This is a genomic window from Micromonospora sp. NPDC049004 (assembly GCF_040649315.1).
Lineage (GTDB): Bacteria > Actinomycetota > Actinomycetes > Mycobacteriales > Micromonosporaceae > Micromonospora.
The window spans coordinates 57,672-114,850 of the sequence record NZ_JBEZFG010000011.1 but is presented as its reverse complement, the minus strand read 5'-3'; the positions used below and the strand labels follow the sequence as shown (position 1 = coordinate 114,850).

General features: G+C 72.6%; 54 protein-coding genes (2 of these 54 cut by a window edge). 40 read left to right on the top strand and 14 right to left on the bottom strand.

All coding sequences use genetic code 11. From position 1 onward, the window contains the following. The 9 genes from AB0B97_RS28500 to AB0B97_RS28460 all read left to right on the top strand — a co-directional run. A protein-coding gene (locus tag AB0B97_RS28500; protein WP_357497977.1) for an EAL domain-containing protein crosses the window boundary here: on the top strand, positions 1-906 show its 3' end. 1,257 nt of this gene lie to the left of the window's left edge; the window shows 906 of its 2,163 coding nt (coding positions 1,258-2,163); its start codon lies off the left edge, out of view; the stop codon is at positions 904-906. 46 nt (positions 907-952) lie between these two features. Further along, positions 953-1,453, top strand: a complete 501-nt coding sequence (locus AB0B97_RS28495; protein WP_234584264.1) for a DUF456 domain-containing protein — start codon at positions 953-955, stop codon at positions 1,451-1,453. Positions 1,454-1,748: 295 nt separating this feature from the next. After that, positions 1,749-3,335 carry an amino acid permease gene (locus AB0B97_RS28490; RefSeq protein ID WP_357497974.1) on the top strand — a complete coding sequence of 529 codons (1,587 nt, stop codon included), beginning with the start codon at positions 1,749-1,751 and terminating at the stop codon, positions 3,333-3,335. A gap of 115 nt (positions 3,336-3,450) precedes the next feature. Continuing rightward, complete coding sequence (locus AB0B97_RS28485; RefSeq protein ID WP_357497972.1) at positions 3,451-4,815, top strand: glutamine synthetase family protein; 1,365 nt, start codon at positions 3,451-3,453, stop codon at positions 4,813-4,815. A 122-nt stretch (positions 4,816-4,937) separates the two neighbouring features. Beyond that, positions 4,938-6,287, top strand: a complete 1,350-nt coding sequence (locus AB0B97_RS28480) for an aldehyde dehydrogenase family protein (protein WP_357498087.1) — start codon at positions 4,938-4,940, stop codon at positions 6,285-6,287. Positions 6,288-6,292: 5 nt separating this feature from the next. After that, positions 6,293-7,060: a 3-oxoacyl-ACP reductase gene (locus AB0B97_RS28475; RefSeq protein WP_234584268.1), complete on the top strand. Its 768-nt coding sequence runs from the start codon at positions 6,293-6,295 to the stop codon at positions 7,058-7,060. Next, the gene (locus AB0B97_RS28470) at positions 7,057-7,812 is read left to right on the top strand and encodes a gamma-glutamyl-gamma-aminobutyrate hydrolase family protein (RefSeq protein WP_357497970.1); all 756 of its coding nucleotides are present in this window, start codon (positions 7,057-7,059) and stop codon (positions 7,810-7,812) included. Before AB0B97_RS28475 ends, AB0B97_RS28470 begins: the two co-directional genes overlap by 4 nt. 47 nt (positions 7,813-7,859) lie before the next feature. After that, positions 7,860-8,411 carry a pyridoxamine 5'-phosphate oxidase family protein gene (locus AB0B97_RS28465; RefSeq protein ID WP_357497968.1) on the top strand — a complete coding sequence of 184 codons (552 nt, stop codon included), beginning with the start codon at positions 7,860-7,862 and terminating at the stop codon, positions 8,409-8,411. Positions 8,412-8,605: 194 nt separating this feature from the next. After that, the gene (locus tag AB0B97_RS28460; RefSeq protein WP_357497966.1) at positions 8,606-12,265 is read left to right on the top strand and encodes a SpoIIE family protein phosphatase; all 3,660 of its coding nucleotides are present in this window, start codon (positions 8,606-8,608) and stop codon (positions 12,263-12,265) included. A gap of 32 nt (positions 12,266-12,297) precedes the next feature. Here the strand turns inward: AB0B97_RS28460 and AB0B97_RS28455 are convergent, their stop codons facing one another. Beyond that, entirely contained in the window at positions 12,298-12,612 is a 315-nt protein-coding gene (locus AB0B97_RS28455; protein WP_357497964.1) for an STAS domain-containing protein, read from the bottom strand. A 95-nt stretch (positions 12,613-12,707) separates the two neighbouring features. On the opposite strand from AB0B97_RS28455, the gene map reads away from it, so the two are divergent. Beyond that, the gene (gene map, locus AB0B97_RS28450; protein ID WP_357497960.1) at positions 12,708-13,565 is read left to right on the top strand and encodes a type I methionyl aminopeptidase; all 858 of its coding nucleotides are present in this window, start codon (positions 12,708-12,710) and stop codon (positions 13,563-13,565) included. Positions 13,566-13,620: 55 nt separating this feature from the next. Further along, complete coding sequence (locus AB0B97_RS28445; RefSeq protein WP_234584274.1) at positions 13,621-14,334, top strand: VIT1/CCC1 transporter family protein; 714 nt, start codon at positions 13,621-13,623, stop codon at positions 14,332-14,334. A gap of 6 nt (positions 14,335-14,340) precedes the next feature. Here AB0B97_RS28445 and AB0B97_RS28440 read toward each other — a convergent pair whose 3' ends face one another. From AB0B97_RS28440 to AB0B97_RS28410, 7 genes are all read right to left on the bottom strand, one after another. Further along, positions 14,341-15,078 carry a nucleotidyltransferase domain-containing protein gene (locus AB0B97_RS28440; protein WP_357497957.1) on the bottom strand — a complete coding sequence of 246 codons (738 nt, stop codon included), beginning with the start codon at positions 15,076-15,078 and terminating at the stop codon, positions 14,341-14,343. A 152-nt stretch (positions 15,079-15,230) separates the two neighbouring features. Next, positions 15,231-15,731: a nitroreductase/quinone reductase family protein gene (locus AB0B97_RS28435; protein ID WP_234584276.1), complete on the bottom strand. Its 501-nt coding sequence runs from the start codon at positions 15,729-15,731 to the stop codon at positions 15,231-15,233. 83 nt (positions 15,732-15,814) lie between these two features. Beyond that, entirely contained in the window at positions 15,815-18,541 is a 2,727-nt protein-coding gene (locus AB0B97_RS28430; protein WP_357497954.1) for an FtsX-like permease family protein, read from the bottom strand. 56 nt (positions 18,542-18,597) lie between these two features. Continuing rightward, on the bottom strand, positions 18,598-19,332 hold the full coding sequence (locus AB0B97_RS28425) for an ABC transporter ATP-binding protein (RefSeq protein ID WP_357497952.1): 735 nt from the start codon (positions 19,330-19,332) through the stop codon (positions 18,598-18,600). Beyond that, positions 19,329-19,931, bottom strand: a complete 603-nt coding sequence (locus AB0B97_RS28420) for a PadR family transcriptional regulator (protein WP_357497950.1) — start codon at positions 19,929-19,931, stop codon at positions 19,329-19,331. Before AB0B97_RS28420 ends, AB0B97_RS28425 begins: the two co-directional genes overlap by 4 nt. Positions 19,932-19,983: 52 nt before the next feature. Then, entirely contained in the window at positions 19,984-20,421 is a 438-nt protein-coding gene (locus tag AB0B97_RS28415) for a ferritin-like domain-containing protein (RefSeq protein WP_234584279.1), read from the bottom strand. Then, positions 20,418-20,945 carry a hypothetical protein gene (locus tag AB0B97_RS28410; protein ID WP_357498085.1) on the bottom strand — a complete coding sequence of 176 codons (528 nt, stop codon included), beginning with the start codon at positions 20,943-20,945 and terminating at the stop codon, positions 20,418-20,420. Before AB0B97_RS28410 ends, AB0B97_RS28415 begins: the two co-directional genes overlap by 4 nt. 154 nt (positions 20,946-21,099) lie before the next feature. Here AB0B97_RS28410 and rimP point away from each other — a divergent pair, with 154 nt between their 5' ends. The 17 genes from rimP to AB0B97_RS28325 all read left to right on the top strand — a co-directional run bounded on the left by rimP (position 21,100) and on the right by AB0B97_RS28325 (position 38,977). Beyond that, positions 21,100-21,840: a ribosome maturation factor RimP gene (gene rimP, locus AB0B97_RS28405; protein WP_357497948.1), complete on the top strand. Its 741-nt coding sequence runs from the start codon at positions 21,100-21,102 to the stop codon at positions 21,838-21,840. Beyond that, positions 21,837-22,880 (top strand): transcription termination factor NusA, encoded by a 1,044-nt coding sequence (gene nusA / locus AB0B97_RS28400; RefSeq protein WP_234584281.1) that lies wholly within the window; start codon positions 21,837-21,839, stop codon positions 22,878-22,880. The genes rimP and nusA overlap by 4 nt, the downstream gene beginning before the upstream one ends. A gap of 16 nt (positions 22,881-22,896) precedes the next feature. Next, positions 22,897-23,229, top strand: coding sequence for a YlxR family protein (locus AB0B97_RS28395; protein ID WP_234584282.1), 333 nt, complete (start codon positions 22,897-22,899; stop codon positions 23,227-23,229). A 93-nt stretch (positions 23,230-23,322) separates the two neighbouring features. Then, positions 23,323-26,337, top strand: a complete 3,015-nt coding sequence (gene infB / locus AB0B97_RS28390; protein WP_357497945.1) for a translation initiation factor IF-2 — start codon at positions 23,323-23,325, stop codon at positions 26,335-26,337. 90 nt (positions 26,338-26,427) lie between these two features. Beyond that, positions 26,428-26,724: a DUF503 domain-containing protein gene (locus tag AB0B97_RS28385; RefSeq protein WP_234588255.1), complete on the top strand. Its 297-nt coding sequence runs from the start codon at positions 26,428-26,430 to the stop codon at positions 26,722-26,724. A gap of 126 nt (positions 26,725-26,850) precedes the next feature. Further along, positions 26,851-27,330 carry a 30S ribosome-binding factor RbfA gene (gene rbfA, locus AB0B97_RS28380; protein ID WP_357497942.1) on the top strand — a complete coding sequence of 160 codons (480 nt, stop codon included), beginning with the start codon at positions 26,851-26,853 and terminating at the stop codon, positions 27,328-27,330. Beyond that, positions 27,327-28,385, top strand: a complete 1,059-nt coding sequence (locus tag AB0B97_RS28375; protein WP_357497940.1) for a bifunctional oligoribonuclease/PAP phosphatase NrnA — start codon at positions 27,327-27,329, stop codon at positions 28,383-28,385. Before rbfA ends, AB0B97_RS28375 begins: the two co-directional genes overlap by 4 nt. 124 nt (positions 28,386-28,509) lie before the next feature. Next, positions 28,510-28,917: a hypothetical protein gene (locus tag AB0B97_RS28370; protein ID WP_234588258.1), complete on the top strand. Its 408-nt coding sequence runs from the start codon at positions 28,510-28,512 to the stop codon at positions 28,915-28,917. Then, positions 28,917-29,126, top strand: coding sequence for a DUF6186 family protein (locus AB0B97_RS28365; RefSeq protein ID WP_234588302.1), 210 nt, complete (start codon positions 28,917-28,919; stop codon positions 29,124-29,126). The genes AB0B97_RS28370 and AB0B97_RS28365 overlap by 1 nt, the downstream gene beginning before the upstream one ends. A 450-nt stretch (positions 29,127-29,576) precedes the next feature. After that, complete coding sequence (locus tag AB0B97_RS28360; protein ID WP_357497938.1) at positions 29,577-30,899, top strand: MATE family efflux transporter; 1,323 nt, start codon at positions 29,577-29,579, stop codon at positions 30,897-30,899. A 127-nt stretch (positions 30,900-31,026) separates the two neighbouring features. After that, entirely contained in the window at positions 31,027-31,911 is an 885-nt protein-coding gene (gene truB / locus AB0B97_RS28355) for a tRNA pseudouridine(55) synthase TruB (RefSeq protein ID WP_357497936.1), read from the top strand. Between the two features lie 77 nt (positions 31,912-31,988). After that, positions 31,989-32,918: a bifunctional riboflavin kinase/FAD synthetase gene (locus tag AB0B97_RS28350; RefSeq protein ID WP_234588260.1), complete on the top strand. Its 930-nt coding sequence runs from the start codon at positions 31,989-31,991 to the stop codon at positions 32,916-32,918. 190 nt (positions 32,919-33,108) lie between these two features. Continuing rightward, positions 33,109-33,378 carry a 30S ribosomal protein S15 gene (gene rpsO / locus AB0B97_RS28345; RefSeq protein ID WP_007456699.1) on the top strand — a complete coding sequence of 90 codons (270 nt, stop codon included), beginning with the start codon at positions 33,109-33,111 and terminating at the stop codon, positions 33,376-33,378. Between the two features lie 225 nt (positions 33,379-33,603). Continuing rightward, a complete protein-coding gene (locus AB0B97_RS28340) occupies positions 33,604-35,997 on the top strand; it encodes a polyribonucleotide nucleotidyltransferase (RefSeq protein ID WP_234588262.1) in 2,394 nt (797 codons plus the stop codon). A 47-nt stretch (positions 35,998-36,044) separates the two neighbouring features. After that, positions 36,045-37,442, top strand: a complete 1,398-nt coding sequence (locus AB0B97_RS28335) for a pitrilysin family protein (RefSeq protein ID WP_234588264.1) — start codon at positions 36,045-36,047, stop codon at positions 37,440-37,442. 198 nt (positions 37,443-37,640) lie between these two features. Next, complete coding sequence (dapB, locus tag AB0B97_RS28330) at positions 37,641-38,393, top strand: 4-hydroxy-tetrahydrodipicolinate reductase (RefSeq protein ID WP_357497933.1); 753 nt, start codon at positions 37,641-37,643, stop codon at positions 38,391-38,393. Between the two features lie 113 nt (positions 38,394-38,506). Beyond that, on the top strand, positions 38,507-38,977 hold the full coding sequence (locus tag AB0B97_RS28325) for a GNAT family N-acetyltransferase (protein WP_357497931.1): 471 nt from the start codon (positions 38,507-38,509) through the stop codon (positions 38,975-38,977). A gap of 176 nt (positions 38,978-39,153) precedes the next feature. Here AB0B97_RS28325 and AB0B97_RS28320 read toward each other — a convergent pair whose 3' ends face one another. Next, positions 39,154-41,298 (bottom strand): glycogen debranching N-terminal domain-containing protein, encoded by a 2,145-nt coding sequence (locus AB0B97_RS28320; RefSeq protein WP_357497929.1) that lies wholly within the window; start codon positions 41,296-41,298, stop codon positions 39,154-39,156. 110 nt (positions 41,299-41,408) lie between these two features. Between AB0B97_RS28320 and AB0B97_RS28315 the strand changes: the two genes are divergently transcribed. From AB0B97_RS28315 to AB0B97_RS28300, 4 genes are all read left to right on the top strand, one after another. Next, positions 41,409-42,398 (top strand): LacI family DNA-binding transcriptional regulator, encoded by a 990-nt coding sequence (locus AB0B97_RS28315; RefSeq protein ID WP_357497927.1) that lies wholly within the window; start codon positions 41,409-41,411, stop codon positions 42,396-42,398. Positions 42,399-42,424: 26 nt separating this feature from the next. Then, positions 42,425-43,675, top strand: a complete 1,251-nt coding sequence (locus AB0B97_RS28310) for an ABC transporter substrate-binding protein (RefSeq protein WP_357497925.1) — start codon at positions 42,425-42,427, stop codon at positions 43,673-43,675. A gap of 75 nt (positions 43,676-43,750) precedes the next feature. Next, the gene (locus AB0B97_RS28305; RefSeq protein ID WP_357497923.1) at positions 43,751-44,872 is read left to right on the top strand and encodes a sugar ABC transporter permease; all 1,122 of its coding nucleotides are present in this window, start codon (positions 43,751-43,753) and stop codon (positions 44,870-44,872) included. Between the two features lies 1 nt (position 44,873). Next, positions 44,874-45,761: a carbohydrate ABC transporter permease gene (locus AB0B97_RS28300; RefSeq protein ID WP_234588278.1), complete on the top strand. Its 888-nt coding sequence runs from the start codon at positions 44,874-44,876 to the stop codon at positions 45,759-45,761. Between the two features lie 46 nt (positions 45,762-45,807). Here the strand turns inward: AB0B97_RS28300 and AB0B97_RS28295 are convergent, their stop codons facing one another. Beyond that, positions 45,808-46,383 (bottom strand): GNAT family N-acetyltransferase, encoded by a 576-nt coding sequence (locus tag AB0B97_RS28295; protein WP_357497920.1) that lies wholly within the window; start codon positions 46,381-46,383, stop codon positions 45,808-45,810. 36 nt (positions 46,384-46,419) lie between these two features. Between AB0B97_RS28295 and AB0B97_RS28290 the strand changes: the two genes are divergently transcribed. Then, complete coding sequence (locus AB0B97_RS28290) at positions 46,420-47,694, top strand: glycosyltransferase family 87 protein (RefSeq protein ID WP_357497918.1); 1,275 nt, start codon at positions 46,420-46,422, stop codon at positions 47,692-47,694. Here the strand turns inward: AB0B97_RS28290 and AB0B97_RS28285 are convergent. After that, positions 47,593-48,144 carry a GNAT family N-acetyltransferase gene (locus AB0B97_RS28285; protein WP_357497916.1) on the bottom strand — a complete coding sequence of 184 codons (552 nt, stop codon included), beginning with the start codon at positions 48,142-48,144 and terminating at the stop codon, positions 47,593-47,595. The two genes, AB0B97_RS28290 and AB0B97_RS28285, sit on opposite strands and share 102 nt — an antisense overlap. 80 nt (positions 48,145-48,224) lie before the next feature. Here AB0B97_RS28285 and AB0B97_RS28280 point away from each other — a divergent pair, with 80 nt between their 5' ends. From AB0B97_RS28280 to AB0B97_RS28260, 5 genes are all read left to right on the top strand, one after another. Continuing rightward, positions 48,225-49,454 (top strand): crosslink repair DNA glycosylase YcaQ family protein, encoded by a 1,230-nt coding sequence (locus AB0B97_RS28280; protein WP_234588285.1) that lies wholly within the window; start codon positions 48,225-48,227, stop codon positions 49,452-49,454. A gap of 4 nt (positions 49,455-49,458) precedes the next feature. Continuing rightward, entirely contained in the window at positions 49,459-50,004 is a 546-nt protein-coding gene (locus AB0B97_RS28275) for a DUF2752 domain-containing protein (protein WP_357497914.1), read from the top strand. Positions 50,005-50,528: 524 nt separating this feature from the next. After that, positions 50,529-51,269 carry an FAD-dependent thymidylate synthase gene (gene thyX, locus AB0B97_RS28270; protein ID WP_234588306.1) on the top strand — a complete coding sequence of 247 codons (741 nt, stop codon included), beginning with the start codon at positions 50,529-50,531 and terminating at the stop codon, positions 51,267-51,269. Between the two features lie 47 nt (positions 51,270-51,316). After that, the gene (dapA, locus tag AB0B97_RS28265; protein WP_357497912.1) at positions 51,317-52,243 is read left to right on the top strand and encodes a 4-hydroxy-tetrahydrodipicolinate synthase; all 927 of its coding nucleotides are present in this window, start codon (positions 51,317-51,319) and stop codon (positions 52,241-52,243) included. Between the two features lie 52 nt (positions 52,244-52,295). Beyond that, on the top strand, positions 52,296-53,984 hold the full coding sequence (locus AB0B97_RS28260; protein WP_124854118.1) for a ribonuclease J: 1,689 nt from the start codon (positions 52,296-52,298) through the stop codon (positions 53,982-53,984). A gap of 80 nt (positions 53,985-54,064) precedes the next feature. On the opposite strand, the gene AB0B97_RS28255 is transcribed toward AB0B97_RS28260, so the two are convergent. Continuing rightward, positions 54,065-54,133, bottom strand: a complete 69-nt coding sequence (locus AB0B97_RS28255; RefSeq protein ID WP_357498082.1) for a hypothetical protein — start codon at positions 54,131-54,133, stop codon at positions 54,065-54,067. On the opposite strand from AB0B97_RS28255, the gene AB0B97_RS28250 reads away from it, so the two are divergent. Beyond that, positions 54,132-54,269 (top strand): hypothetical protein, encoded by a 138-nt coding sequence (locus AB0B97_RS28250; RefSeq protein WP_357497909.1) that lies wholly within the window; start codon positions 54,132-54,134, stop codon positions 54,267-54,269. The two genes, AB0B97_RS28255 and AB0B97_RS28250, sit on opposite strands and share 2 nt — an antisense overlap. Positions 54,270-54,364: 95 nt before the next feature. Here AB0B97_RS28250 and AB0B97_RS28245 read toward each other — a convergent pair whose 3' ends face one another. Together AB0B97_RS28245 and AB0B97_RS28240 are read right to left on the bottom strand one after the other, a co-directional pair. Then, positions 54,365-55,942, bottom strand: a complete 1,578-nt coding sequence (locus AB0B97_RS28245; protein ID WP_357497907.1) for a YbjN domain-containing protein — start codon at positions 55,940-55,942, stop codon at positions 54,365-54,367. Then, complete coding sequence (locus AB0B97_RS28240; RefSeq protein ID WP_357497905.1) at positions 55,939-56,409, bottom strand: YbjN domain-containing protein; 471 nt, start codon at positions 56,407-56,409, stop codon at positions 55,939-55,941. The genes AB0B97_RS28245 and AB0B97_RS28240 overlap by 4 nt, the downstream gene beginning before the upstream one ends. Before the next feature lie 113 nt (positions 56,410-56,522). On the opposite strand from AB0B97_RS28240, the gene AB0B97_RS28235 reads away from it, so the two are divergent. Beyond that, positions 56,523-57,179, top strand: the beginning of a protein-coding gene (locus AB0B97_RS28235) for a DNA translocase FtsK (protein WP_234588293.1). It continues 1,803 nt past the right edge of the window; 657 of the gene's 2,460 nt are visible here — the first part of the coding sequence; it begins with the start codon at positions 56,523-56,525; its stop codon lies beyond the right edge, outside the window.

Sequence of the window (57,179 nt, the reverse complement as noted above, 5' to 3'; positions counted from 1 at the left end):
ACCGCCTCGGAGCTGATGAAGGCCGCCGACACGACGCTCTACTGGGCCAAGGCGGCCGGCCGCGGCCGGTGGGCGGTGTACGACCCGGAGCGCAGCGCCCGCGACCTCGCCCGGTCGGCGCTGGTCGCCGGGCTGCCGGCCGCACTGGACCGGGGCGAGTTCGTGCTGCACTACCAGCCGATCGTGTCGCTGCTGGAGGGCACGATGCTCGCGGTCGAGGCGTTGGTCCGCTGGGAGCACCCGGAGCTGGGGCTGATCGGCCCGGACCGCTTCATCGGCCTCGCCGAGGAGACCGGCCTGATCGTCCAGCTCGGCGAGTGGGTGCTGCGGCGGGCCTGCCACGACGCCGAACGCTGGCGGCGGGAGTTCCCCGAGGCCCGGCTGGTGGTCAGCGTCAACCTGGCCGCCCGGCAGGCCGACGACCCGGCGATCGTCGCGACGGTGGCGGACGCGCTGGCCACCAGCGGCCTGCCGGCGGAGTTGTTGCAGCTGGAGTTGACCGAGAGCGCCGTGATGGGCAGCGCCGGCGAGCCGCTGCGCAGCCTGCACCGACTCGCGGCGCTGGGCGTCCGGCTGGCGGTCGACGACTTCGGCACCGGATACTCCAACCTGGCGTACCTGCGGCGGCTGCCGATCCACTGCCTGAAGCTGGCCGGCCCGTTCGTCGAGGGCATCCGCGCCGACGGGACGGACGTGGTGGCGGACCACCGCGACGAGCGGATCGTCGACGCGCTGGTCCGGTTGGCGCACGCGCTGGAGCTGTGGGTCACCGCCGAGGCGGTGGAGACGCCGGTGCAGGCCGAGCGGCTGCGGGCGCTGCGCTGCGACACCGGGCAGGGGCGGTACTTCGGCGCACCGGCGCCGGCCGAGGAGATCACCGCCCGGCTGCGGCGGGCGGCGGTGTGAGCGGTGGGTCGGGGCGGTCCCGACGGTGGCGACGGAAGGCGACGGCGTGAGCCTGAACGACTCGCAGACGGTGGTCACCGTGGTGGCCGCGTTGGCCATCCTCGCCGGGCTGGCTGGTGTGGTGGTGCCCGGCCTGCCGGCGTTGCCGCTGTGCTGGGGTGGGGTGCTGGTCTGGGCGATCTTCGGCGGCGCCGGCCCGGGTGGCTGGGCGGTGTTCGCCGTCGCGACAGTTGTCGCGGTCGGGGGCATCGTCGTGAAGTACCTGTGGCCGGGCAGGAACCTCAAGCGCACCGGCGTGCCGACGTCGTCTCTGCTGGCCGGGGGCGTGCTCGGCCTGGTGGGGTTCTTCGTGATCCCCGTGATCGGTCTGCTGCTGGGCTTCGTCGCGGGAGTGTGGGCAGCGGAGCGGCTGCGCCTCGGCAGCAACCGGCTCGCCTGGCCGTCCACCGTGCAGGCGCTCAAGGCGGCCGGCCTGTCCATGCTTGTGGAATTCCTGGCCGGCCTGACCATCGGCGCCCTCTGGGTAGCCGGCCTCCTCCTGACCTGACCCGCCCGTCACCGGGGGCGGAGGGCGGCGCGGGGCATGTGTGGGTACGGCGGTTGCCGTACGGAGAGAGAGGCGTGCCCCGCGCCGCCGCGGTGCCGGGCGGTCCGAGCGCCCGGTGGTGGCCCGTCGCGATCGGGCCTGGTCACGAGGTCAAGCATGCGGGCGGCCCGGACGTGCGGCAACGCAATTAGCCGGTACGGCGGTGAGATTCCCACCGGCATCGTATTGACCTGTCTTGATCGGCGGGACGACACTTTGCGCACTCGTTCGCGGAACCACCTCAGGGAGGTGTGCAGTGGCCACGACGCCCGTGCCGACCGCAGAGCAACCGATCGACGACGACGCCCGACGACTCGCCGAACTCGGCTACAAGCAGGAGTTGCGCCGCAAGTGGAGTGGCTTCTCCAACTTCGCCATCTCGTTCTCCATCATCTCGATCCTGGCCGGCTGCTTCACCACCTTCGGCCAGGCGTGGAACAACGGCGGGCCGGTCGCCATCTCCTGGGGCTGGCCGCTGATCTCACTGTTCATCCTGATCATCGGGTTCTGCATGGCCGAGTTGGTGTCGGCCTACCCGACGGCTGGCGGGATCTACTGGTGGGCGGCGACCATGGGCCGCCCGGTGCACGGCTGGTTCACCGGCTGGTTGAACCTCATCGGCCTGGTCGCGGTCACCGCCTCGGTCGACTACGGCTGCGCGACCTTCCTCAACCTCACCCTGTCGGCGCTCTTCGACGGCTGGGCCGGGACGCTGCGGCAGGCGTTCGTCCTCTTCGTGATCATTCTGGCGCTGCACGGCCTCATCAACATCTTCGGGCACCGGATCATCGACGTACTCCAGAACGTCTCGGTCTGGTGGCACGTGGCCGGCGCGGCGGCCGTGGTGGCCATCCTGGTGTTCGTTCCGGACGATCACCAGAGCTTCCAGTTCGTGTTCACCGAGCGGTTCAACAACTCGGGCTTCGGCGACGGGGACACCGGCGGGCTGACGTTCTGGTTCTACGTGCTGCCGTTGGGCTTCCTGCTGACCCAGTACACGATCACCGGCTTCGACGCCTGCGCGCACGTCTCCGAGGAGACCCGGGGCGCCTCGCAGGCCGCCGCGCGCGGGCTCTGGCAGTCGATCTTCTATTCGGCGGTCGGCGGCTGGATCCTGCTGCTGGCGTTCCTGTTCGCGGCCACCGACGTCGAGGCGGTCAACGCCGCCGGCGGCTTCTCCGGCGCCATCTTCGAATCCGCCCTGACCCCGGTCTTCTTCAAGATCGTCATCATCATCTCGACGATCGGACAGTTCTTCTGCGGCATGAGCTGCGTGACCTCGATGAGCCGCATGGCGTACGCGTTCAGTCGGGACCGGGCGGTACCCGGATGGCGGCTCTGGTCGACTGTCGACCGCAACGGCACCCCGGTCAACGCCATCATCGGCGCCACGGTGGCTGGTCTGGTGCTGACCCTGCCGGCGCTCTACGAGAGCTCGACCGGCATCCCGATCGCGTTCTACGCGGTGGTCTCCGTCGCGGTGCTCGGGCTCTACCTGTCGTTCCTCATCCCGATCGCGCTGCGGCTGCGCCTCGGCGACCGGTTCGTACCCGGCCCGTGGACGCTGGGACGGAAGTACAAGCTGCTCGGCTGGATCGCGGTCATCGAGATCGCGGTCATCGCCGTGTACTTCGTACTGCCGATCGTGCCGGCCGGCGTGCCCGGCGACGACGACTTCACCTGGTCGGCGGTGAACTACGCGCCACTCGCCGTGGGCGGGGTGCTGCTGGTGGTCGCCGTCTGGTGGTACGCCTCGGCCCGCAAGTGGTTCGCCGGCCCGGTCCGTACCGTCGAGGAACCCGCACCGGCGGTCGACCCGGCACCGGTCGACGGCCCGGCCTGACACCCGCCCGGCGGGACGGTCACCACGACCGTCCCGCCGGGTTTGCCGCCCTCGGCCCCGGGGGCATTGACGGTGATCCGGTTTGCCAGTAGACCTTGGTGATGGAGGCCCGCGAATGACGAAAGCTCCGCTCACGCTGGAACAACTGCGGGTCGCCGTCGCCGAGGGCGAGATCGACACGGTGGTGCTGGCCCTCGTCGACATGCAGGGCCGGTTGCAGGGCAAGCGGTTCCACGCGCCGTTCTTCCTCGACCAGGTGGTGGCCAACGGCAGCGAGGGCTGCAACTACCTGCTCGCCGTGGACGTCGACATGAACACCGTCGACGGGTACGCGATGTCGAGTTGGGAGCGCGGTTACGGCGACTTCGCGATGGTGCCGGACTTCGCCACCCTGCGTCGGGTGCCCTGGCAGCCCGGCTCCGCCCTGCTGCTGGCCGACCTGACCTGGCTGGACGGCTCCGGTGACGTGGTCGCCTCGCCCCGGCAGATCCTGCGCCGGCAACTGGACCGGCTGGCCGAGCACGGGCTGACCGCGTACGCCGGCACCGAGTTGGAGTTCGTGCTGTTCCGCGACTCGTACGAGGACGCCTGGCGGCGCGGCTACCGCGACCTCACCCCGGCCAACCAGTACAACGTGGACTACTCGCTGCTCGGCACCGCCCGGGTGGAGCCGCTGCTGCGCCGGATCCGCACCGAGATGGCCGGCGCCGGGCTGACGCCGGAGAGCGCCAAGGGCGAGTGCAACCTCGGCCAGCACGAGATCGCCTTCCGGTACGACGAGGCGGTCGCCTGCGCCGACCACCACGTGATCTACAAGAACGGCGCGAAGGAGATCGCCGCCCAGGAGGGCATGTCGATCACCTTCATGGCCAAGCCGAACGAGCGGGAGGGCAACTCCTGCCACATCCACTTCTCGCTGCGCGACCGCACGGGCTCCTCGGCGATGCTCGGTGACGGGCCGGCGCACCTGTCGCCGACCGGGCAGCGGGTGCTCGCCGGGCTGCTCGCCACCATGCGGGAGTTCAGTCTGCTGTTCGCCCCGAACATCAACTCCTACAAGCGCTACCAGCCGGGCTCGTTCGCCCCGACCGCCCTGCGCTGGGGCGTCGACAACCGGACCTGCGCCCTGCGGGTGGTGGGGCACGGGCAGGGGATGCGGGTGGAGAACCGGGTGCCCGGCGCCGACGTCAACCCGTACCTGGCGATCGCCGGGCTGGTCGCCGGCGCGCTGCACGGCATCGAGCGGGAGTTGGAGCTGGGCGAGGAGTGCACCGGCAACGCGTACGACGATCCGCAGGCCGAGCGGGTCCCCAGCACCCTGCGCGACGCACTGGCCCTCTGGGAGGCGTCCAGTGTGGCGCGGGAAGCGTTCGGTGACGAGGTGGTCGCCCACTACGCCAACCAGGCGAGGGTGGAGCTGGCGGCCTTCGACGCCGCGGTGACGGACTGGGAGCTGACCCGTGGCTTCGAACGCCTCTGAGGGCCCGCGCCGGGTTGCCCGTGTCGATCATGGACTTGTGGTGGCCGAAGCACGGTGGATTGCGGCTTTCGCGAGGCACCACAACTCCATGATCGACGAGGAGGGGCGGTGGGGGCGTGACGGTGGTTGTTGATCCGGCTTCCGGGGTCGGGTTTCAGGAGGTTAGGGGGGCTTCCCTTGCTGAGGTCGACTCGGCGATCTCGCGGGCGGCTCGGGCGTTCGAGGCGTGGCGGGGCGTCGGGGCGGGGGATCGGGGGCGGTTGCTGCGGCGGTTCGCCGCCGTCGTCGACGCGCACGTGGACGAGCTGGCCGCCCTGGAGGTCCGCAACTCCGGGCACACCGTCGGCAACGCCCGCTGGGAGGCCGGCAACGTCCGCGACGTGCTGGACTACTACGCCGGAGCGCCCGAACGGTTGACCGGACGGCAGATCCCCGTGCCCGGCGGCCTGGACGTCACCTTCCACGAGCCGCTCGGCGTGGTCGGGGTGATCGTGCCGTGGAACTTCCCGATGCCGATCGCCGCCTGGGGGTTCGCCCCCGCACTCGCCGCCGGCAACACGGTGGTGCTCAAACCCGCCGAGCTGACCCCGCTCACCGCGTTGCGCCTGGCCGAGCTGGCCCGCGAGGCCGGCCTGCCCGACGACGTGTTCACCGTCATCCCCGGTGAGGGCGCGGTGGTGGGGGAGCGGTTCGTCAGCCACCCGGCGGTCCGCAAGATCTGCTTCACCGGCTCCACCGAGGTCGGCACGCGCATCATGGCCGGCTGCGCCGCCCAGGTGAAGCGACTCACCCTGGAGTTGGGCGGCAAGAGCGCCAACATCGTGTTCGCCGACGCCGACCTGGAACGCGCCGCCGCGACCGCGCCGGGCGCGGTCTTCGACAACGCCGGCCAGGACTGCTGCGCACGGTCGCGGATCCTGGTCCAACGCCAGGTGTACGACAGGTTCCTGGAACTCCTCGAACCGGCGGTACGCGCGGTACGCGTCGAGGACCCGTCCCGCGAAACCGCCGAGATGGGTCCGCTGATCTCCGCGGCCCAACGGGACCGGGTAGGGAGCTACGTGGCCGGGTCGACTGTCGCCTTCACCGGCTCCCGCCCGGACGGCCCCGGCTTCTGGCACGCGCCGACGGTGCTGCTGGCCGACTCGCCGGCCGACCGGCACTGGCGGGAGGAGATCTTCGGCCCGGTGGTGTCGGTGCTGCCGTTCGACGACGAGGCCGACGCGGTCCGGCTCGCCAACGACACCGAGTACGGCCTCTCCGGCTCGATCTGGACCCGGGACGTGGGACGCGCGCTGCGGATGGCCCGCGCCGTCGAGGCGGGCAACCTCAGCGTCAACTCGCACTCCTCGGTGCGCTACTGGACCCCGTTCGGTGGGATGAAGCGCTCCGGGCTCGGCCGTGAGCTGGGCCCGGACGCGCTGCACTCCTTCACGGACGTCAAGAACGTGTTCATCGCGACTGAGGAGTGAGGCCAGTGCAGGGTCGGTTGCAGGACCGGGTGGCAGTGGTCACCGGAGCGGGCAGCGGCATCGGGTTGGCCACCGTGCGGCGGTTCGCCGCCGAGGGGGCGCGGGTGGTCTGCGTGGACATCGACGCGGAGGCCGGCGAGAAGGCCGCGCAGGAGTGCGGCGGTGAGTTCGTGGCCACCGACGTGGCCGACGAGTCGGCGGTCCGCGACCTGTTCGACGGGGTGGCCGACCGGCACGGCCGGGTGGACATCGCGTTCAACAACGCCGGCATCTCACCGCCGGACGACGACTCCATCCTGGACACCGGCCTGGACGCCTGGGAGCGGGTGCTCCGGGTCAACACCACGAGCGTCTACCTCTGCTGCAAGTACGCCATCCCGCACATGCGCCGCCAGGGCAAGGGCTCGATCATCAACACGGCCTCGTTCGTGGCGCTGATGGGCGCGGCGACGTCGCAGATCGCGTACACGGCGAGCAAGGGCGGGGTGCTGGCGATGACCCGGGAGCTGGGTGTGCAGTTTGCCCGCGAGGGCATCCGGGTCAACGCGCTCTGCCCCGGCCCGGTGGCCACCCCGTTGCTGCTGGAGTTGTTCGCCGCCGACCCGGAGCGGGCTGCCCGCCGACTGGTGCACGTGCCGATGGGTCGCTTCGGGCAGCCGGAGGAGATCGCCGCCGCGGTGGCGTTCCTGGCCAGCGACGACGCCTCGTTCATGACCGCCGCGCAGTTCGTGGTCGACGGCGGGATCACCGGCGCGTACGTCACACCGCTGTGACACGGCCGTTGATCGGGATCAGCGCGTACGTCGAGCCCGCCGACTGGGCTGTGTGGCGCGGGGTGCGGGCGGTGCTGGTGCCCGAGGCGTACGTGCGGGCAGTGACCGCTGCCGGTGGCCGGGCGGTGGTGCTGCCACCGGACGACTTCGACGGCGACGTGCTGGCGGTCCTCGACGGGCTCCTGTTGGCCGGGGGCGCCGACGTCGGTCCGGGGCGGTACGGCCAGCAGCCCCACCCGCGGACCGAGGACCGGCCGGACCGGGACGCCGGTGAGCTGACCCTGTTGACGGCCGCGCTCGCCGTCGACCTGCCCGTGCTGGGTGTCTGTCGGGGGATGCAGCTGCTCGCCGTGGCGTACGGGGGGACCCTGCACCAGCACCTCCCCGACGTCCTCGGGTCGGAGGCGCACCGTCCGGCTCCGGGGGTCTACGGCACCCATCCGGTGCGGTTCGCGCCGGGGAGCCTGGCGGCGAGGACGCTGGCCGGGGTGGACCGGGTCAACTCGTACCACCATCAGGCGGTCGCCACCCCGGGGCGGCTCGCGGTCAGCGGCTGGGCGGCGGACGGCGTGATCGAGGCGGTTGAGGACCCGGAGCGTTCGTTCGTGCTCGGGGTGCAGTGGCATCCGGAGAACGAGCCGGACCCGCGCCCGATCACAGCGCTGGTCCGGGCGGCCGGCGAACGAGCGTCCGGCCCGCTGGCGCGGGGCCGCCACGAGGGCATGGACGCGGCGGGGTCGACGACTGTGTGACGCAGGTCGCCCCCGGCGGGGCGTGGCTGCGATGGGAGGATCACCGCATGGGCAAGGTCTATCCGGAGATCGACGGTCGTCTGGGGGAGTTCATCGCGGCCCAGCCGGTCTTCTTCGTGGCCACCGCGCCGTCCGGGCCCGAGGGGCACGTCAACGTCTCGCCGAAGGGCATGACCGGCACCTTCGTGATCCTCGGCCCGCACCGGGTGGCCTACCTGGATTACCACGGCAGCGGCGCGGAGACCATCGCCCACCTGCGCGACAACGGCCGCATCACGCTGATGTTCTGCGCGTTCGACGGTCCGCCGAAGATCGTGCGTCTGCACGGCAGGGGCAGCAGTGTCGCCGTGACCGAGGCGGGCTACGCCGACCGGCTCGCCGAGTTTCCCGCGCCGCCGGACGTGCACGCCGTGCGGGCTGTGATCACCGTCGACGTCGAGCGGGTCAGTGACTCCTGCGGTTATGCGGTGCCGCTGATGGACTTCCGCGCGGAGCGTGACCTGTTGCTTACCTCACACTCCCGCCGTACGGCCGATGATCTGGTGACGTACCGGGCCACCAAGAACGCCGCGAGCATCGACGGACTGCCGGTCTTCTGACAGGTCAGGGGCGCTTCCGGCGACCACCCGGGCCGGCGTCCACCCCCGCGCTGTCGGGTCGGCGGCGGGTGCGGCACTCCTAACCAGCGTCCAAGCGTCGTCATGCGTTACGTTGCTGGTCCGCCGGGGTACAAGTCGGAGCACGGCGCGTGAAGATCAACGGCTGCGGGGTACGGCCGAAGCGGGGAGGCAGCATGAGCTCGGCCCAGGGGGGCGCGGATGCGGGGCATTCCTTCGCGGACGTCCACCACATCCCCCCGCTGCTCGCCGCCGCGTATGCGGGTGGCGGTGAGCTGGGCGAGCGGCTCCGCGCCTTCGACTGGTCCACCCATCCCCTGGGCGGCCCGTCCGGGTGGCCGGGGGCGCTCTCCAACGCGATCGGCATGATGCTCTCCTCCAGCGCGCAGATCGTCATGTTCTGGGGTGACGAGCAGCTCGCCTTCTACAACGACGCCTACCGGCCGACCATCGGCAGCAAGCACCCGCACGTGCTCGGCCAACCGGCCCGACACCACTGGGCCGAGACGTGGGACGTCCTCGGCCCGCTGCTCGACGGGGTCCGGAGCACCGGGCTCTCCTACCGCGGCGAGGACCACCCCTTCCTGCTGGACCGCTCCGGTTTCGTCGAGCAGACCTACTTCGACGTCTCGTACGACCCGATCCGGGGTGTCGACGGCTCGGTCAGCGGCGTCTACTGCATCGTCAACGAGACCACCGGGCGGGTGGTCGGCGAACGCCGGCTGCGGGCGTTGTCGGAGCTGGGCACCGAGCTGGCCGACGTGATCAGCGCGGGCGAGCTGGGCCGGACCGCCACCGACGTGCTCGCCCGGCACTCCGCCGACGTGCCGTTCGCGCTGATCTACCTGGCCGACTCCACCGGCCAGTTCACCCTGACCGCCACCAGCTGCGTCGACCCGGCCGCGGTGAGTGTCCCGCCCGACACGATCGCCGAGCTGGTCGCCGAGGGCTCGCCCGCCACCGTCGAGGTGAGCCGTCTGCTCGCCCAGCCGCCGGCCGGCGCCGCCGACGTGGCGCTCGTGCTGCCCGTCAAGGCCGCCAACGAGACGGTCGGCGCGCTGGTCGCCGGCGTCGACCGCCGGCTGCCGCTCGGCGACGAGTACCGCGACTTCCTCGACCTGGTGGCCGCGCAGATCTCCCGCGCGGTGGGCACCCAGCGGGCGTACGAGCAGGAGCGCGCCCGGGCCGCCGAGCTGGCCGCGCTGGACCGGGCGAAGACCAACTTCTTCGCCAACGTCAGCCACGAGTTCCGTACGCCGTTGACCCTGGTGCTCGGCCCGCTGGAGGACATGCTGGCCGACCCGGAGCTGCCGGCCGCCTACACCGACCGGCTCGTCGTGATGCACCGCAACGCGTTGCGCCTGCTCAAGCTGGTCAACACCGTGCTCGACTTCTCCCGACTGGAATCCGGGCGGCTGGCCGCCCGCTACCAGCCCACCGACCTGGCCGGCTACACCGCCCGGCTGGCCAGCACCTTCCGCTCGGCCACCGAGCGCGCCGGGCTGCGACTTGTGGTGGACTGCCCGCCGCTGCCGGCGCCGGTCTTCATCGACCGGGACATGTGGGAGAAGATCGTCCTCAACCTGGTGTCGAACGCGGTGAAGTTCACCTTCGACGGCGAGATCCGGGTGCGGGTCCGCGCCGAGGACGGCGTCGCCCGCCTGGAGGTCACCGACACCGGCGCGGGCATCGTGCCGAGCGAGCTGCCGCACGTCTTCGAGCGTTTCCACCGGGTGCCCGGGGTGCGCGCCCGCACGCACGAGGGCACCGGGATCGGGCTCGCGCTGGTCCGGGAACTGGTCGAGATGCATGGCGGCGGCGTCGGTGTGACCAGCGAGATCGACGAGGGCAGCACCTTCACGGTGACCGTCCCGTTCGGATCGGCGCACCTGCCCGCCGACCGGGTCGCCCCGTTCGCGCCCCTGCCCACGGGTGAGCCCGAGCAGGCCCGGCTGTACGTGGCGGAGACGGCCCTGTGGGCCGACGAGGACAGCACCGAGCCGGCCAGCCGCCAGCCGACCGACGCGGCCCCGGCTGGCCGGATCCTCGTCGTCGACGACAACGTCGACCTGCGCGAGCACGTGACGCGGTTGCTCTCCCCGACCTGGGAGGTCGTCACCGCGAGCGACGGTCTGGCAGGCCTGACGCTGGCTCGTGAGGGCGGGTTCGATCTCGTGCTCACCGACGTGATGATGCCCCGGCTGGACGGGTTCGGCCTGGTCGGCGCGCTGCGCACGGACCCCCGCACCCGCGACGTGCCGATCGTGCTGCTCTCCGCCCGCGCCGGGTCCGCCGAAGCCGTCGCCGGCCTCTCCGTGGGCGCCGACGACTACCTGACCAAGCCGTTCTCCGGGCAGGAGCTGATCGCCCGCGTCCGGGCCAACGTCGAACTGGGTCAGCTGCGCGGGCAGATCATCCGTCGGCTCCGGGCGCTGGCCGACGCGGCGGTCGCGGTCAACACCGCCCGCTCCACCGCCGACGTGCTCCAAGTCGCCGCCCGGCACGCGCTCAGCCTCGCCGAGGCCGCCCGGGTCGTGGTCACCGCGTCCGGTGCCCGCTCCGAGGCCGACGGCGGTGGCGTCACCGCCACCGACCCGTCCTTCGTGGCGGCGCTGACCGGCACCACCCGCGAGCAGCTCGGCGAGCTACAGGTCTGGCGGGCCGCCGGCGACGATTCGCAGGCCGACGAGGCCGCGCTCACCCAGCTCGCCCGGCTGGTGGGGGTCCGGCTGGAGAACGCGCAGCTCTACGAAGCCGAACACCGCATCGCCACCACGTTGCAGCACAGCCTGCTGCCGAGGTCGCTGCCCCAGTTGCCGGGCGCGGTCGTCGCGAGCCGGTACCTGCCGGGCAGCGCCGACGTCGAGGTCGGCGGCGACTGGTACGACGCGCTCGCGATCGAGGGCGACGACCTGGTGCTGGTCATCGGCGACGTGGTCGGCAAGGGCGTCCAGGCCGCCGCCGCGATGGGGCAGCTGCGCAACGCGCTGCGGGCGTACCTGCTGGAGGGTTTCGACCCGGGTCAGTCGCTGAGCCGCCTCAACCGACTTGTCGGGTCCACCGAGGGGCGTTCGTTCGCGACAGTGGTCTGCCTGCAGTTCAGCCCCCGCACCGGCCGGCTGCGCTACGCCAGCGCCGGCCACCCGTCCCCCCTGCTGATCCGAGGAGACGACGTGGCGTTCCTGCACGACCGCGCGCTCGGCCCGCCGGTCGGCGCCATCCCCGACACGACGTACCGGACCGTCGAGGGGGAGTTGACCGCGGGTAGCCGCCTGCTGCTCTACACCGACGGGCTGGTCGAGGACCGTCAGCTCGGTATCGACGCCGCGTTGGCACAGCTGCGCGCCGACGCGGCCACCCCCGGCGAGCACGTGGCGGATCTGATCGACACGGTGGTCGAGCGGGTCACCGGACGGCCGCGCCGCGACGACGTGGCGGTGCTCGCCCTGGAGGCGGCGGAGCTGAACCGGTTCGCGTTGCGGCTGCCGGCGGACCCGACCCGGCTGAGCGTCCTGCGCAAGCGCCTGGAGGACTTCCTCGTCGCGCACAACGTCGGCGAGACGGACCTGTTCGACCTGACCGTGGCGGTCTCGGAGGCCGCCGCGAACGCCATCGAGCACCCCGTCCAGCCGGCCGAGGCGGTGATCAGCGTCGAGGTGGCCATCGAGGACCGGACGGTGATCGCCACCGTGCGCGACACCGGGCAGTGGCGGGAGTCGACCGACTCCGGATTCCGGGGGCGCGGCCTGTCACTGATCAAGGCGCTGGGTGACCTGATGGTGCGGCGTACCGACGAGGGCACCGAGGTGACGCTGCGCCGGCAGTTGCAGAGTTGACCGCGCACCCGGCGGCCGGGGTGTCAGCGGCCTCAGACCGGGTCGAGCCAGCTCTGGTCGCCCAGGCCGGAGATCTCCAGCACCCGGCGGACCTGCCGGGACGGCAGCACGGTGAGCGTGCCGGTGAACTGCTGGGCGAGCCGGACCACTGCGTGGATGGCCGCCGAGTCGAAGAAGGTCACGGCCCGCAGATCGAGGGTGATCCGGCGGGCGGGCTCGCGCAGGGCGGTCTGGAGCATCGTGTCGGCGGTCGCCATGTCGACCTCGCCGGTCACCACCACGCGGAGGTGCTCTCCGTCGATCTCCGCGCTGGCGGAGAAGACGGGTGGTGCTCCCCCTTGATCCACGCAGACACCATGGCACAGCCGACCTGGCAGGGCAACAACCGGGAGTGACCGGCCGTGGCACGGGTCACCAGCTCCTCCGGCGATAGGCTTGCGCCATGACCGTCCGTCCGCCGCTGACCCCAGGCACGCTCTCCCCGATGCGACAGGTGCCCGCCCACATTCCCCGCCCGGAGTACGTGGGTAAGAAGAGCCCGCAGCAGTGGCGCGGCTCGCACGTGCAGACACCGGAGACCATCGAGAAGATGCGGATCGCCAGCCGGCTCGCCGCCCAGGCGACCCGGCTCGCCGGTGAGCACTGCAAGCCCGGCGTGACCACCGACGAGATCGACCGTCTGGTGCACGAGTTCCTCTGCGACCACGATGCGTACCCGTCGACGCTCGGCTACCGGGGCTACCCCAAGTCCTGCTGCACCAGCGTCAACGAGGTCATCTGCCACGGCATCCCGGACTCGACCGTCCTGACCGACGGCGACATCATCAACGTCGACGTGACCGCGTACATCGGTGGGGTGCACGGTGACACCGACGCGACCTTCTGCGTCGGCGAGGTCAGCGAGGAGGCCCGGCTGCTCGTCGAACGCACCCACGAGGCCATGATGCGCGGCATCCGCGCGGTCAAGCCGGGTCGGCAGATCAACGTGATCGGCCGCGTCATCGAGTCGTACGCCAAGCGGTTCGGCTACGGCGTGGTCCGCGACTTCACCGGCCACGGGATCGGCGAGACCTTCCACAGCGGGCTCTACGTGCCGCACTACGACAGCCCCCGCCCCACGGACATCATGGAGCCGGGGATGACCTTCACCATCGAGCCGATGATCACCCTCGGCACCTACCAGTACGACATGTGGGACGACGGGTGGACGGTGGTCACCAAGGACCGCAGGTGGACCGCCCAGTTCGAGCACACCATCGTCGTCACCGACGACGGCCACGAGATCCTGACCCTCCCGTGAGCGCGAGGAACGCAGCGAAGCGAAGTCCCGCAGTCGCGAACGAAGGGCAGCCGCTGTGACCGACACCCCCGCGGCCCTGCGCGAGGCACACCACGCGGACGTCTCCGGCGGCTGGCTGCGCCCGGCCGTCTTCGGCGCGATGGACGGGCTGGTCACCAACATCGCCCTCATCGCCGGCGTCGGCGGCGGTGGCGTGTCACCCCGCAGCATCGTGCTGACCGGGTCCGCCGGCCTGGTGGCCGGTGCGATCTCGATGGGGCTCGGCGAGTACACGAGCGTGCGCTCGGCCAACGAACAGGTCGCCGCCGAGGTGGCCAAGGAGCGGCGCGAGCTGGAGCGGCACCCCGAAGCGGAGGCCCGCGAGCTGGCCGACGCCTGGGTGGCCCGCGGCCTGCCCCGCGACCTCGCCACCCAGGTCGCCGAGGCGGTACGGCGGGACCCGGAGGAGGCGCTGCGGGTGCACGTCCGCGAGGAGTTGGGCGTCGACCCGGACGACCAGCCGAGCCCGTGGGCGGCGGCGATCTCCTCGTTCCTGTTCTTCTCGGTGGGGGCGCTGATCCCGCTGCTGCCGTACCTGCTGGGCGCCACCGACCTCTGGCTGGCGCTCGCCGTCGGCGGGATCGGCCTGTTCGCCGCCGGGGCCGTGGTGGCCAAGTTCACCAACCGACCCTGGTGGACGAGCGGCCTGCGCCAGCTCGTGCTGGGGGCCGCCGCGGCGGGCGCCACCTACCTGGTCGGCTCGCTGATCGGAGTGCAGGGCGGGCTGTGACGCCGGTCAACCGGTGAGCAGCTCGTCGATGGTGCCGTCGACCGGGCGGCCACGCGCCGCCAACTCCTCGGCCTGCCGCGTCAGCACCGCGCCGACCTCCGTCATGTCCGCGCCGGCCAGCCCCGTGCGCCGCACCGCGTCACCCGGATCGCGGAAGTAGGTGCGGCCCAGCAGGCCGGTCACCGTCGCCGCGGCCAACCGCGCCTCACCGAGCATCAGCAACGCCTGGTCGGTCTCGTACCACTCGGCCAACCGGGCGGCCCGCGAGTGCGCGGCGCTGCCCCGGTACCAGGCCTGCCGCGCCGCGGTGCTGAACTCCGCCGGCCGGGCCCGGGCGAGCCGGCCGAGATGCTCGTCCCGCAACGTCCGCAGCCAGCTCGTCGGGTCGTACAGGGACCGGGTGGTGACGTACCGGTCGGCCGTCAGCGGCCACAACGGGGACAGCACCCGGGCCTGCCCGAGATAGTCGTCGGCGGCGGCCACGGTCAGATCGACAAGCACACCGTCCACCCGCCGGGTCGCCGGCGGCGGCCCGGCGCCCGGCCGGTAGGTGACCACCAGCATCCCCACCTCGCCGTCACCGCCACCGTCGTCGTCGCCGTGCGCCAGGGGACCGTGGACTCCGATCGCGAGCACGTCGGCCGGAAACCGCCGCCGGATCACCTCGGCGACCCGCTCCGCCACCGTCCACCGTCGATCGTCGAGGCCCCGGTCGACACCCGACCGCTCGTTCGTCGCGCTCACGGGTGGGCCTTTGTTCGCGGCTGCGGGGCTCGCAGGACCGGCTCACTCCTCGCGCTCACGGGTGGGCCTTTGTTCGCGGCTGCGGGGCTCGCAGGACCGGCTCACTCCTCGCGCTCACGGGTCAACCTCCGCCTGAAGCGACTGGCGTCAGCCTAGCCAGCCGGCGGGGGGTCGGCCGGTACGCCGCGCCCGGTCGGCACCAGCCGGAAGATGCGGATCTCCCGGCCGCCGGCCCGCTCGACGTACGTGCGGTACGCCGGCCACTCGGTGACCAGCAGCTGCCACAGCCGGTCCCGTTCGTCCCCGGTGGCCAACTCGGCCCGCACCGGGAGCCGGCGACCCTTCACGTCCACCTCGGCGGCCGGGTCGGCGAGCAGGTTCATCGCCCAACCGGGCTGGTGGGTCTGCCCCCAGTTGGAGCCGATCACCACGTACGCGTCGCCGTCGGTCACGTAGAGCAGCGGATTGCTGCGCGGCTTGCCCGAGCGGCGACCGGTCGTGGTGATCACAAGGGACGGGAGTACGCCGAGCGCGACCACCCGGCCCCGGGTGAGCCGGCCGACGATGCGATCGGCGGGGACCAGCAGGCGGGCGGCCGCCCCGAACCAGCGGTGGTGGCCGAGTCGACGGGTGAGGGTTGCGAGCGCTGACACGGGGCCCAGTCTGCCGCCTGCCCTGCCCCGACGACACCACCGGACGGTCCGGTTCCGGTCCCACGGCCCCGGGGTGCCCGGGTTCAGTCCAGGCGACGTTCGATCGGCAGCCCCGACCGGGTGAACAGGCCCGCGCCGAGCATCGCCACCACCGGCACCAGGACCAGCACGCCCAGCGCCGGCCACGGCACCAGGTACGGGTACGGCTCCCGGACCGGCCAGGCCGTGGCGTACTCCCGGTTGGCCGAGAACAGCACGATCGCCGCGGTGCCGAGCCCGGCCACGATGCCGAGCACCGAGCCGAGACCGGCGATCACTCCGGCCTGACAGATCGCCAGCAGTCGGCGTACCGCAGGTGCGGCGCCGACCGCGGCGAGGGTGGACAGCTCGGCGCGGCCCTCCGCGGCGGCGAGCGCCGTGGCGATCCCGGCGGCGCCCACCGTGATCAGTCCGGCCGCCGCGGCGAGCAGCAGCAGCAGCGGAGAGTCGTCGCGCGGAGCGGCGCCATGCTCCACCTGGAGGGAGTACGTCCCGAAGGCCCGCAGGTCGTCGGCGAATCGATCCTGGCGGCGCTGGCTCGGCGGCGCCGGGGTGTCGACCACCCAGCCCGCCTCGACAGTGCTCAAACCGAGTTGCCGGGCGGCGGACGCGGACAGCAGGAGACGGGGCAGGCCGACCGTCCGCGGCAACACGTAGCCGGGCACGTCCTGCCGGGCGGTCGCCTCGTCCCGCCCGATCCGCACCTCGTTCACCTGCACCGTCACCCGGCCGTCGTGCAGGTAGCGCGGGTCGGTCACCACCACGCCTCCGGCGCGCAGCACCGCGGTGGCGGCGGAGGTCGCCGCCGCGTCGGCGCCGGTGAGCAGCGGCAGCGCGCTGCCGTCGTCCACCAGTGTCTCGACGCCGTTGCCGAAGTAGTCCGCGGCACGGTCCTGGCAGCGCGGGTCGGCCCGCGCCTGGCGACGCTGCGTCGCCGACAGGCCGTCACCTGGGGGAAAGGGGCAGATGCGCTCCGGCGGGATTTCCGGCCCGACCGAGCAGTAGTCCGCCGGGTCGTCGGTCGAGGAGCAGAGCGGCACGCGTACGGGTGCGATGGCGGTGGCGCCCAGCTGCGCCCGTGCGACGGCGTCGACCTGGGCCAACGTCGGCTCGGGCTGCCGGCGCGGCTCCTCGGGGTTGATGCGCACGTGACCGGTGGGCAGCATCGGCCGGTAGGCACGGGCGTCCCGGACGCCGTCGCTGGTCAGGTATCCGCCGAGCGCGACGCTGCTGGCCACCGCGGCCATCACGGCGCAGATGGCCGGCGCCGCGGCGGCCCGGTTGCGGCTGGCGTCGCGCAGCGCGATGCGGGGCGCCAGCGGCAGCAGCCGGCCGAGCCGGGCGAGGACGCCGATCAAGGTGGGCGTGCAACAGACCAGGCCCAGCTCGCCGAGGATCAGGCCGGTCAGGATCACCGCCGGTGACGTCCGGCTGGCCCCGAACGCCGCGAGCGCCGCCCCACCGACCACAAGCGTCAACCCGAGGGCCAGGGCGCGGGCCCGGGGCGGCGGAGGGGTACGTCGCCCGGCGAGCCCGGCGATGACGTCCTGCCGGGCCGCCGTCCAGGCCGGCGCGAGCGCGGCCAGCACCCCGGCCAGCACCGCGACCCCGCCGAGCACGACCAGGGCCGAAGGCCAGCAGCGGTACCCGCCGAAGCGGGCGCTGAAGACGTACTGCTCCATGAGCGGACGGCCGGCGAACGCGGCGCCGACACCGAGCAGCAACCCCGTCGCGGCGCCCAGCACGCCCAGCACCACGCCGTCGGCGAGCACGACCCGACGCAGTTGGGCCGCGTCCCCACCGGCCACCGCGACAAGCGCCAGGTCGCGGCGCCGACGGCGGACCCCCACGGCGAACGCCGGCCCGACCAGCAGTACGACCTCCAGCAGCCCCAGGCCGGCGATGAGCACGCCGGTGCTCAGGTCGGTGGTGTCGGCGTAGCCGATCCAGCTGCGGGACGACATCGCCGAGGCCGGAAGGTGGCGGGGTACGACCACCACCCCGTGGTCGTTGAGCCGCGACACCATCGCCGTGTCGACGCCGCCGGGCACGTCGACCAACCAGCGGGTGTCCGACTGCGGATCGGCCCGCCCGACGGCCGTCGGGTGCAGCGCCACCACCGGGCCGAGGTCGTCGGGAAACTCGACCACCCCGACCACCGTGTACGTCCTCGTCCTGTCGGCGGTGGCCACGGCGTCGCCCAGGCGTACGTCCAGGCGGCGCAGCGCCGTCGGGCTCACCGCGATCTCGCCGGGCTGCTGCGGCGCCCGCCCCGACCGGAACCGCACCAGGCTCCGGGCCAGCGGGTCGGTGAGGTCGAGCACCCGCCCGTCCAGGGTCTCGTCACCTCTCGGGCCCCGCACCTGCACCGGCCCTCCGGCGCGGACCTCGGTGACCCGGCTGCCGGAGCCGAGCAACGCGGTCACCTCGGCGGCGGTGGCCGGACGGCCGACCGCCGACTGGGTGCCGTCCCGGGGATACCAGCTGTCGCCCCACTCGTCCTGGATGAGCGGCGTCTCGGCGACCCACCGCAGCTCCGCGTCGGCGACGCCGAGGCGCCGGTCGAGACGCTCCTGCGGGGTCAGTTCGGACATGTCGTAGCTCGTGGCGAAGAAGGCCAGCACGAGCACCGGCAGGGCGATCATCGCGAGCACCAGGGCGGTACGCCGACGCGCCCGGCGCGACTCCCGTCGGGCGATCCGCAGCGCGGCCCGCCACGAGCCGGTCAGTTCGGCGAACCTCCGCCGCCCGACGGACGCGGGCGGTGTCACCGGACCCACCGCGGGCGGATCGACGCGGCGGCGTGCCAGCGGCGACCGGCGCAGGGTCAACGGTCGCTGCCGGACAGCAGTTGCTCGACGCTGCCCAGCGGGGCCGTCGTGTCGACCAGAACGCCGTCGCGCAGGAACACCACGCGGTCGGCCCAGCCGGCGTGGCGCGCTTCGTGGGTGACGAGGATGCCGGCGGCGCCCGCGTCGACCCGGCGGCGCAGCAGGTGCAGCACCGCCTCGCCGGTCTGCGAGTCCAGGGCACCGGTGGGTTCGTCGGCGAGCACCAGCCGCCGCTCGCCGACCAGCGCGCGGGCGATCGCCACCCGCTGCTGCTGACCACCGGAGAGCTGGTCCGGGAAGCGGTCACCCAGCGCCGGCAGGCCCACCTCGGTCAACGCGGCCAGAGCCGCCGCGCGGGCCCGCCGGCCGCCGACGCCGTCGAGCTCCAGCGGGAGCGCGACGTTCTCCAGGGCGCTCAGGCTGCCCAGCAGGTTGAGCTGCTGGAAGATGTAACCGATGCGACGGCGGCGCAGTTGGGCCAGCCCGCGGCGATCCAGCGCCCCGAGCGGCTGGCCCTCGACCCGGACGTCGCCGCGGGTCGGTCGGTCCAGCCCACCGGCGAGAGCCAGCAGCGTCGACTTGCCCGAACCGGACGGACCCATCACGGCGACCAGCTCGCCCGGCCGGACGACCAGGCTCACACCACGCAGCGCGTGGACCGCCGCCGGGCCGGAGCCGTGGGTGCGGTGGACGGCGCGCAGCTCCAGCACTGCGTCGTCCGTTCCGCTCACCGTCGCGCCTCCTCGTCGACCCACCGCGCGCCGTCCGACGCCCCGGGGTCGGGCGGCCGGGGCGGGTGCGTCGTCGGCCCGTTGGGCTGATGCCGGACCAGGCTGCTCTCGCAGTGGTCCAGCCACCGCACCTCAGCCTCTGCCTGGAACACCATCGAGTCCAGCACCAGCCGCCACGGCATGTCCTCCGGGCGGTCGCTGCCGTACTTCAACCGGGTCAACTCCTGCAACGTGCGCATCGTCGCGCTGCGCTGGGCCTGCACCACCGAGCGGACGTCCACTCCGGGGGTGGTGAGCGCCAGGGCCAGTTTGATCGCCAGCTCGTCGCGGGGGCGGTCGGTACGGCTGATCGGGGTGGCGAACCACAGCGCGAGGTCCGCCCGGCCGGCGTCGGTGATCTCGTACGGGCGCTGCCCGGCCTCGCTCTCCGGCAGCGGGCGCACCAGACCGTCCCGTTCCAGCCGGGACAGCGTGGTGTAGACCTGCCCGATGTTCAGCGGCCAGGTCGAGCCGGTCGACTCCTCGAACGCGGCGCGCAGCTGGTAGCCGTACATCTGGCCGCGTTCGAGAAGGGCGAGCAGCCCGTGACGGATGGACATGGCAACGGAGTATGCATACCTGGTATGCGCTCCGCAACCGGAGCGCACCGGCTCAGCTCGGGCGGCCGGGAAATGCGACAGTCAGCGGGGTCACCCCTGCGGTCTTTCGCCACCGCGTGGCCCGTACGGCGTACTCGACGAGGGCGGCCAGTGCCTGGTCGCGGTCCGGGCCGGTGGTGGACGCCAACGCGGCCCGCCAGTGCGCCGCGGTGCGCTCCTCCACCTCGACGGCGAGCCGCAACGCGCTCGCCCGGTCGGTGACGGGAAACGGCAGGGCGTACCCGGCCCGGCCCGGCGGAACGGTGCCGCCGGTGGTGCTGAGCTGCACCACCAGGGCGTCGCGCCGGCGTCGGTGCGCGGCCTCCGCCTGGTGTGCGAGGTCGCGTGCCGCCCCGGTGAGGCGGACGCCGATCCGCCCGTAGGCGTAGATCGCCGCGTACTCGGCGGAGAGGGCGGCGGCGAGGGCCTCCCCGGCGGTGGGCTGCCTCACTTCAGTGCCTCCTGGTGGGTGGCCCGGGCGGCGGCGATCGACCCGAGCAGCGCCGCCCGCTCGGCGGGCGCCGCCGCGCAGGCCGCGGTGGCCGACTGTTGTGCGGTCTTCTCCCGCGCGCGCAGGGCGGCCAGCGCGTCGGCCGGCTCGGTCGCCGCGGTGGCGCTCGGGTCGGCGGCGGGCGCGGACCCGAGAGTGACGCCGATGACCCGGGCGAGCTCGGTGGCGTGCGCGGTGTGTGTCTCGGCGATGGGGCCGAGGCGGTCGGCCAGGTCCGGGTGGGCGGCGGCGCCCGCCCGGTACGCGGCGGCCAGGCCCAGCGCCTCGTCGACCATCGGGCGCAGCGGGTCCGGCGGTGGCGCCGGCTCGTCGTCGCGGTCGAAAAGATCACAGCCGGTCAGCGGCGCCGCTGCGCAGCCGAGCGCCAGCAGTGCCCCGGTGCGCAGGAGCTTTCGCCGGTTATGTCCGGATACTTGGTCGCGCGGTGTCGTTCTGCCGATCCCCACCGGGCAAGTGAACACCATCCGCGCCGGTCCGGGGGCCATCGCCGTCGGTGCGCCGCCCGGTCCGCCGCCGGGCAGGCGCGTTACGCTCTGCGCAGCCACCGGCGCGTCCGCTCCGGTGGCGTGCCGGCATGGCGGGACGAGGGTCCCGGTCGACCAGGGAAAGGGTGCGCAGATGACGCAGCGTGGCCGTGCCACCAGGTCGACGGGTCGACCCCGCGACGGCGCGGGCTCCCGCGGACCACGCGACGGCGCCACTCCGCGCGCCGCCGCCCCGCGCGGCGGCGGTGATCTCGCGGCACGACGCACCCGGTTGCGGACCGTGATCGAGCCGGTGGTCAACGGCGTGGGCTACGACCTGGAGGACCTGTCGGTCTCCCGGGCCGGCCGCCGGCACGTGGTGCGGGTGATCGTGGACGCCGACGGCGGCATCGACCTGGACGCGGTCGCGGACGTCTCCCGTGCGGTCTCGGCCGCGCTGGACGCCGCCGAGGAGACCGACGGCGACATTCTCGCCGGGGAATACCAGCTCGAGGTCAGCTCGCCGGGTGTGGACCGGCCGCTCACCCTGCCCCGGCACTGGCGGCGCAACGTGGGCCGGCTGGTCAAGGTCACCGTCCGGGGCGCGGCAGCGCTGCCCGGCCAGCGGGGCGAGCAGCCCTCCGGGGATCGCCAGCTGACCGGCCGGGTGGTCGGGGCCGACGACGAGACAGTGCAGTTGGAGACCGACGCCGGCCGCGACTCCTGGGCGTACGCCCAGTTGGGTCCGGGCCGGGTGCAGGTCGAGTTCACCCGCCTCGCCGAGCTGGGCGAGCCGGACGACACCGACGAGTTCGACGACGCGGACGACGCGGACGAGAACGACGATTCAGACGACATCGACGACGAAGATGATGTGGAGGACGAGGAGAGGTGAACATCGACCTCGCGGCGCTGCGCGCACTCGAGCGCGAGCGGGAGATCCCGTTCGACACGATTCTCGCGGCGATCGAGACCGCGTTGCTGACCGCCTACCGGCACACCGACGGCGCCGAGCCGCACGCCCGGGTGGAGATCGACCGCAAGTCCGGCGCCGCCCTGGTGTACGCCCAGGAGATGGACGCCGACGGTTCCCTGGTGCGCGAGTGGGACGACACGCCGCACGACTTCGGGCGGATCGCCGCGATGACCGCCAAGCAGGTGATCCTCCAGCGTCTGCGGGAGGCCACCGACGAGGTGCACTTCGGCGAGTACGTGGGCCGCGAGGGTGACCTGATCACCGGCGTGGTGCAGGCGCACGAGACCCGTACCGAGAAGGGCATCGTCAGCGTCGACCTGGGCAAGCTGGAGGGCGTGCTGCCGCAGTCCGAGCAGGTGCCCGGCGAGCGGTACGCCCACGGCGAGCGGGTCCGGTGCGTGGTGGTGCACGTGGCCAAGGGCATGCGCGGCCCGCAGATCACCCTGTCCCGGTCGCACCCGGCGCTGGTCAAGAAGCTGTTCGCGCTGGAGGTGCCGGAGATCGCCGACGGCACTGTCGAGATCGGCGCGATCGCCCGTGAGGCAGGTCACCGTACGAAGATCGCCGTCCGCTCCACCACCCCCGGGGTGAACGCCAAGGGCGCCTGCATCGGTCCGATGGGCCAGCGGGTGCGCGCGGTGATGAGCGAGCTGCACGGTGAAAAGATCGACATCATCGACTGGTCGGACGACCCGGCCACCTTCGTCGGCAACGCGTTGTCGCCGGCCAAGGCGCTGCGCGTCGAGGTGGTCGACCTGGCCGGCCGGGCCGCCCGGGTGACCGTCCCGGATTTCCAGCTCTCGCTCGCCATCGGCCGCGAGGGGCAGAATGCCCGACTCGCTGCCCGGTTGACCGGTTGGCGGATCGACATCCGGTCCGACGCGGAGCAGACCGCGCCCGCCGCGCGCGGGGCGGCGGAGCACGTGCCGGAGCCGGGCGGCGCGATCTCGGGCAGCTAGGGGTAGACTTCCTCCAGTGGTACGACGCGCGCAGCCGGAGCGCACCTGTGTGGGCTGCCGGAAACGTGCGCCGGCCAGCGAATTGCTGCGGGTCGTCGCGATCGGGGACGAGGCTGGTCACAGCCTCCGGCCTGATCCGCGCCGCAGGCTGCCGGGTCGGGGAGCGAACATGCACCCGGATCCGGCCTGCTTCGCGCTGGCGGTGCGGCGCCGCGCCTTCGGGCGAGCGCTGCGCATCACCGAGGTCCTCGACCACGGTGTGCTGGCAGAGCACGTCGATGCGCCAACCACTACGTCCGGTCAGCCCGACCGGGCGAGGGTCGCTAGCAGGGTAGGACGACCGACATGAGCACACGATGAAGTCCCTGAAATGACCAGGCTTCAAGTGCACGAGTGAGGTCGCTGCGGGTGCTGCCCGCACGACCTCGGAGTGAGGAGTGCAGTGGCAGGCAAGGCCCGCGTACACGAGCTTGCAAAAGAGCTCGGGGTCGAGAGTAAGACCGTTCTCGCCAAGCTGAAGGAAATGGGCGAGTTCGTCAAGTCCGCGTCCAGCACGGTCGAGGCGCCCGTCGCCCGACGGCTGCGTAACGCTTTCGTCGCGTCTTCCGGTGCTCCGGCGCCGGCAGCCCCGTCGGCGCCCGCGCCGACGCCGGCTTCGACGCCGACCCCGACGCCGTCTCCGACCCCGGGTGCCCCCCGGGTCTCGGCGAAGCCGATGCCGCCTCGGCGGCCGGCCGCGCCGGCACCCGGTCCGAAGCCCAAGGGTCCGGTGCCCGGTGCGCCGCAGTCGGCGGCCCCGGTCGCCAAGCCGGCGAGTGCCCACGACATCGAGGTGGCGGCCGCCGAGGCGCGTGCCGCCGCGCTGAAGGCTGAGCAGGAGGCCGCGGTCAAGGCCGCGCAGGCCGCCCGCCAGCAGCAGCGGGAGAACCCCGTTCGCCGGGAGCCTCCGGCGGAGGGCAACCGTCCGGGTCCGCGGCCGGGTCCGGCAGCGATGCCGCCCCGTCCCGGTTCGCCGGCCGCTCGGCCGAGCACGCCGGCGCCGGGTCCCGGTGCCCGACCGGGCGGTCGTCCGCCGGCGCGCGGCGCCGGTAACAACCCGTTCGGCATCCAGGGTGGCCAGCAGCAGCGGCCGCCGGCCGCGGGTGCGGGTGGCCCCCGGCCCAACAGCCCGGCGGGTATGCCGCCGCGGCCGAGCCCGAACTCCATGCCGCCGCGGCCCAGCCCGGCGTCCATGCCGAGTCAGCGCCCGGCTGCCGGTCGTCCCGGCCCGGGTGGCGCCGGTCGTCCCGGTGGCGGCGCAGGTCGCCCCGGTGGCGGTGGCGGCGGGTTCCGTGGTGGTCCCGGCGGCGGCGCCGGTGGTGGCGGCGGTTACCGCGGCGGCCCCGGTGGCGGCGCGGGTGCCGGCGGTGGCGGTGGCTACCGTGGCGGTCCCGGCGGCGGTGGCGGTGCTCCCGGCGGTGGTTTCCGTCCGGGCGCACCCTCGGGCGGCGGCGGTCGTCCGGGTGCCGGTGGTCGTGGCCGTGGCGGCGGCGCCGCGGGTGCCTTCGGGCGTCCGGGTGGCCGGCCGACGCGTGGCCGCAAGTCCAAGAAGCAGCGCAGACAGGAGTTCGACAACCTGTCGGCTCCGACCATGAGCTCGGGTGCTCCCCGGGGTCAGGGTCAGGTCGTCCGGCTCTCCCGTGGCGCCTCGCTGTCGGACTTCGCCGACAAGATCAACGCCAACCCGGGTTCGCTGGTCCAGGAGATGTTCAACCTGGGCGAGATGGTCACCGCGACCCAGTCCTGCTCTGACGAGACCCTGCAGCTGCTGGGTGTGCACCTCGGCTTCGAGGTGCAGATCGTCAGCCCGGAGGACGAGGACCGCGAGCTGCTCGCGCAGTTCAACATCGACCTCGACGCGGAGGTGGCCGAGGAGCGTCTGGTCAGTCGTGCGCCGGTCGTGACCGTCATGGGTCACGTCGACCACGGTAAGACCAAGCTGCTCGACGCGATCCGTAAGGCGAACGTGGTGGCCGGCGAGGCCGGTGGCATCACCCAGCACATCGGTGCCTACCAGGTCCACGTCCCGCACGAGGGCGAGGACCGCGCGGTGACCTTCATCGACACCCCGGGTCACGAGGCGTTCACCGCCATGCGTGCCCGTGGTGCCCAGGTGACGGACGTCGTGATCCTGGTGGTCGCGGCCGACGACGGCGTGATGCCGCAGACCATCGAGGCGTTGAACCACGCCAAGGCGGCCGACGTGCCGATCGTGGTCGCGGTCAACAAGGTCGACAAGCCGGAGGCCAACCCGGACAAGGTCCGCCAGCAGCTGACCGAGTACGGCCTGGTCGCTGAGGAGTACGGCGGCGACACCATGTTCGTCAACGTGGCCGCGAAGCCGGGCATCGGCATCGAGGAACTGCTCGAGGCTGTCCTGCTGACCGCCGACGCGTCGCTGGAGCTGACCGCTCCGATCGACGGGCCGGCGCAGGGTGTGGCCATCGAGGCGCACCTGGACAAGGGTCGCGGTGCGGTGGCGACGGTGCTCGTGCAGAAGGGCACCCTGCGGGCGGGCGACTCGATCGTCGCCGGTGGGGCGCACGGCCGGGTCCGGGCCATGCTCGACGAGAACGGCAACCAGCTCACCGAGGCCGGTCCGGCGCGTCCGGTCATGGTGCTGGGTCTGACCGCGCCTCCCGGCGCGGGCGACACGTTCCTCGCCGCGGCGGACGACCGTACGGTGCGGCAGATCGCCGAGCAGCGGCAGGCGCGGCGGCGGGCGGCGTCCTTCGCCAACTCCCGTGGTCGGGCCACTCTTGAGACGCTCATGGAGCAGCTCAAGGAGGGCGAGAAGACGTCGCTCAACCTCATCCTCAAGGGCGATGTCTCCGGTTCGGTGGAGGCTCTGGAGGACGCGCTGTTCAACCTCGACATTCCCGAGGAGGTCCAGCTCAAGGTCCTCGACCGGGGTGTCGGCGCGATCACCGAGAGCAACGTCATGCTCGCGAGTGCCTCGTCGGAGCCGGTCACGATCATCGGCTTCAACGTGCGGGCCTCGAACAAGGTCCGCGAGATGGCCGACCGCGAGGGCGTGGAGATCCGGTACTACACGATCATCTACCAGGCCATCGAGGAGATCGAGGCAGCGCTCAAGGGCCTGCTCAAGCCGGAGTACGAGGAGGTCGAGCTGGGCACCGCGGAGATCCGCGACGTCTTCCGCTCGTCCAAGATCGGCAACATCTCCGGTTGTATCGTCCGGTCGGGCATCATCCGGCGCAACGCGAAGGCACGCCTGCTGCGGGACGGGGCGGTCGTGGCGGACAACCTCACGATCACCTCGCTCAAGCGGTTCAAGGACGACGCCACGGAGGTCCGCGAGGGCTTCGAGTGTGGTCTGACCCTGGGTGGTTACAACAACGTCCAGGTCGGCGACGTCATCGAGACCTTCGAGATGCGGGAGAAGGCTCGCGCCTGATCCGGCAGTGACACGCTGATCAAGGGGTTTACGCCAACCGGCGTAAACCCCTTGATCATGCGGGGCGGGTTGCCGGTATCGTCCTGGGCGATGTTCACCGGAAACGCGGTCTTCGACCTGCTGCTGCCGGGCGACTCCCGGTCGCTCAAAGCCAAGAGATCATATGTACGGCCGATCGTGGCGGCGCTGCGCCGCTTCGAGGTCTCGGCCGCCGAGGTGGGTGCGCTCGACCTGCACGGTCGAGCGGAGATAGCGGTGGCGGTGGTCGCCGCCGAAGCGGCGCACGTCCGCGAGGTGCTCGACTCGTGCGAGCGCCTGGTGGCCGCGCGCCCCGAGGTCGAGTTGTTGTCGGTCCGGCGCCGGCTGTACGGGGTGGACGACGACTGACCCGGGGTGCCGGCGGTGCCGGGCGACCGGCGCCGCCGCGAAGGTAGTGTTCGACATGTTGGCCGGTCGGCCGGCGGCCCCGGGTCGCCGGGTCGGCCGGGAGCAGGACGCCGTGGAGGTGGCGAGATGTCTGATCCGGCCAAGGTACGCCGGCACGCGGAACGGGTGCGTGAGCTGGTCGCGTCGGTGGTGCGGAGCCAGATCAAGGACCCGCGGCTCGGCATGATCACCATCACTGATGCCCGGATCACCGCTGACCTGCGCGACGCGACGGTCTTCTACACGGTGCTCGGTGACGCGGTGGCCCAGGCGGACACGGCGGCGGCTCTGGAGAGCGCCAAGGGGCTGCTACGCAGCACGGTCGGCAAGGCCCTCGGGTTGCGGCACTCGCCGACGCTCACCTTCGTGCTGGACGACGTGCAGGACCAGGTCAAGCACATCGACGATCTGCTCGCCGCCGCCCGCAACGCGGACGCGGAGGTGCAGCGGCTCGCCGCCCGGGCGGAGTACGCGGGCGAGGCGCAGCCCTACCGGGTCGACGAGGACGAGACCGACGACGAGGCCGCCGACGTCCCGGAGAACCCCCGGGGTGGGGCAGCGCGGTGACGGCCGCCGCCGGTGCACAACTCGTCGCGCCGGTCGACACCGGCCCGGCCGAGGCGGACTGGGCCGCGGCCGAGGCGCTGATCCGCGCCGTCGGGCCGACCAGCCGGGTGCTGCTGATCTGCCACGTCAACCCGGACGGGGACGCGCTGGGCAGCATGCTCGGTTTCGGTCTGGGTCTGCGCCAGCTCGGCGTATCCGGGTTGCAGGCGACTTTTCCCGGGCCGCCGGAGGTGCCCGAGCCGTTCCGGGGGCTGCCCGGCTTGGAGCTGCTGGTCCCGGCCGGCGCCGCGGATCCGGCCCCGGATCTGGTGATCTGCTTCGACGCGGCCAGCGAGTCGCGCCTCGGTGAGCTGGCCGGTCGGCTGTCGACGGCTCCTGCCGTCCTGGTGCTCGACCACCACGCCTCGAACCCGGGCTTCGGCTCCGTCAACCTGGTCGACCCGCGGGCCGCCGCCACGTCGGTGGTGGCCGAGCAGCTGTTGGCGCGACTGGGCGTACCGCTGGATCGGGCCATCGCCGAGTGCCTGTACGTGGCGTTGACCACGGACACCGGCTCGTTCCGGTTCGAGGCGACCACTCCGGCGGTGCACCAGCTCGCCGCCCGGCTGCTGTCTACCGGCATCTCGCCCGGGGACATCTCCCGGCGGGTGTTCGACACCCGACCCTTCGGCGCGGTCCGCCTCTTCGGGGAGGTCCTCGGCCGTGCTCGGCTGGAGCCGGCCGCTGCCGATGGCCGGGGGCTGGTGTGGACCTTCGCCACCCTCGACGATCTGGGCCGCCACGATCAGCGGCCGTACGTCCTGGAGGCGTTGATCGACTCGGTGCGGTGCACCGCCGAGGCGGACGTGAGCTGCGTGCTGAAGCAGACCGCCGCCGACGAGTGGGCCGTTTCGATGCGGAGCAAGGGCGCGGTGAACGTCAGTCGCGTGGCGGTGGCGCTGGGCGGGGGTGGCCACACGTTCGCGGCCGGGTTCACCGGCCGGGGGACCGCCGAGCACGTCATCGAGGCGATCCGCGGCGAGCTGACCGGGGCACTGATCACCGGCGACGCCTGACACCGTTCCCGGGCCGCCCGACGCCACCGACCCGTCCACGTTCTGATGCGGGGCGGGAAGTTCAGGGTCAGCTCCGGGGAGTGTTGGTCTTCCCGGGCTGTGTGAGAACGGGAAGAATTGCGGGATGGAGCAGCCGCACGATCTCACCGTGGAGGCCCCCCGAGCCTGGGACCGGCCCGCCGTCTCCGTTCCGGTTCTCCTCTGCCTGTCCCTCGTCGGCGGCCGGTTCGCGTCGTTCTCGACCGAGGCGAATCTCTACACGCTCGGCACCGGCGGCGTGTTGATCTGGCTCGGTCTGAACAGCCGGGTGCCCCGGCGGCCGGCGCCGCGTCGGCTGGGGCCGGGAGCGGCGTGGTGGGCACTGCCGGTGGTGGTCTTCGGGGTCTTCGAGGGCGCGACCTTCGTGTTGGCCGTGGGCGACGACTTTCCCACCTTCTCCCGGTTGGCCGACCCCTTGCTGGAGGATCACCTGACCCGGTCGGCGGCCTGGTTCGCCTGGCTGGCCGCGTTTTGGGGGTTGGTGCGGCGATGATGCGGGCTCTCGCGATCGGCGGTTTCCTCACCGCGCTGGCCCTGTTCGTCGGGGTCGAGTGGCTGGCCCGGCGGGAGGGATCCCGCATACCGACCCTGGGCGAGGTCTGCGCGTACGTGATGCGCTACGAGGTCGGGTCGGTGCCGGTGGGCAGGATCGGTCTGTTCGGGTTCTGGTGGTGGCTGGGCTGGCACTTCCTGGCCCGCTGAACCGGGTCGCCGCCCGTCCAAATGGCGGGAACCGAGAGCAGCATGTGGACCTGAACGATAACTTGGGAGGCGGCCGGCATCACGTGGTGATGCAGGTCGTGGGCGGTGGTGCCACACCTCGCGCTGCCTCCCTCCAGGGTCGGACCGACCCGGGCTCACGCTGCCCAGTCGGCTGCTCCGGTAACCCCGGACCGCCGTGGGGCGCTCAGCACGACCGCCCGTGAGGGCCGCCGCGTGCCGGTGGCTCGCACCCTGGAAGGAGCGCCACCATGCCGAACAAGCCCAAGCCCGAGACCACCACCGACGACGCCCGCGAGCAGGCCCGCCGCGCGCTGCAGACGTCGATGGACACTCGCCAGTGAGCCAGTCCGCCGAGCGGTGACGCCTCCGCTGGAGTAAGTCCTCGGCGGGATTGCGATCCTTACCGTCGTCGTGCCAGGATCGGCGGCGATGAGCCACCCTGCCACCACCGACCGATCCGCCTCGCCGCGCCGCATCGCCGGCCTCGCGTTGCCAGCCCTCGTCGTCCTCGCCGCCGAGCCGCTCTACGTGCTCGTCGACACGGCAGTCGTCGGTCACCTCGGTCGGGTGCCCCTCGCGGCGCTCGCCGTCGGCGGCACGGTGATGACGCTCACCGCCTGGCTCGGCACCGTCGTCGCGTACGGCACCACCGGGCGGTCGGCCCGCCGCTTCGGCGCCGGCGACCGGGCGGCCGCCGTGGCCGAGGGAGTCCAGTCGTCGTGGCTCGCGTTCGGCGTCGGGCTGCTTGTCGCGATCGGCATGCAGATCGGCGGGGGCGCGCTGGCGCGTACCCTCGCCGGAGGTCCCGGCGACGTCGCCGACGCCGCCGCCGCGTGGCTGCGGATCGCGGCGCTCGGCGCCCCCGGCCTGCTGCTCGCCGCCGCCGGCAACGGCTGGCTGCGCGGTGTGCAGGACACCCGGCGGCCGCTGTTCTTCGTGCTCGGCCCCAACCTGCTCTCCGCCCTGCTCTGCCCGCTGCTGGTCTATCCCGCCGGCCTCGGCCTGACCGGTTCGGCGGTCGCCAACGTGGTCGCCCAGACGATCGCCGGTGGGCTCTTCGCCGCGGCGCTGGTCGCCGAACGGGTGTCGCTGCGGCCCCGACTCCGGGTGATCCGCCAGCAACTCGTGCTCAGCCGGGACCTGCTGATCCGCGGCGTGGCGTTCCAGGCCAGCTTCCTCTCCGCGACTGCCGTGGCCGCCCGCTTCGGCGCCGCCGCCGTCGGTGCGCACCAGATCGCCCTGCAACTCTGGTTCTTCACGGCGCTGGTGCTCGACGCCCTCGCCATCGCCGCGCAGTCCCTGGTCGGCGCCGCGCTGGGCGCCGGCGACGCGGCGGACGCCCGTGCGCTGGCCCGCCGGATCGGCGTGCTCGGCGGTGTCTGCGGCGTCGCCTTCGCGCTGCTGATCGCCGCCGGGGCCGGTGTCGTGCCGTCCTGGTTCAGCTCCGACGAGCAGGTACGCGAGCAGGCCATGGTGGCCTGGCCGTGGTTCGTGGCCATGCAGCCCCTGGCCGGGGTGGTGTTCGCGCTCGACGGCGTGCTGATCGGCGCGGGCGACGTGCGCTACCTGCGCAACCTCACCATCGTGGCGGCGCTCGGCGGTTTCCTGCCGGCCATCTGGCTGGCGTACGGGCTGGACCTGGGGCTGGGCGGCATCTGGGCCGGGCTCACCCTCTTCGTGGCGATCCGGCTGGTCGCCCTGCTGCTGCGCCTGCGCAACGGCGCCTGGGCCGTGGTCGGCGCGACCCGCTGACGGACCGACCCGGCTCAGCAGTCCTCGCCGCCGCCGGGCCGCCACCCCGGGGTGTACGCCTGCGGGCGGGCGGGAGGGCGCCGGGCGACTCCGGTCGCCGCTGGGCTGTCTGGCAGGCTTGGACGACGTGAGCACCGATGGTCTGATCGTTGTCGACAAGCCCGGCGGCATGACGTCGCACGACGTGGTGGCGCGGATCCGCCGGCTGGCGAAGACCCGCCGCGTCGGGCACGGCGGCACCCTCGACCCGATGGCCACAGGTGTCCTGGTGATCGGTGTGGGGCGGGCCACCCGACTGCTGACCTACGTCATCGGCGCGGGCAAGAGCTACACCGGCACGATCCGGCTCGGCCAGGCCACCGTCACCGACGACGCCGAGGGTGACGTGATCGCCAGCACCCCGGCCGGCCACGTCACCGACGAGGCCGTCCGGGCCGCGCTGACGCCCCTGACCGGCGAGGTCGACCAGGTGCCGAGCGCGGTCAGCGCCATCAAGATCGACGGTCAGCGGGCGTACAAGCGGGTGCGTGACGGCGAGAGCGTCGAGCTGCCGGCGCGGCGGGTCACCATCTCCCGGCTGGAGGTGCTGGCGATCCGCCGCACCGAGCCGGACGTGGTGGACGTGGACGTCGACGTCACCTGCTCCTCGGGGACGTACATCCGGGCCATCGCCCGGGACGCCGGCCTGGCGCTCGGCGTCGGTGGGCACCTCACCGCGTTGCGTCGGACCGCGGTAGGTGGCTTCACGCTCACCGAGGCGGCCACGCTCGACGAGTTGGAGCAGCGCGCCCCGGCCGTGGTGAACCTGCCGCTGGACGCGGCGGCCGACCGGTTCTTCCCGCGCCGGGAGGCGACACCCGACGAGGCGAAGGTGCTCGGCCACGGCGGTCCGCTGGACCCGGCCGGCATCGCCGGGCCGTACGCCGTCTTCGGACCGACCGGTGCTCTGATCGCTATCGTCAGCGAGCGGGACGGGCGGGCCCGCGCGGAGATCGTGCTCGCCCCGGCCTGACGGCGGTACGCAGGTCCGTCGGCTTCCGGCCGGCGGTGTCGACCCGCCGACCGGCGGGACAGCAGGAGAGGAACGGCATGCAGCGGTGGCGGGGGTACGACGCGGCGCCCGGCGGCTGGGGACGCTCGGTCGTCACCATCGGCGTCTTCGACGGCGTGCACAAGGGGCACCAGGCGACCATCGGGCACGCCGTGGCCCGGGCCCGGGAGCTGGGCGTGCAGTCGGTGGTGGTCACGTTCGATCCGCACCCGGCCGAGGTGGTCCGCCCCGGCTCGCACCCGGCCGTGCTCACCGAGCCGGCCCGCAAGGCGGAACTGATCGAGGCGCTCGGCGTGGACGTGCTCTGCGTGGTGCCGTTCACCCCGGAGTTCTCCCGGCTGCCGCCCGAGCAGTTCGTTCACGACATCCTGGTCGAGCACCTGCACGCGGCGCTGGTGGTGGTCGGCGGCAACTTCCGCTTCGGGCACCGCGCCGCGGGCGACGTGGCGCTGCTGGAGCGGCTGGGCAAGACCTTCGGCTTCGGGGTGGAGGGCGGCCCGCTGGTCGCGCAGGACGGGACGGTCTTCTCCTCCACGTACATCCGCTCCTGCGTCGACGCCGGCGACGTGGGCGCCGCGGCGGCCGCGCTGGGCCGCCCGCACCGGGTGGAGGGGGTGGTGGTCCGCGGCGACCAACGCGGCCGGGTGCTGGGGTTCCCCACTGCGAACCTGCTCTGCCACAGGTACGCGGCGGTCCCCGCCGACGGGGTGTACGCCGCCCGGCTGATCCGTCGTGGGCAGTCCGAGCCGCTGATGTCCGCGGTGTCGGTCGGCACCAACCCGACCTTCTCCGGTCGGGAGCGGCGGGTGGAGGCGTACGCGCTGGACTTCGACGGCGACCTGTACGGCGAGCGGCTGGCCCTGGACTTCGTGGCGCACCTGCGCGGTCAGGTCCGGTACGACTCGATCGAGCCGTTGATCGCCCAGATCGAACAGGACGTCGCACGCACCCGGAGCGCCCTGAGCTGATCATCCACCGGGCCGCGCAGGCCCTTGGCCGGGTGTTACCCGTGGGTGCTGGTAGTCTTGCGGGGACGTCGGGTGACCGGCGTGGGGCCTCGCGTGCCTGCTCGACGCCGCGGGTGCGAGGTACCGGTCCGTTCCCGGTCCATCGGGACGACGGACACCTACTTGATCAACCCATCGAAACAGGGAGAACATGGCGCTCGACCAGGAAGCCAAGGCCAGCATCCGCGCGGAGTACGCGACCGCCGAGGGCGACACCGGTTCGCCGGAGGTCCAGGTCGCGGTCCTCACCAAGCGGATCGCCGAGCTGACCGAGCACCTGAAGGTGCACAAGCACGACCACCACAGCCGCCGTGGGCTGCTGCTGCTGGTCGGCCGTCGCCGTCGGCTGCTCAACTACGTCCAGAAGAAGGACATTGCCCGCTACCGGACGCTCATCGAGCGGCTCGGTCTGCGCCGGTGACGTGACGGGGGAGTGGCCGACCGGCCGCTCCCCCGATCGGCGTCCCACCTGAAGAACACGGGCCGCGCGACCAACCCGAGAGGGAGCCGGTCAGCGTACCGGTCTCCGGTAGTGGCCCCCGGGAACCCGGCAGCACGCCGGCACCCGGGCGCTTCGATCGAAGACCGGCCGGCTGAGCAGCTCCCCGACGTCGCGGGCCCACGACGCGAAGGAGCACGACAGCACATGACCGAGACCAAACTCGGCACCGAATCCCGCACCGCCGTGATCGACAACGGGTCCTTCGGCACCCGCGAGATCACCTTCTCCACCGGTCGGCTGGCTCGCCAGGCCGCCGGTTCCGTCATCGCCCAGCTGGGCGAGACGGTGGTTCTCTCCGCCACCACCGCCGGTAAGCACCCGAAGGAGCAGTTCGACTTCTTCCCGCTGACCGTCGACGTCGAGGAGCGGATGTACGCCGCGGGCCGGATCCCCGGCTCGTTCTTCCGCCGTGAGGGTCGGCCCAGCGAGGACGCGATCCTCACCTGCCGCCTGATCGACCGGCCGCTGCGCCCGTCCTTCGTGAAGGGCCTGCGCAACGAGGTCCAGGTCGTCGAGACCATCCTCGCGCTCGACCCGCAGCACCCGTACGACGTGGTGGCCATCAACGCGGCCTCGATGTCGACCAAGCTCTCCGGCCTGCCGTTCTCCGGCCCGATCGGCGCGACCCGGGTCGCGCACATCGACGGCCAGTGGGTCGCCTTCCCGACCCTGGAGGAGCTGGCCCGCGCCACCTTCGACATGGTCGTGGCCGGCCGCACCCTCGACGACGGCGACGTCGCGATCATGATGGTCGAGGCCGAGGCCACCCCGAACGCCGTCGCCCTCATCTCGGCCGGCGCCACCGCCCCGACCGAGGAGATCGTCGCCAGCGGCCTGGAGGCCGCCAAGCCGGCGATCCGCGAGCTGTGCCGCGCGCAGAGCGAGCTGGCCGAGGTTGCCGCCAAGCCGGTCACCGAGTTCCCCGTCTTCCTGGACTACCAGGACGACGTGTACGACGCGGTCGCCGACCTGGCCCGCGCCGACGTGGCCGAGGCGATCACCATCGCCGGCAAGGCCGACCGCGAGGAAGCCCTGGACCGGGTCAAGGCCCGGGTCGCCGAGGAGTTGGGCGCTCGGTTCGAGGGTCGGGAGAAGGAGCTCAGCGCCGCCTTCCGCTCGCTGACCAAGTCCGAGGTGCGCAACCGCGTGCTGCGCGAGCAGGTCCGCATGGACGGCCGCGGCCCGCGCGACATCCGGCCGCTGACCGCCGAGGTCGGCGTGCTGCCCCGGGTGCACGGTTCGGCGCTGTTCGAGCGCGGCGAGACCCAGATCCTGGGTGTCACCACGCTGAACATGCTCCGCATGGAGCAGATGGTGGACACGCTGTCCCCGGAGAACCGCAAGCGCTACATGCACAACTACAACTTCCCGCCGTACTCGACGGGTGAGACCGGCCGGGTCGGCTCGCCGAAGCGGCGCGAGATCGGCCACGGCGCTCTCGCCGAGCGTGCGCTGATCCCGGTGCTGCCGTCGCGCGAGGAGTTCCCGTACGCCATCCGACAGGTCTCCGAGGCGCTCGGCTCCAACGGCTCCACCTCGATGGGTTCGGTCTGCGCGTCGACGCTGGGCCTGCTCTCCGCGGGTGTCCCGCTGAAGGCGCCGGTCGCCGGCATCGCCATGGGCCTCATCTCGGACGAGGTGGACGGCAAGACGCAGTACGTTACGCTTACCGACATCCTCGGCGCCGAGGACGCGTTCGGTGACATGGACTTCAAGGTCGCCGGCACCCCGGAGTTCGTCACCGCGCTGCAGCTCGACACCAAGCTCAACGGCATCCCGTCGGACGTGCTGGCCGCCGCGTTGCAGCAGGCGAACGAGGCCCGGCAGATCATCCTCGGTGTCATGAAGGCCGCCATCGAGGCTCCGGCCGAGATGTCGGACTACGCGCCGCGGGTCACCACCGTCAAGATCCCGGTCGACAAGATCGGCATGGTGATCGGCCCGAAGGGCCAGACCATCAACGCGATCCAGGACGAGACCGGCGCCGAGATCTCCATCGAGGACGACGGCACGATCTACGTCGGCGCGACCAACGGCCCGTCGGCCCAGGCTGCCGTCGACCGGATCAACGGGATCGCCAACCCGACGCTGCCCAAGCAGGGCGAGCGGTTCCTCGGCACGGTGGTCAAGACCGCCGCGTTCGGGGCGTTCATCTCGCTGCTGCCGGGCCGCGACGGCCTGCTGCACATCTCCAAGGTGGGCGACGGCAAGCGGGTCGAGCGCGTGGAGGACTTCCTCAACGTCGGTGACCGGGTCGAGGTCGAGATCGCTGACATCGACGCCCGCGGCAAGATCTACCTGGACAAGGTCCGCCCGGAGGGCGCCGAGGCGCCGGCCGCCGGTGAGGCCGCCGGTGGCGACCGTCCCTCCGGCCGGGACCGGGGCGACCGGGGTCCGCGTGACCGGGGCGACCGCGAGCGTGGCGGCGACCGGGGCGGGCGTGGCCCGGAGCGCGGTGACCGTGGCGAGGGTGGCGGCGGCGGCGAGGGTGGTGGCGAGGGCGGCGAGCGTCCGCGCCGCCGGACCCGGCACAGCTGACCACCAGCACCTGCAACACCCACCCCTCGTCGAACCGGGAGCAACACGTGAGTCGGGCCTTCAGTGCGCCGTTTCCACCGGATCGACGGGGGGTGGCCCCGTCTCGGGACACCGGGGTGGGCCGCTCCGGCGGCGCCGCCCGTGCGGTGACCCGGACGCTCAGCGACGACCCGCTGGGCGGCACGGTACGACGTACCGTGCTGCCCAGCGGCCTGCGCGTGCTGACCGAGGCGATCCCGGCGATGCGCAGCGTGTCCTTCGGCATCTGGGTGGCGGTCGGTTCGCGGGACGAGACGCGTCCGCAGGCCGGTGCCGCGCACTTCTTGGAGCACCTGCTCTTCAAGGGCACCCACAAGCGCACCGCCTTGGAGATCTCCTCGCAGATCGAGGCGGTGGGTGGCGAGACGAACGCCTTCACCACGAAGGAATACACCTGCTACTACGCCCGCGTGCTGGACGAGGACCTGCCGCTGGCGATCGACGTGATGTGCGACCTGGTCGCCGACTCGCTGCTGGAGCCGGCCGACGTGGAGACCGAGCGTGGCGTGATCCTGGAGGAGATCGCCATGCACGACGACGAACCCGGTGACGAGGTGCACGACCTCTTCGCCCGGGCCGTCTACGGCGACCACCCGCTGGGCCGACTGATCTCCGGCACCGAGGAGACCGTCACGCCGATGACCCGGCGGCAGATCCAGAGCTTCTACCGCGGTCACTACACCGCGCCGCAGATCGTCATCGCCGCCGCCGGCAACCTCGACCACGCCGCGGTGGTCAAGCTGGTCCGGCAGGCCGTGCGCGGCACGCCACTGGACAGCGACCCCGCCGCACCGGCCGCACACCGCGCGGCCACTCCGGCGGTACGCACCAAGCCGGCCACTACCCTGGTCGAGCCGAAGGAGACCGAGCAGGCGCACGTCCTGCTGGGCTGCCCCGGCATCGACCGCACCGACGACCGGCGTTTCGCCCTCGGGGTGCTCAACAACGTCCTCGGTGGCGGCATGTCCAGCCGCCTCTTCCAGGAGATCCGCGAGCAGCGCGGCCTGGCGTACTCGGTCTACTCCTACGCCAGCCAGTACGCCGACAGCGGCCTGTTCGCCGTCTACGCCGGCTGCGCGCCGGGCAAGGTGGACGAGGTGCTGGCCCTGACCCGCGCCGAGCTGGCCCGGGTGGCCGCCGACGGGTTGACCGAGGCCGAGGTGGCCCGGGGCAAGGGGATGAGCAAGGGCTCGTTCGTGCTCGGCCTGGAGGACACCGGCTCCCGGATGAGCAGGCTCGCCAAGGGTGAGCTGCTCTACAGCGACCTGATGCCGGTGGACGAGCTGCTCCGCCGGGTCGACGAGGTCAGCGTCGAGGACGTGAACACCCTCGCCGCCGAGCTGCTCAGCCGGCCGATGTCGCTGGCCGTCGTCGGCCCGTTCGGTAAGGGCGACTTCTCCGCCTGAGGGCCGTCGCTCGCAGGGCCGGTCGCCCGGTGCCGTGGTCTGTTGGGCGGTCGCTCGCAAAGCCGTGGTCGGTAGGGCGGTCGCCCGCAAGGCCGTGGTCTGTAGGGCGGTCGTCCATACGGCCGGGCACGTCCCGGTCGGTGGAGCGGACCGGATCCGGCAGTGGTGGCGCGTCCCGATTGGGATAGGTTGTGCCGCGTGACTGACGAGCAGGAGAAGACCCGCGTCGGCGTGTTCGGTGCCCGCGGCCGGATGGGCATCGAGGTCTGCAAGGCGGTCGACGCCGCCGACGACCTCGAACTGGCGGCGTCGATCGACCAGGGCGACAGCCGTTCCGCCGTCTCCGGCGCCCACGTGGTCGTCGACTTCACCACGCCGGACGTCGTCATGGACAACCTGAAGTGGTGCATCGAGCAGGGCATCAGCGCGGTCGTCGGCACGACCGGCTTCACCGAGCAGCGGCTGGAGCAGGTACGCGGCTGGCTCGCCGACAAGCCCGGGGTGGGCGTGGTCATCGCCCCGAACTTCGGCATCGGCGCGGTGCTGATGATGCAGTTCGCCGCGCGGGCCGCCCGGCACTTCGAGTCCGTCGAGATCATCGAGCAGCACCACCCGCGCAAGCTGGACGCCCCGAGCGGCACCGCCACGCACACCGCCCGGCAGATCGCCCGGGCGCGCGCCGAGGCCGGTCTCGGGCCGGTGCCGGACGCCACAAAGGACGAGGTGCCGGGCGCGCGGGGCGCCGACATCGACGGGGTACGCGTCCACGCGGTGCGTGCCACCGGCCTGGTCGCGCACCAGGAGGTGCTGTTCGGCGGCACCGGCGAGACGTTGACCATCCGCCACGACTCGTACGACCGGGTGTCCTTCATGCCCGGCGTGCTGCTGGCCGTCCGCGCGGTACGCAACCGCCCCGGCCTCACCGTCGGCCTGGACGCCCTGCTCGACTGACCGGGCCGCTCGTCCGCGCCGATGCCAGCGCAGATCTTGGACACTTTCCGTTCCGCGTTGACGGAAACTGTCCAAGATCTGAAGGCGTTGCGGGTCCGGGTAGCATCCGCCGGATGATCGATGCGGGACACCTGGATCGGGTCGGGCGGAGAGTGACGCTGCGCCCGGTGGACGACGACAACTGGCGGGCGGTCGCCGACGTCGCCCCGCGCGACGACCAGCGTCGGTTCGTGGCCGCGCTGGGCGCACGGTACCTGCTGCTGAGTAGCCGCTCGCAGGTGTGGACCTCGCTCGCGGTGTACGCCGACGAGACAGTCGTCGGCCACGTCATGTGGGGTGCGGACGACGACGGCTCGCACTGGATCGGCGGAATGCTGATCGACGCCGCGGAGCAGGGCCGGGGCGTCGGCCGGGCCACCATGCAGACGCTGGCGCCCTGGCTGGCGGCCCGAGACGGCAACCCCCCGGTCCGCCTCTCGTACCACCGGGACAACACCCCGGCAGCGGCCCTGTACGCCTCCCTCGGCTTCCACCCCACGGGCGGCGTGGACGACGACGAGCTGATCGCCGAACAAACCCCCTGACCCCCGTCGCCAAACCCGGCCCAGCCTGACCGGCCCGGCCTGACCGGCGTCGATCATGGAGTTGTGGTGCCCCGCAAAAGGGACACATGTGGAGCTGCTGCCCACCACGACTCCATGATCGACGGGGACGGCGACGGGACGGCGGCGGGGGCGGCGGCGGGGGCGAGGGCGGGGGGTTAGCGGGGGTTGGATGGGGTTCTGGGGTGGCGTTGGGTGGGGAGGGTCGAGGTCTTCAGGGGGGTGGGGTGGCCTGTCATCGTGGCTTCGCCGGTGCGGTTCACCGTGACTGTCACCGGTCTGCCGGCCACGCGGAGGTTGGCGGCGCGCACGGCGCCCAGTTCGGGGCCGGCCAGCGGGGTCAGCCGGACCGTTTCGCCCGGTACATCGGGGTAGAGGCCCGCCGCGGCCTGGAGCAGCAGCACGGCACCCGCCGCGGCCCACGCCTGCGGCCGGCACGCCGCCGGGTACGGCACCGGGCGGTCGAGCAGCGCCCGGTCGTCACCGCCGTACAGCTCCGGCATCCGGTAGTCGAACGCCTCGGCCGCCGCGAGCAGCCCCTCGGCCAGGCCGAGCGCGGCGTCGCGGTGCCCGCCGCGGGCCAGCCCGGCGAGCACGATCGCTGTGTCGTGGGTCCAGATCGAACCGCAGTGGTACGACAGCGGGCTGAAGCCGGCGTCGTCGGTGGACATCGTCCGTAGTCCGAAGCCGCCGGCCAGCGTGTCGGTGGTGAGCAGGCGGGCGACCTGGCTCTCCTCCTCGACGGTGAGCAGGCCGGTGCCGAGCAGGTGACCGATGTTGCTGGTCAGCGAGTCGACGGGGCGCTTGTCGCGGTCGAGGGCCAGGGCGGGCTGCGGGCCGTACCGGCCGTCGACCCAGAAGCTGTCCCGGAACCGGCGGGCCAGCGTGGCGGCGTGCTCGCGCCAGCGGTCCCCATCGGGGCGGCCGAAGGCGTCCAGCAGGGCGGCGCCGTTCACCGCCGCCTCGTGCGCGTACCCCTGCACCTCGGCCAGCACGATGGGCGCTGTGGCCAGGGAGCCGTCGTGGAACCGTACGGCGTCGCCGGAGTCCTTCCAGCCCTGGTTGGACAGCCCGTGGCCGGTGGTGTCGACGTACTCGACGAGGCCGTCGCCGTCGGGGTCGGCGTGCTCGCCGAGCCAGCGCAGGGCGGCCTCCAGGTGGGGCAGCAGAGGCTCGATCTGCTCGGTCGGCAGGCCCCAGCGCCACGCGTCGTGCAGGAGGTTGACCCAGAGCATGGTGGCGTCGACGGTGCCGTAGTAGGCAGGCGGGAGGCGCAGCCCGTTCCCGGGCAGCGCGAACTCCTGCCCGCGCAGCTCGTGCAGGATCTTGCCGGGGGCCTCCCCGGTGGCCGGGTCGACGCGGGTGCCCTGGCGACGGGCGAGGACGCGCAGGGTGCCGGCGGCCAGGTCGGTGCCGAGCGGCAGCATCATCCGGGCCGCCCAGAGGCTGTCCCGGCCGAACAGGGTCAGGAACCAGGGCACTCCGGCGCCGAGGAAGACGTCCCCGGCGGCGCCGGTCTCGGCCAGGCGTAGCCCGCGCAGGTCGTCCAGGCTGCGGTCGAGGAAGCGGACCAGTCGCCGGTCGTCGGCGGTCACCTCGGGTCGGGCCCACTCCGGTTCGCCGCCCGGGGCGATCACGACGGCGCGCGGGTCGTCGATGGTCACCTGCCAGCGCAGCACCGTCTCGCCTCCGGGTGGCAGGTCGATCGGCCAGGCCAGTCGGGGCGCGGTGGCCCGTTCGTCGGCGGTGAGCACGTCGGCGTCGGGCGCGGTGACGGTGACGGTGATGCCCTCCGCCGACCAGGTGAGCAGGCCCGGTTGGCCGGTCTTGGCCTCCAGCGGCACGGCCGCGCCGCCGGACTTGACCACCTCGATGGGCGCCAGGTCGCAGCCGAGGTCGACGCTCACCGTGGCCCGTACGCCGACGGTGGCGGTGGAGACGATCCGCAGCTCCTCGGTGAGGCCGTTGCGAGTGGCCCGCCGGAGCCGGTCGACGCGGACGGTGGGGTCGGGCGTGGGATCGCCGAGCCAGCGTGCCAGGGCCACGAAGCGGACGCCGTGCGGGCCGTCCGCGCCGCGGGTCAGCCCCTCCAGCTCCTGGTCGTCGACCCGCAGTTCGGCCCGGGAGAGCACGCGGGCGTCGGCGTGGAAGACGCCCTGGACGCCGGTCGGGCGGATCTGCCCGGTCGCGTCCCCCAGCGCACTGGTCGGGGCGAGCACCACCCCCACCAACTCGTGCAGGAGGGGTTGCAGCTGGCGTTCGATCACGGTGCGGCTCCAGATCTCGGGGTGCGGGGCGGACATCTTGACAACGCGGCCCCTGGCGGTGCAAAGTGCGAAACATTCCAGAAACTTTGAACGATCTAATCCTGCACTATCCGAATTGGATCGTTCAAGACGGCGAGAGGGATTAAGTGCCCGAGAAGGTAACCATTGCGACGGTGGCCCGGCACGCCCGAGTAAGCCGGCAGACGGTCTCCAACGTGCTCAACGCGCCGCACATCGTGCGGCAGGAGACCCGCCAGCGGGTCGAGGACGCGATCAACGCGCTCGGCTACCGGGCCAACCAGGCGGCCCGACAGATGCGCACCGGCCGGTCCCGCCTCATCGCCGCCCGGATCGAGCCGACCCGCGACGGCATCAACGGCTCCGTTCTCGACCGCTTCCTGCACGGCCTCACCGAGACCGCCGACGCCGCCGGCTACCGGGTGCTGCTCTACACCGCCACCGACGACGATCGGGAGATCGCCACCTACGACGACCTGCTCGGCACGTACGAGCTGGACGCGTTCGTGCTCGTCGGCACCAAGTACGGCGACCCGCGTACCGCCTGGCTCGCCGACCGGGACGTGCCGTTCGTGACCTTCGGCCGCCCGTGGGACGCGCTCGACGCGCACCCCTGGGTCGACGTGGACGGCGCCGCCGGCACCGCCGCAGCGACCCGGCACCTGCTCGACGCCGGGCACCGGCGGATCGCGTTCATCGGCTGGCCCCTCGGGTCCGGTGTGGGCGACGACCGGCGGGCCGGCTGGCAGGACGCGCTGCGCGCCGCCGGTGTCGACCCGGCCGGGCTGCACCGCGAGACCGAGGACGGCATCGCCGAGGGCGAACGCCTGATGCGGGACCTGCTGGCCGCCGACGCGCCGACCGCAGTGGTCTGCGCCAGCGACTCGCTCGCTCTCGGCGCGCTCCAGGCCATCCGGGATACCGACCCACCGGTGTCGGTGATCGGCTTCGACGACACGCCGGTCGCCGCGGCGGTGGGGCTGGCCAGCGTCAGCCAACCGCTCGGCGAGGCCGCCGCCCGCTGCGTGGACCTGCTCACCGGAGTCCTCGACGGCAACCACGAGACCCCCACCCACGTGCTGCTCCAGCCCTCGCTGGCGCTTCGGCACACCGCGTAGTCCCATCCCCCCACCAGGAGAACCCCATGGCACCTCGACACCTCACCCGGGCGGCGGTGGCCGGCCTCGCCGCCGTCGCCCTTCTCGGGTCCGCGGCCTGCGGCAGCGGCTTCGACGACTCGTCCGGCGACGCCACCCAGTCCAGCGGACCGGCCAGCCTCCAGATCCTGATCGGATCCTCCGGCGAGGCCGAGACCAAGGCCGTGCAGGACGCCGCGGCGAAGTGGGCCAGCAGCTCCGGCAACACCGCAACGGTCACCCCGGCGCAGGACCTCACCCAGCAGCTCGGCCAGGGTCTCGCCGGTGGCACCCCGCCCGACGTCTTCTACGTGGACGCGGCCCGGTTCGCCGACTACGCGAGTGTCGGCGCGCTGGAGCCGTACGGCGACAAGATCTCGAACCCGGACGACTTCTACGAGAGCCTGCGCACCACCTTCACGTACGACGGCAAGCTCTACTGCGCGCCCAAGGACTTCTCCACCCTGGCCCTGCAGATCAACACGGACCTGTGGGCGAAGGCCGGGCTGACCGACGCCGACGTGCCGACCACCTGGGACCAGCTCACCGCTACCGCCCAGAAGATCAAGGCGAAGGGGCAGGTCGCCCTGGCCCTCGGCGACACCCGGGACCGCATCGGCGCGTTCCTCGTGCAGAACGGCGGCTGGCTGCTGAGCAAGGACGGCAAGCAGCCGACAGCCGACACCCCGGAGAACCTGGCCGCCCTCCAGTACGTCAAGTCCCTGCTCACCTCGGGCCTGGCGAAGTACCCGAAGCAGCTCGACTCGGGCTGGTCCGGTGAGGCGTTCGGCAAGGGCAAGGCCGTCATGACCATCGAGGGCAACTGGATCAAGGGCGCCCTGCAGAACGACTTCCCGAACGTGAAGTACAAGGTGGTGGCGCTGCCGGCCGGCCCGAAGGGTCAGGGCACCCTCTCCTTCACCCAGTGCTGGGGCATCGCGGCGAAGAGCAAGTACAAGGACCAGGCCATCAAGTTCGTCGAGGCGATGACCAGCGGTGAGCAGCAGCTGACGTTCGCGAAGGCGGTAGGTGTCATGCCGTCGCGGCAGTCGGTGCGCGACCAGTACACGGCGGCCTCCCCGGCCGACAAGGTGTTCATCGACGGCGCCGCGTACGCCCAGGGCCCGGTGAACGCGCCGAAGATGGACAGCGTCCTCAAGGACCTCGACACGGGTCTGCAGAGCCTGACCAACGGCGACCCGAAGACCGTGCTGCAGAACTTCGACAAGAACGCCAAGGCGGCGCTCGGCGGCAGCTGAGGTGACGGCGGGGGCCCCGACGACGAGCGGGGCCCCCCTCGCGCACCTTCGGCCCGAGACAAGGAGGGAGGGGAGATGGCAACCGAGACACTGACCGCCGTGGCCACCGCGCCCGGGACGAGCCCTCGGCGACGGCGCGGAGGCGTACGCGGCAACGAGAACCTCGCCGGCTGGCTCTTCGTCGCGCCGGTGATCGTCATCCTGGGGCTGTTCCTGCTGCTGCCGATCCTGATGGCGCTCTGGGTCAGCCTGACCGACTGGAACGGGCAGGGCAGCCCGTTCACCGGCGACGTCCCGTTCGTCGGCGCGCACAACTACACCCAGTTGTTCACCGAGGACGGGCTGGCCCGCCGCGACTTCATGACGAGCATCCGCAACAACATCTACTACGTGGCGATAGTGGTGCCGGCCCAGACCGTGCTCGCGCTCGGGCTGGCGCTGGTGGTCAACAACCGGATGCTCAAGGGCAAGAGCTTCTTCCGCAGCGCGTTCTACTTTCCCTCGGTCACCAGCTCGGTCGCGATCAGCGTGGTGTTCCTGTTCCTCTTCGCCAACTCCGGCGCGGTGAACGCGCTGCTCGGCTTCTTCGGGATCGACGGGCCGGAGTGGTTCGCCGACTCCCGGGGCGTGCTGCACCTGCTCCTCGGCGCGGTAGGCGTCGACTCACCCCCGGCGGCCCTTACCGACGGCGGCCCGTTCGGGCTGACCTGGTGGGACTGGCTGGCCGGCCCCAGCGTGGCGATGATCTCGATCATCACGTTGGTCGTCTGGACCACCTCCGGCACGTTCATGCTGATGTTCCTGGCCGGCCTGCAGAACGTGCCGGTGACGCTGGACGAGGCCAGCACGCTCGACGGAGCCTCGGCCTGGCAGCGGTTCCGCCACGTGACCCTGCCGATGATCCGGCCGACCACGTTCCTGGTGCTCACCCTCGGCATGATCGGCTCCTGGCAGGTCTTCGACCAGGTGTACGTCATGAGCCAGGGCGACCCGGCCAAGACCACCCTCACCCCGGCCTACCTGTCGTACCGGACCGCGTTCCGCGACTTCGACTACGGCTCCGGCGCGGCGATCTCCTTCGTGCTGTTCCTGATCATCATCGTGCTCACGCTGATCCAGCGCCGGGCGCTCGCCGAGCGGGACACCGACCGGCCGCGCCGCGGCTGGCGGCGTCGACGCGTACCGGAGAGGTCCTGACATGGCCGTGTCGACCGACCGCCCGGCGGCGGCGCCCGCGCGCGGCGACCAGCGCGCGGCCCGCACCCTGGCCACCCGCTTTCTGGGGTACGCCACGCTTGTCTTCTTCGGGCTGGTGTTCCTCTATCCGTTCGTCATCCAGATCGCGAGCTCGTTCAAGACCGAGCCCGACGCGGCGGCGAACCCGCTCTCGCCGTTCCCGGACCCGCTCAGCCTGGCCGGTTTCGAGCGGATCTTCGCCGGCACCAACTTTCCGCTCTGGCTGGGCAACTCGCTGCTGGTCACCGTGCTGGTGACCCTCGGCCGGGTGTTCTTCGACTCGCTCGCCGGGTACGCGTTGGCCCGGCTGCGGTTCGCCGGTCGAGGCGGGCTGTTCGCCGCGGTCATCGCGGTGATGGCGGTGCCCGGCGTGGTGCTGCTGATCCCGAAGTTCCTGGTGCTCAACCAGCTCGGCATCTACAACAGCTACGCCGGCCTCGTGGTGCCGCTGCTGGCCGACGCGGCCGGCGTGTTCATCATGAAGCAGTTCTTCGAGTCGATCCCGGTGAGCGTGGAGGAGGCCGCCCGCATCGACGGGGCGAGCATCTTTCGCACCTTCTGGTCGGTGGTGCTGCCGATGGCGAAGCCGGCGCTGATCACCCTGACCATCCTGTCGTTCCAGGGCTCCTGGAACGAGTTCCCGCACAGCCTCGTGTCGGTGCAGGACCCGGACCTGTTCACCCTGCCGCGCGGCCTCGCCGACCTGGTCAGCGGCTCGCTGGGCAGCGGCACCCAGTACCCGCTCAAGCTGGGCGCGGCGCTGCTCGCCACCATCCCGGTGGCGATCATCTTCGTGGTGTTCCAGCGCTACTTCGTCCGCGACGCCAACGACGGCGCGGACAAGGGCTGACCCCGGACCGACAGTGGCGGCCTCGCGTCGGGGCCGCCGCTGTCGGTCAGTCGGTCTTCTCCGGCGGAACGGCCACGTGCAGGCGCACCTGAGGCACCAGCATGTCGTCGACGTCCAGCGCCCGGGCCGCCCCGTCGGGCTCCCAACCGGTGCTGGTGAGGAACGTGCGGGTCGCCTCGTCACCGTCGAACGCCCAGGCTACCGCCCGGCTCATGCCGTCCTCGCGCCACAGGTCGACGGCGGCGGCGAGCAGCCGGCTGCCGTGCCCCCGCCGGCCCCAGCGCGGCTCGACCAGCAGGTCGGTCACCGCCGCCACGTCCGGGCCGAGCGCGTCGGCCGGCTCACCCGGGGCGAGCGCCTCGCCGTCGGCCGGACCGGAGGCGGCGAACCCCACCAGATACGATTGCTCGGCCTGTTCGACGGCGACCAGCACCCGGTGCGCGCCCGAGGGCGGCTCCAGCACCGCGGCGCTCCACCGCCTGGCGAGGAACGCCTCGTCCAGGTTGTCGAGCACATGCCGAGGCAGGATCCGGCGGTACGCGACCCGCCAGGTCGCGAGCTGGATGCGTGCGATCTCGCCGGCGTCCTCGGGACGCGCCGGGCGGACGTACCCGAGAGCCATGGGACGGGAGCCTACTCAAGGGCCAGGGAGGCGACGGTGGCGCAGGGTGCCAACAGGACGACCGCGCAGGTCGTCGGGGTGGTGGTGCTCGCCGCGGCGGTCACCGCGTTCCTCGCCGTCGCGGCCGTCCGGCACGGATTCTTCGACCTCAAGGTCTACTACGGCGCGTTGACGTGGTGGGTGCACGACGGCGGGGAGATCTACGACTACCTCAAACCCGGCACCCAGTACGGCTTCACGTACCCGCCGTTCGCGGCGCTGGTCATGCTGCCGATGGCGTACCTGCCGTGGTCGGCCGCGATCGTGGTGAGCGTGCTCGCCAGCGTGGTCAGCACGACGGTGCTGATCTGGTGGCTGGTCGACCCGATCGCCCGTCGCGCCGGCTGGACCCGGTGGTTCGCGCTCGCCGTCGCGCTCTGCCTGGCCGCCGCCTTCGAGCCGATGCGGGAGACGGTGAACTTCGGCCAGGTCAACACGCTGCTGCTCTTCCTGGTGGCGGTGGACCTGCTGCGGCTGCTGCCGGCCGGCAACCGGTGGGCCGGGGTGGGCATCGGCGTGGCCACCGCGATCAAGCTGACCCCGGGCGTCTTCATCGTCTATCTGCTGGTCACCGGGCGGTGGCGGGCGGCGCTCACCGCCAGCGGCGCGGCCGCCGGGGTGACGTTGCTGGCCGGCGCGCTCTTCCCGGACGCCTCCCGGGAGTTCTGGACCGAGGCGCTGTGGAACACCGGGCGGGTCGGCGAGCTGGCGTTCGTCTCCAACCAGTCGCTGCGCGGGGTGGTCGCCCGGCTCGACCCGCAGCACCCGAGCACAGTGCTCTGGCTGCTGCTGGTGCTCGGCACCCTGGCGCTCTGGGCCTGGCGGTCCCGCACGGCCGTCGCCGCCGGTGACGAGGCGACCGGCCTGGCCCTCACCGGCGCGGTGATGTGCCTGGTCAGCCCGGTCACCTGGGTGCACCACCTGGTCTGGCTGCTGCCCGGGCTGATCCTGCTGGTCGACAACGCGATGGCCGCGCCGTCCGGCCGCCGCAGGCGCGTCCTGCTGGCCGCCGCGACCATCGGGTACGTGCTGCTGATCAGTCGGACCGTCTGGTTCTGGGAGAAGGACTTCACAGGTGTCGACGGCTTCGTCGGCAGCAACGCGTACGTCTGGATCAGCCTCGCCCTGCTGGCGTTCCTGCCGGTCCGCAGGTGGCTGGCACCTGGCGGGTCAGTCGTCGAGACGGCCGGCGTACCGCAGCTCGACCAGCCCGACCGGCCCGCGCCCGCCGGCGAGCGGCACCTGGTAGGTCGACCGCTCACCGTCAGGTGACAGCCCGACCCGTTCGCAGAACCGGCGGGCCCGCTTGTTGTCCTCCAGCACCCACGCCCGATAGCCGGTCCAGCCTCGCTCACTGAGCCCGACACGGGCGGCGGCGAACAGCGCGGCGGCCGTCCCGTCACCCCAGAACGCCGGCTCCACGTAGAGCGCCAGCACCTCGCCGACGGTCGGATCCAGATCGTCGCGGTCCTGGTCGCGGCGGTACGGCCCGAACGTGGTGAAGCCGACGACCAGCCCGTCCACCTCGCCGAGCAGGGTGCTGAACGGGTGCTCCGGATCGGCCGTGCCCAGGTCACGACGGCGCTGCGCCCAGGCCACCACGTTGAGCCGTCCGAGCACCTCGTCCGGCATGAAGCCGGCGTAACCCGCCTGCCAGCCGTGCACGTGCACCCGGGCGACCGCCTCGGCGTCGTCGGGCTCCTCCCGGCGGATGGTCAGCATTGCACCGTTCTATGCCCCCGTGGCCGTCGGAGTCCAGCTTCCCGCACCGGCGTCGTACCGATGATTTATCGTCGCCGACGATGGCCGCACCGGAAGCACTCTCACTCGCCCAGGCCCGCCGGGTGGCACTCGCCGCCCAGGGCTTCGCCGACCCGCCGCCGGTCGGGGTGCCCACACGTCGACATCTGCGCCGGGTCCTCGACCGGGTCGGGTTGATCCAGATGGACTCGGTGAACGTGCTGCAACGGGCGCACTACCTGCCGCTCTACAGCCGGCTCGGGCCGTACCCCACCACGCTGCTCGACCAGGCCGCCTACCGGCGCCCCCGCGAGCTGTTCGAGTACTGGGGCCACGAGGCGTCCCTCGTGCCGGTGGGGCTGCACCCGCTGCTGCGCTGGCGGATGGCCCGCGCGCACAGCGAATCCTGGGGCGGCATGCGGCGCATCGCGCAGGAGCAGCCGGAGCTGGTCGCCTGGGTCCGGGACGAGGTGGCCGCACGGGGCCCGTTGACGGCCGCCGAGATCGAGCACGACGCCCCTCGGGAGACCGGCAACTGGGGGTGGAACTGGTCGGCGGTGAAGCGGGCTCTGGAGTTCCTGTTCTGGGCGGGCGAGGTGACCGCCGCCGAGCGCAGCACGTCCTTCGCCCGCCGCTACGACCTGCCCGAGCGGGTGCTCCCGCCGGCCGTGCTGGCCGCGCCCACCCCGACCGACGCCGAGGCGTACCGCGCTCTGGTGGCCCTAGCGGCGCGGTCGCTCGGGGTGGCCGCCGAACCGGAGCTGCGCGACTACTTCCGGCTGCCACTGGCCGGTGCCCGGCAGGCGGTCGCCGAGCTGGCCGAGGCCGGTGAGCTGGTGCCGGTCACCGTGGCGGGCTGGCGACAGCCGGCGTGGCTGCACGCGTCCGCCCGGCTGCCCCGGTGGATCCGGGCCAACACCCTGGTCAGCCCGTTCGACCCGCTGGTCTGGGAACGGGCCCGCACCGAGCGGCTGTTCGACTTCAGCTACCGGATCGAGATCTACGTGCCGGCGCCGCAGCGGGTCTACGGCTACTACGTGCTGCCGTTCCTGCAGGGCGACAGGTTCACCGCCCGGGTCGACCTGAAGGCCGACCGCAGGGCCGGGGTGCTCCTGGTGCCGGCCGCCTGGATGGAGCCCGGCGCCGACCCGGGGGAGACCGCCGTGGCCCTCGCCGCCGAGCTGTACCGGCTCGCCGGCTGGCTCGGGTTGGACGCGGTGGCGCCGCCCGCGGCCGGCGACCTGGCCGGTCCGCTCACCGCCGCGTTGGCCGGCGTGTCCGGTGTAGCGTGAGCGTGTGACGAGCGTTCCCGGACCGGTCGACCAGCCGCAGCCCGCCCCCGGTGCGGGTTGGCCGGCGAGCCCGTCGGGTGACTACGGCTACCCGACGCCCGAGCCCGACCGGCTCACCCGGCTCGTGCTGCGCCTGCACGCGCGGTCACCGCGCTGGGCGGCGCCACTGGCCGCGGTCGGCTGCGTCGGCCTCGGCATGGCCTACGCGTTGCTGAGCAACCCGGCCCACGCCGACCCGGACGCCGCGCCGACCTGCCTGCTCAAGCTGACCACGGGGCTCGACTGTCCGGGCTGCGGCGGCACCCGCGCGCTCTGGTACGTGCTGCACGCCGACCTGCCGGCCGCCGCCCGACACCACTTCCTGTTCGTCTTCGCGCTGCCCTTCCTGGCGTACCTCTTCGTCGCCTGGGCCGGAAACCAGGCGTTCGGTTGGCGGCTGCCCGAGCTGCGGATCAGCTCGAAGGTGATCGTCGGTTTCCTTGGCGCGTGGCTGGCCTTCTCGGTGCTGCGCAATTTGCCCTGGGCGCCGTTCACGTCGCTCTACGTCTGAGGGCCCGCCAGCTCCGCCCTGCGTGATGTGGCGGGGCCTTGCTCGGTCGGGCTGCGCGGGGTCCTTCCTGCGCGTCCTGTCGAGCTGCCCCACATGTGGGGCATGGTGGTGGTGGGGCCCGGCGTGGTGCCGTCTGCACCGGACGTGGGCGTGGTGGTGGGTCCGGCGTCGTGCCGCCCCCGACGTGGGGCTTGGCGGTGATGGGCCCGGCGTCGTGCCGCCTGCCCAGAGTGGGACGCGGCGTGGTGGGGCCCGGCGTGGTGCCGTCTGCCCCCGGGCGTGGGGCAAGGCGTGGTGGGCCCGGTGTCGTGCCCCGCCTGCCCCAGATATGGGGCAGCTCGACAGGGAACCGAGGACGTGGCAGGGACCCGGCAGGGCGTCGGCGTGCCGGTCGAGATCTTGGACACCTGGGGCCCCGCTGATGCGCGCAAGCCGGTGATTTTGCGGTAGCTGGGCGCTTTCTGCACCGCGAGCCCGAGTTGGGCAGGGGGCCGCCGGCTACTACAGTCCCAGGAATGCCGGAGATGGTGCAGCCCCAGGTCAAGTTGATCGCGTGGACCCAGTTCGCGGCCCCGGACGACGTGCCGTGGTCGACCGACGCCGAGGGCGGCCAGGCGCTCGCCGAGTTCGCCGGGCGGGCCTGCTACCAGTCGTGGAAGAAGCCGAACCCGGCGACCGCGACCAACGCCGGCTATCTCGCGCACATCCTCGAGGTCGGCCACCTGAGCGTGCTGGAGCACGGCTCGGTGACCTTCTACTTCACCGGGGTGTCGCGCTCCTTCACCCACGAGTTGATCCGGCACCGGCACTTCTCGTACTCCCAGCTCTCGCAGCGGTACGTCCCGGAGCGCGACGCGGCAATGGTCGAGCCGGCGGTCATCGCCGACGACCCGGAGCTGCACAAGAAGTTCACCGAGGCCGCCGAGGCGAGCGTGCGGGCCTACACCGAGCTGCTGGAGGGTCTTGAGCAGCGGTTCTCCGACGAGCCGAACCCGACGCTGCGCCGCAAGCAGGCGCGGCAGGCGGCCCGCGCGGTGCTGCCCAACGCCACCGAGACCCGGATCGTGGTCAGCGGCAACTACCGGGCGTGGCGGCACTTCGTCGCCATGCGGGCCACCGAGCACGCCGACGTGGAGATCCGTGAGCTGGCCGTGGAGTGCCTGCGTCAGCTCCAGGGAGTCGCGCCGAACGTCTTCGCCGACTTCGTGATCTCGACGCTCCCGGACGGCACCGAGGTGGCGGCCAGCCCGCACGAGGCGTCCTGAGCCCTTCCCCGGCGGGCTCCGGCTGGTCGTCCGCTAGGTTGGAGGGTATGACGCACGACCACCCCGACGCCGCGGCCCGAACGGCGTCCCGCCCCTTCGGCCGGGTGCTCACGGCCATGGTGAGCCCGTTCACCCCCGACGGCTCGCTCGACCTCGACGGCGCCGCCCGACTGGCGAGCCACCTGGTCGACGAGCAGGGCAACGACGCGCTGGTGGTCAACGGCACCACCGGTGAGTCGCCGACCACCACCGACGCGGAGAAGGAACGCCTGATCCGGGCCGTGGTGGAGGCCGTCGGTGACCGGGCCAGGGTCGTCGCCGGGGTGGGCACCAACGACACCCGGCACACCATCGAGCTGGCGGCGGCCGCCGAGAAGGCCGGCGCGCACGGCCTGCTCGTGGTCACCCCGTACTACAACAAGCCGCCGCAGAGCGGCCTGCTGCGGCACTTCACCGCCGTGGCCGACGCCAGCGGACTGCCGGTGATGCTGTACGACATCCCACACCGCTCCGGCGTGCCGATCGACACCGAGACACTGGTCCGGCTCGCCGACCACGCGCGGATCGTCGCGGTCAAGGACGCCAAGGGCGACCTGACCGCCACCAGCTGGGTGACCAGCCGGACCGGCCTCGCCTTCTACAGCGGCGAGGACGCGCTCACCCTGCCGGCGCTGGCCGTCGGTTGCGTGGGCGTGGTCGGCACCTCGACGCACTTCACCGGGGCGCTGACCGCAGAGATGATCGAGGCGTACGACGCGGGGGACATGCCGGCCGCGCTTGCCCTGCACCGGCGGCTGCTGCCGCTGTTCACCGGCATCTTCCGCACGCAGGGCACCATCCTGGTGAAGGCGGGCCTGGCGTCGCTGGGCCTGCCGGCCGGCCCGGTGCGACCCCCGCTCGTGGACGCCACCGACGACGAGATCGCCCAGCTGCGCGCGGACTTCGCGGCAGCGGGCCTGGAGCTGCCCGAATGATCGAACGACACGATGGGCGCCGAGTGACGGCGTCGCAGAATGAGGTGGACGCGTGACCGAGGCGCACATCGAGGCGGAACTGCCCCCGCCGCTGCCGGAAGGTGGCCTGCGGATCATCCCGCTCGGCGGGCTCGGCGCCATCGGTCGGAACATGACCGTCTTCGAGTACGACGGCAAACTGCTGATCGTCGACTGCGGGGTGCTCTTCCCCGACGTCGAGCAGCCGGGCGTGGACCTGATCCTGCCCGACTTCGGCCCGATCCTGGACCGGCTGGCCGACGTCCAGGCGATCGTGCTGACCCACGGCCACGAGGACCACATCGGCGCGGTGCCGTACCTGCTCGCCCACAAGCCCGACATCCCGCTGGTCGGCTCGCAGTTCACCCTCGCCCTGGTCGAGGCGAAGCTGGCCGAGCGGCGCATCCAGCCGTACACGCTGACCGTGCGCGAGGGCGGCCGGGAGCGGCTCGGCCCGTTCGAGTGCGAGTTCTTCGCGGTCAACCACTCCATCCCCGACGCGCTCGCCGTGGCCATCCGCACCCCGGCCGGCCTGGTGCTGCACACCGGCGACTTCAAGATGGACCAGCTCCCCCTGGACGGCCGGATCACCGACCTGGCCGGCTTCGCGCGGCTCGGCGCCGAGGGCGTCGACCTGCTGCTGTCCGACTCCACCAACGCGGAGATCCCCGGCTTCGTCACCCCGGAGCGGGAGATCGGACCGGTGCTCGACTCGATCTTCGCGAAGGCCAAGGGTCGGATCATCGTCGCCTCGTTCGCCTCGCACGTGCACCGGGTGCAGCAGGTCTTCGACTCCGCCGCCGAGCACGGCCGCAAGGTCGCGTTGATCGGCCGGTCCATGGTCCGCAACATGGGCATCGCCCGGGACCTCGGCCTGCTCAACATCCCGGCCGGCCTGGTCATCGGGATCGAGGAGGCGACCACGCTGCCTCCCGAGCAGATCGTGCTGATGTCCACCGGTTCGCAGGGTGAGCCGATGAGCGCGCTGGGCCGGATGGCCAGCGGCGACCACCGGCACATCACCATCGCCCCCGGCGACACGGTCGTGCTGGCGTCGTCGCTGGTGCCGGGCAACGAGACCTCGGTCTACCGGGTCATCAACCGGCTCGCCCGGGCCGGCGCGGTCGTCGTGCACAAGGACGTGGCGAAGGTGCACGTCTCCGGGCACGCCCCGGCCGGCGAACTGCTCTACCTGCTCAACGTGGTCCGTCCGAGCAACCTGATGCCGGTGCACGGCGAGTGGCGGCACCTGCGCGCCCACGCCCGGCTCGGCATCGAGTCCGGTGTCGCAGCCGACCGGGTGGTGATCTGCGAGGACGGCGACGTCGTCGACCTCGTCGAGGGCCGCGCCAGCCTGGTCGGGCACGTGAAGAGCCGGTACGTCTACGTCGACGGCCTCGCCGTCGGCGACGTCAGCGAGTCGCTGCTCACCGAACGGCGGATCCTCGGCGACGGTGGCTTCATCGCCACCACAGTGGTCGTCGACTCGGTCACCGGCAAGGTGGTCGCCGGCCCGACGCTGTCCGCGAAGGGCTTCTCCGAGGACCCGGAGGCGTTCAACCCGGTGGTCCCGCTGGTCACCGAGGCGCTCAACCGGGCCGCGGCGGACGGCATCACCGACCCGCACCAGCTCCAGCAGATCGTCCGGCGGACCGTGGGGCGGTGGGTCAACGACAAGTACCGTCGTCGCCCGATGATCGTGCCCACCGTCGTCGAGGTCTGACACGCGTGACCGGGCCGGTCGCCGACATCCCCCGTGGATGTCGGCGACCGGCCCGGATCGTGTCGCGGGCGCGCTCTGGCTCAGGCCCGCGACATCCGGCGGCGCAGCACCAGCAGCCCGGCGCCGAGGGCCAGCAGCGCCACGCCGATGAGGGCGTACGTGCTGCCGGACGACCCGGTGCGGGGCAGTTGCGCGGCGTCGGGGATGGACGTGCTCGGCGCGGACGGGGTCGCCGTGGCGGTCGGACCGGCCGGTGGCGGGGTCGTGGCGGTGCGTGGTCAGTGATGGCCGTACCACATCGACCCGGCGCCTCCGGTTGCGTGCTGTCGGATGTCGCGCAGTCGCGCCCCGCCCTGCAACCAACTGCCCTGTCCGCGGCATCAGGGGAGCGCGGCGACCGCCTCGGCGTAGGCGACTCCGGTGGCGATGGCGGCGTCCACCAGCACCGTGAGCTGCGCCGGGGCCACCCCGTGAGCCAGGTTCGTGGCCACGTCGCCGGCCAGCACCAGCTCCTCACCGAGGTCGTGCGCGTACGCCTTGGGCAGCAGCCGGTCGTGGTTCCAGGCGTTGCAGAAGGCGTACACCTCGGCGCGGCGGGTCGCGGGCAGCCGGCGGGCGGCCATGGCGCGGGCGTGCAGCACCTCGCCGCGCTCGCCGGCCCGACGGAACTGGATCATCACGGCGCCCCACGAGCCGACCACAGTGGCGCCCTCGTCAACGACGTACCGGTCCCCGCGTCGGTCCAACACCGCGGTGATCATGTCGATGGTCAGCGTCGCCAACTCGCGTTCGTCGTCGTCGGGCTCGATGTCGGGGTCGGGTCCGTCGCCGGGCTCGTCGTCGGGGGGCAGGGGCACCGCGGCCGCCACGGGACGCTCGGCCAGCCAGCCGGCCATCCGGCCGGAGTGGTGGCCGGTGCCGTTGCGGGCGTCGAAACTGCCCGCCAGCTCGTTGGCGACCGCGAGCAGCAGCGCGCCGAGGGTGGCGACGTCCAGGTCGGTGGCCGGCCGCCCCCCGTACGCCGGGCGGGGCACAGTGCGCACGCCGAGCCCGGCCTCGACGGCCAGGGCGCAGACGAGCGCGCCCGCGGCGGCGAACTCCATCGCCGCGAGGTCGTCGGTGGGCCGGTCCAACCGGGGTAGCTGTTCGGCCAGGATGGTCAGGCCGCGTTCCAGGTGCCCGCCCAGGGCACAGAACCGCAGGTGCGCGGCGAGGTACGGGAATGCGGCACGCTCGTGTCGGTGCCGCCGGTACGACCGCACGTGCGCCGCTGCGGCCCGTTCCGGCTCACCGGTGCGCAGCTCGGGCAGCAGCCTGGCCACCAGCGCCCGCTCGGGCTGGTCGGTGCAGTCCACCGCGTCGCCAGCCGGCTCCCGCAGCTCGGCCAGCGCGGCCCGCCACTCTCCCCAGCCGGCGAGCAGGTCCGCGCGGCGGGCCGGGGCGCAGCCGGGGCATCCACCGGACGGCCCGCTGGCCGTGCCCGCCCACCGCTGGTACCAGTGGCGGGCGGTGGGCTCGTCGCCGAGGTGGTCGGCGATCCGACAGCGCAGCTCCGCGACGGTCGGCGCGTCGGGTCCGTCCGTACCGACCCGGTGGGCCAGGTCGTCCAGGAGGGACCGGGTCTGGTCCAGTCCCACCCGGGGGGTGCCGAGCAGCGCCTCCACGGCGTACCGCTGCAGGCGCAGCAGCAGTCGGCCCTCATCGTCGGTGAGCAGCTCGGGCCGGTAGTCGGCGGCGGCCCGGCACCGGCGCACCGGCTCGACCAGCCGCCACCGTTCGCCGTGCAGCAGGTACGCCTCGATCAGCGCGAACCGGGCGTCCAGTGCGGACCGGAGGTCCCCGGCCGCGTCGGCCCGCTCGGCGAGCCGTTCGAGGGCGAGCAGCCGGTCCGGCCCGTCGGGGAGGTCCCGTGCGTCGGTGAGCGCGTTCACCAGCGCCGGATCGCGGTGTACGGTCACGCCGGCACCGCGCCGGGCAGCCGGCCGACGGCCACGGCGAGTTGGCAGCCGGCCGAGATGCCACAGTCGAGCAACTGGTCGAGCTGGTGCGGGGTGACCCCACGTTCCAGGTCGGTGATCACCTCACCGTAGATCCGCGCCCTGCCCCCGTCGTCGACGTGCACGAAGGCCTTCGGCCAGAGCCGGTCGTGGTTCCACGAGTTGCAGAAGATGTACAGGTCCGGGACCCGTTCGATGCCGAAGGCGGGCGTGACCATCGTGCGGACCTGGAGCAGCTCGCCGTCCCCGCCGAGACGCAGGAACCAGATCAGGTTGTCGTCGAAGCGACCCACGAGGTCACCGTTCACGGCGCGGCCGACCGACCGGCCACGCGCGGCGAGCACCGCGGCGAGCAGCTCGTCGGTCAACGGGCGCAACCTACCGGGGTGCCCGGCCAGCGGATCGTCCTCGAGTCCCGGCGACGCCATCGGGCATCCCTTCTGAGGCGGATATCACGACCGGCGGTGGGGTCCGTGCTGCGACGCGCGGACACGACCCGGAAAAGCGGCGATCTGCCCGGCCCCACCGTTACCGTGACTCTATGGCGGGCCGTACCTCTCAGGCGAGCCGGCGACGCGGCGCGTCGCCGCGCGGTGGCACCAACAGCCGTGCCCGTCAACCGGCGAAGAAGACCCGGGCACCGGTACGGCGACGCACCACACCCGCCCGTCCCGGCCCGGCGGTCTACGTTGGCCGCGCGATCGGTGCACTGTGGATGGGGCTGGCGCACGGAATGGGTTGGGCCGTGCGGGCCGCCGGCCGGCAGGCCGCCTCCGCCCGCGACCTCGACCCCGAGCACCGTCGCGACGGCGGCGGGCTGCTGCTGTTCGGGCTGGCCCTGCTCAGCGCCGTCGCGCTCTGGTTCTCCGGGGCGGGCCCGGTGGGCGCGCGGCTGGCCGACACGATCCGGCTGTTCCTGGGCGCGATCTCCGTGGTGGTGCCGGTGCTGCTGATGATCGGTGCGTGGCGGCTGATGCGCCAGCCCGCCGATCCGGAGCACCGGGGTCGCGGGTTGATCGGGTGGGGCTCGCTGCTGGTCTCGACCGCCGCGCTGCTCCAGATCGGTCAGGACCCGACGGACACCGTGCAGCGCGACTACGCCGGTGGCCTGGTCGGCGCCGGCGTGGGCGGGTTGCTGGAGCGGGCGGTCACCGCGTGGGTGGCCGTACCCTTGCTGGTCCTGCTGTTGCTCTTCGGC

What these genes read in the sequence shown, in the direction of transcription:
- dapA (WP_357497912.1), top strand. Translation starts at nt 51,317, where the DNA reads ATGACGCACGACCACCCCGACGCCGCGGCCCGAACGGCGTCCCGCCCC.
- AB0B97_RS28465 (WP_357497968.1), top strand. Translation starts at nt 7,860, where the DNA reads ATGGGCAAGGTCTATCCGGAGATCGACGGTCGTCTGGGGGAGTTCATC.
- AB0B97_RS28320 (WP_357497929.1), bottom strand. Translation starts at nt 41,298, where the DNA reads ATGTCCGCCCCGCACCCCGAGATCTGGAGCCGCACCGTGATCGAACGC.
- AB0B97_RS28300 (WP_234588278.1), top strand. Translation starts at nt 44,874, where the DNA reads ATGGCCGTGTCGACCGACCGCCCGGCGGCGGCGCCCGCGCGCGGCGAC.
- AB0B97_RS28385 (WP_234588255.1), top strand. Translation starts at nt 26,428, where the DNA reads ATGTTCACCGGAAACGCGGTCTTCGACCTGCTGCTGCCGGGCGACTCC.
- AB0B97_RS28280 (WP_234588285.1), top strand. Translation starts at nt 48,225, where the DNA reads ATGGCCGCACCGGAAGCACTCTCACTCGCCCAGGCCCGCCGGGTGGCA.
- AB0B97_RS28420 (WP_357497950.1), bottom strand. Translation starts at nt 19,931, where the DNA reads ATGTCCATCCGTCACGGGCTGCTCGCCCTTCTCGAACGCGGCCAGATG.
- map (WP_357497960.1), top strand. Translation starts at nt 12,708, where the DNA reads ATGACCGTCCGTCCGCCGCTGACCCCAGGCACGCTCTCCCCGATGCGA.
- AB0B97_RS28370 (WP_234588258.1), top strand. Translation starts at nt 28,510, where the DNA reads ATGGAGCAGCCGCACGATCTCACCGTGGAGGCCCCCCGAGCCTGGGAC.
- AB0B97_RS28295 (WP_357497920.1), bottom strand. Translation starts at nt 46,383, where the DNA reads ATGGCTCTCGGGTACGTCCGCCCGGCGCGTCCCGAGGACGCCGGCGAG.
- AB0B97_RS28340 (WP_234588262.1), top strand. Translation starts at nt 33,604, where the DNA reads ATGACCGAGACCAAACTCGGCACCGAATCCCGCACCGCCGTGATCGAC.
- AB0B97_RS28250 (WP_357497909.1), top strand. Translation starts at nt 54,132, where the DNA reads ATGAGGGCGTACGTGCTGCCGGACGACCCGGTGCGGGGCAGTTGCGCG.
- AB0B97_RS28240 (WP_357497905.1), bottom strand. Translation starts at nt 56,409, where the DNA reads ATGGCGTCGCCGGGACTCGAGGACGATCCGCTGGCCGGGCACCCCGGT.
- AB0B97_RS28485 (WP_357497972.1), top strand. Translation starts at nt 3,451, where the DNA reads ATGACGAAAGCTCCGCTCACGCTGGAACAACTGCGGGTCGCCGTCGCC.
- AB0B97_RS28310 (WP_357497925.1), top strand. Translation starts at nt 42,425, where the DNA reads ATGGCACCTCGACACCTCACCCGGGCGGCGGTGGCCGGCCTCGCCGCC.
- rimP (WP_357497948.1), top strand. Translation starts at nt 21,100, where the DNA reads ATGACGCAGCGTGGCCGTGCCACCAGGTCGACGGGTCGACCCCGCGAC.
- AB0B97_RS28350 (WP_234588260.1), top strand. Translation starts at nt 31,989, where the DNA reads ATGCAGCGGTGGCGGGGGTACGACGCGGCGCCCGGCGGCTGGGGACGC.
- AB0B97_RS28460 (WP_357497966.1), top strand. Translation starts at nt 8,606, where the DNA reads ATGAGCTCGGCCCAGGGGGGCGCGGATGCGGGGCATTCCTTCGCGGAC.
- rpsO (WP_007456699.1), top strand. Translation starts at nt 33,109, where the DNA reads ATGGCGCTCGACCAGGAAGCCAAGGCCAGCATCCGCGCGGAGTACGCG.
- AB0B97_RS28285 (WP_357497916.1), bottom strand. Translation starts at nt 48,144, where the DNA reads ATGCTGACCATCCGCCGGGAGGAGCCCGACGACGCCGAGGCGGTCGCC.
- AB0B97_RS28360 (WP_357497938.1), top strand. Translation starts at nt 29,577, where the DNA reads ATGAGCCACCCTGCCACCACCGACCGATCCGCCTCGCCGCGCCGCATC.
- AB0B97_RS28410 (WP_357498085.1), bottom strand. Translation starts at nt 20,945, where the DNA reads ATGGTGTTCACTTGCCCGGTGGGGATCGGCAGAACGACACCGCGCGAC.
- AB0B97_RS28325 (WP_357497931.1), top strand. Translation starts at nt 38,507, where the DNA reads ATGATCGATGCGGGACACCTGGATCGGGTCGGGCGGAGAGTGACGCTG.
- rbfA (WP_357497942.1), top strand. Translation starts at nt 26,851, where the DNA reads ATGTCTGATCCGGCCAAGGTACGCCGGCACGCGGAACGGGTGCGTGAG.
- thyX (WP_234588306.1), top strand. Translation starts at nt 50,529, where the DNA reads ATGGTGCAGCCCCAGGTCAAGTTGATCGCGTGGACCCAGTTCGCGGCC.
- AB0B97_RS28365 (WP_234588302.1), top strand. Translation starts at nt 28,917, where the DNA reads ATGCGGGCTCTCGCGATCGGCGGTTTCCTCACCGCGCTGGCCCTGTTC.
- AB0B97_RS28305 (WP_357497923.1), top strand. Translation starts at nt 43,751, where the DNA reads ATGGCAACCGAGACACTGACCGCCGTGGCCACCGCGCCCGGGACGAGC.